This is a genomic window from Paenibacillus sp. Y930 (assembly GCF_056786375.1).
In genome coordinates this window covers 346,028-388,626 of record NZ_JBXCIX010000005.1, presented here as the reverse complement: position 1 = coordinate 388,626, position 42,599 = coordinate 346,028, and the positions used below count along the sequence as shown (strand labels likewise).

Below are 42,599 nucleotides of genomic sequence, written 5' to 3'. Positions count from 1 at the left end.
TGAGTTTCTCGTTACATTGTGTAAGTTTGAAGCTCGTCTTGTTTTCTTCGTGTGTCTCGCAATCTCTCGCGGCGACAAGAAATAATATACCATAGAACGTAAAGCTATTGCAAGCTTTTTGTCGATAATTATTATAGTTTTTTGTCGAATAAATAAAAACCTCAACATCTAGTTGCTGTTCAATAAACAACGCTAGATGTTGAGGTTCTTTCTATTTTAATACTTCTAATATATATAGGTTTCTTTCAACTGTTAAGTTCACAATATCATTATTAATAGATACCCACGGTCTTGTTGGATAGTCTCTTTCGAAAAATACAATCTCGCCAATCCGATTATCACTTAGTTTTACTTTTGTTCCTGTATTGAACTTTGCGACCTTCTCAATAAAGATACGAACATATACAGGATCTAATTTACCAAATGCATCACTTTGGATTTGTTCCATAACTAAGTATGGCGAGATTGGCTCACGATATACTTTGTTAAGCGTCATAGCATGATATATATCAGATACTGCAACGATTTTAGAATATGGATGTAACTGCGCTCCATCAAAACCATTTGGATAGCCAGAACCATCCACACGCTCATGATGCTGCAAGGCAGCTAACTTAACTCCCTCATTCAGTGCTGTAATGTTACGAAGAAGTTGATAGCCAATAATCGTATGCTTCTTCATATCTTCCTTTTCAGAATTAGTTAGCTTACCTGGCTTAGATAGAATACTTATATCAACTTTGACATTACCGATATCTATCAAAAGGCCAGCTAATGCAATTTGCATCCAATCCTTTTGTGGAAACCCTACCCATTGAGCCAATAAATATGAGGTTATTGAAGTTAATACGCTTTTGTGCATCATATAATCAATATTGTTACTATATGCTGGCGCAAATGTAATCAGATTATATTCGCGAATATGTTCAAAGATATTACCTAATTGGTTGCGAATATCCATAAGCGGAATTGGCTGATTGGCCAAGATGAGATGTGGAACATTACGGAGCATCTCGACCATTCTGTCGTACTCTTTAATAAATGGACTTACTGGAGCTATAACTTTAGCTCCAGCTTTGCCCTCGACTACGTCTTCCTTCTTAACTGGTTCCTCAGCCGTAATCACTGAAATCTGAACTTTACTAACCATAAAGGCTGCTAAAATATCCAAATCTCGTTCTGAGATTACTCTATCTTTAACAAATAAAGTACTTCCTAGTGGAGTGAGGACATCTTCGATCAATTTATCACCCATCTTAAGCTGATTAATTTTGATAGATGCCATGGGTCCTCTTCCTTTCTAGTTATAGATCTGTATTATGATTGGGTATCTGTAGATTCATCTGAAACTTCTTCTACAACTTCCGCTGTTGTATCCGAATCTTCACTATTAATACCATCCTCATCATTTTCATCAAATTCTTCGTCTTCTGTCTTATCTACACGAGCTACTGTAGCTACTGTATCCTCGTCACGTGTATTAATAAGCTTAACGCCCATTGTATCACGCTTCATAGATTTGATACCGTCCATACTTGTACGAATAAGCGTACCAGAAGCTGTAATGATCATTAGATCCTCTGCATCATCGACTACCTTCAATGCGACAACTAAACCACGTTCATCTGTTTGATTAATTGTTTTAATACCGATACCACCGCGATTTTGCGGACGGTATTCACTTTCAGGTGTACGTTTACCATATCCATTAGAAGTAACAACAAGAATTTCACGATCTGGAACAATAATATCCATATCAATAACTTTATCTTCTTTTACTAATTGAATACCTTTAACACCTGTTGCTGAACGTCCCATAGAACGAACATCTTTTTCATGGAAACGGATCGACATACCATAACTTGTTCCTAGCATCACATTCTGATTGCCATCCGTAAGCTTAACTCCTATTAGATCATCGTCTTCACGAAGAGATATAGCTATCAATCCAACTTTACGAATATTCACATAATCGCTCAGAGGCGTTTTCTTAACAACACCAAATCTCGTTGCAAAGAATAGATATTGCTCATCGTTGAATTCAACTACTGGAATAACAGCATTAATCGTTTCACCTTGTTCAATCTGAATAAGATTAATAATTGGTGTTCCTCTAGCTGTACGGCTTAGATCTGGGATCTCATAAGCTTTCATCTTATAAACTTTACCTTTGTTCGTGAAGAACAGTAAGTAATGATGCGAATTGGTTACGAATAAATGCTCTACGAAGTCATTTTCTTTCGTATCCATTCCGACAACACCACGACCACCACGCTTCTGACTACGATATGTAGTTACCGGTAAACGTTTAATATAGCCTGAATGAGTAATTGAAATAAGCACATCTTCTCTAGGAATTAAGTCTTCATCCAATATTTCCTCATCACTAGCTGTAATCTCAGTGCGTCTTTCATCACCGAAGCGAGTTTTAATTTCTTCTAACTCTTCATAAATGATATCTAACACTAGCTGTTCGTCAGCTAAAATAGCTTTAAACTCAGCAATTTTGCGTTGAAGTTCTTCGTATTCAGCTTCAATCTTGTCACGCTCTAGTCCTGTTAGACGCTGTAAGCGCATATCCAAAATTGCTTGCGCTTGTTCAATAGTTAAGGAGAATCTAGAGATTAAGCCTTCACGTGCCTCATCGGCCGTTTGAGAAGCTCTAATTAATTTGATAACTTCGTCTAAATTATCTAATGCTATGCGTAAACCTTCTAGTATATGAGCTCTAGCTTCAGCTTTTTTCAATTCGAATTGTGTACGGCGACGAATAACTTCGATTTGATGCTGTAAGTAATGATAAAGCATATCATGAAGATTTAATGTCTTAGGTTCACCGTTAACAAGAGCAAGCATATTAAAACCAAAGTTAGATTGTAACTGAGTATGCTTGTACAAGTTATTAAGTGTTACGCTCGGATTAACATCACGACGAAGCTCAATAACTATTCTCATACCATTACGATCTGATTCATCTCGTAAATCCGTAATTCCTTCTATCTTTTTCTCACGAACAAGTTCAGCAATTTTTTCAATTAGACGAGCTTTGTTCACTTGATAAGGTATCTCATTAACAATAATACGAGATTTACCATTGTTTTCTTCTATTTCAGCACGAGCTCGCATCGTAACAGATCCACGACCTGTTAGATAAGCTTGACGTATACCTGCGCGCCCCATAACAAACCCTGCGGTAGGGAAGTCAGGGCCTTTAATATATTCCATCAAATCAAGCGGTGTTAATTCAGGATTACGAATAAGCGCTTGAGCACCATTAATAACTTCTATAAGGTTATGAGGTGGAATATTCGTTGCCATACCTACTGCGATACCAGTTACCCCATTTACAAGCAGGTTAGGGAATCTTGCTGGAAGTACGACAGGTTCTCTTTCTTCACCATCATAGTTATCTATGAAATCAACGGTATCCTTATTAAGATCACGCAATAGTTCCATTGCTATTTTTGATAATCTAGCCTCTGTATAACGCATGGCTGCAGCCATATCTCCATCGACAGATCCAAAGTTACCATGGCCTTCAACGAGCATATAACGCATGGAGAAGTCCTGTGCCATACGAACCATTGATTCATATACAGCTGTATCACCATGAGGGTGATACTTACCGATTACTTCACCAACGATTCTAGCTGATTTTTTGAAAGGTTTATCAGGCGACATGCCTAGATCTGCCATCGCATATAAAATACGGCGATGAACGGGCTTAAGTCCATCTCTTACATCAGGCAATGCGCGGCTTACGATAATGCTCATTGCATAATCTAAAAATGATTCACGCATCTCCGTACCAATATCACGATTCACAATTGACGATCTTTGTTCCTCAGCCATGCTTTACCTCCTTGACGTCATATAAATCTTATTCATATAATCCCCAATATTCAACGATAGCAAACAGGAAGATCGAAATTGAATGACGTTCATAATCTATAAGTATCCTGCCGGATAACAATAGTTTTAATTGAAATAACAAACTTTATTATACCATTTATTGTGGTGAGTGTCTTGATGAATATCTATTGTATTGCACAAAAAAGATGCTATTCAGATTAACTCTATAATTTGAATAGCATCTTTGAATGTTAGAAATCTAAATTGTTTACGTATTTCGCATTTTCTTCTATAAATTCTCTACGAGGCTCGACATGATCACCCATCAGTGTATCAAATATTGCATCTGCTTCCATTGCATCTTTAATTGTAACTTGAAGCATTGCTCGACTTTCTGGATCCATCGTCGTTTCCCATAATTGAATGGCATCCATCTCACCAAGACCTTTATAACGTTGAATGTTGATTTTTACACCTTCACCGAATTCTTCTAAAATAACATCTCTTTCTTGCTCGGTTAATGCGTAACGTACAGTTTTACCACGTTCGATCTTGAATAGAGGGGGTTGTGCAATATAGATAAATCCTGCTTCAACAACTTGACGCAAATAGCGATAGAAGAATGTTAATAGCAATGTACGTATATGTGCACCATCGACATCGGCATCCGTCATAATGATCACTTTATGATATCTAGCCTTTTCAATATCGAAATCATCGCCAATGCCAGCACCCAAAGCTGTAATCATTGCTCTGATTTCAGCATTTCCTAGAATACGATCAAGACGAGCCTTTTCTACGTTCAAAATTTTACCTCGCAATGGCAAAATAGCTTGGAAGTGACGATCACGACCTTGTTTGGCAGAACCACCTGCAGAGTCACCCTCTACGATATACAATTCACTAATTGAAGCATCCTTTGAAGAACAATCGGCTAGTTTACCAGGTAATGAACCAACTTCTAGTACGCTTTTACGTCTAGTTAATTCTCTAGCTTTACGAGCTGCTTCTCTAGCTCTTGCTGCTTGTAAACCTTTTTCAATAACTTTTTTCGCTACACTCGGATATTCATTCAAAAAATCTTGGAGTTTCTCAGAGAATAGAGATTCTACAATACCACGAACTTCACTATTACCTAGTTTAGTTTTTGTTTGACCTTCAAACTGAGGTTCCGGAATTTTAACAGAAATAATCGCTATTAATCCTTCACGAACATCGTCTCCAGTGAAGTTAGTATCATTCTCTTTTAACATATTATTTTTACGAGCGTAATCGTTAACGATTCTTGTTAGAGCTGACTTAAAGCCAGACTCATGAGTACCGCCCTCATGCGTATTAATATTGTTAGCAAAGGAATAGATATATTCAGAGTAGCTGGCATTGTATTGCAATGAAACTTCAACATGAATATTATCGCGATTACCTTCAACATAAATTGGTTCTTCATGAATAACTTCACGATGGCGACTTAAATATTTAACAAACTCTATAATACCGCCCTCATAGTAAAATTCTTCCTCTTGGTCATTACGTTCATCTTTAAGTACCAAACGAATACCTTTATTCAAAAATGCTAGCTCACGAATACGAGTTTGTAGTACTTCATATTCGAACTCAACCGTTTCTGTAAATATTTCACGGTCTGGTCTAAACGTAACCGTCGTACCCGTCTCATCTGTGTCACCAACAACTTTAATATCATATTGCGCGGCACCACGCTTATATTCTTGTTGATAGATATGTCCGTCACGCTTTACTTGAACCTTCACATGCTCAGATAGGGCATTTACAACGGAAATACCAACACCATGCAGACCACCAGAAACTTTGTAGCCTTCTCCGCCAAATTTACCACCCGCATGGAGTACCGTCATAACGACCTCAAGCGTAGACTTTTGGAGTTTAGTATTCAAACCAACGGGAATACCACGCCCATTATCATTTACGGTAATACTATTATCAGCGTGGATGATAACTTCAATTTGCGTACAGTAACCTGCTAATGCTTCATCGATACTGTTATCAACGGCCTCCCACACTAGATGATGTAAACCTTTTCCGCTTGTAGAACCAATGTACATACCAGGACGCTTACGAACTGCTTCTAGCCCCTCTAATACTTGTATCTGGCTCTCGTCATACGAATTTTGTTCCAAAGACATGTACGTTCACTGCTCCTCTCAACTGCTAATGCATCTTAAATCTATTTTTTCTATATTATAACGCTGCAAAATGGTGAGCCCTTTTCTTCAAAGTAGACGATGAAATCGGAGAATAAATAACTTTATTCGATGTGACAACGATGCTTTTCGCTTCTTCTTCACCAATGACTTCGACTTCCTTACGATTACGAGCGCCCATCACAAACTGCTTAGAAAGCTTGGATGAACTTTCGATCGTAATATCGAAAATAGCTACTACTTCAGATGTTCTCACAATTTTTTCTCCACCTACATGAATATACATGGATGGCTTTCACCTCATTCACGGAGATAAACTCACTTTGCCTTCTTGCACATAATAAATACCCGCATCTTGCAGCTTCTCCATATCAATACTCTCAAGTCCAGTAGTTGTTATGAATGTTTGCACTTTGCTTTGGAAGGTTTCTATTAGCTGTATTTGCCGATTACGATCGAGTTCAGACAACACATCATCCAAAAGTAATATCGGGTATTCACCGATTTCCTCATGGATAAGTTCGAGTTCTGCAAGCTTTATAGATAACGCAGTTGTCCGCTGCTGTCCTTGTGAACCGAATGTTTGAGCTTCTTTGTCGTTAATATAAAATCCGATATCATCGCGATGAGGTCCAACTAAGGTTACACCTCTCCGAAATTCCTGTTCTTTGACCTGTGTTAACTTTACCATAAATTGATCAAATAACATAGTTTCATCTCCAGAAGCATCGCAATCAAACGAAGGACGATATTCTAACAGAAGCTGCTCTTTGTCATTCGTAATTTCTGCATGAATTTGCTGTGCATAAATTTGTAGCTTATTAATAAAGTGTTGCCTTTTAATCATAATTTTAACACCTAACTGTGCTAGCTGTATGTTCCATACTTCCAGCATAGTCAGATCAGAACGGGCATGACCATTTTTTAATATATTATTACGCTGCTGTAGCACTTTATGATATTGCTGAAGCCAATACAGATAGCCAGGCTGTACTTGACCGATTTCCATATCGAGAAATCGTCTCCGTACCCCTGGCGTTCCCTTCACTATTTCAAGATCTTCAGGTGCAAACATCACAACATTCAAAGCGCCAACATAATCACTAAGTTTCCGTTGTTCAAGCCCATTCAACTTAGCCTTCTTGCCTTTATGACTGTAGCTTAATTCAAGCTTAACTGACCCGTATTTTTTATCAACTTGACCGGTTATATGAGCTGACTCTTCATTCCAGCCAATCAGTTCTTTGTCCTTCGTTGTACGATGTGATTTAGACAAGGCAAGCACGAATATTGCTTCTAGTAAATTCGTTTTCCCTTGTGCATTGGGCCCAAGAAACACATTTACCATATGCGGTGTTGCCAAATCTAAAGATTCATAATTACGATAATTTTGTAACTTAATACTGTTTAGTAGCACCTTTTAACCTCCTGGACTACCTTATCCCTATGAACCTACTATAACAAATTTACCGTGTCCTTCAACCTCTACTTTATCCCCAACGTAAATTTTACGTCCTCTGCGTTGATCAACTTCACCATTTATCAACACTTTTGTCTCAAGTAAGAAAAATTTAGCTTGTCCACCTGTGGATATACAATCAGACAACTTCAAAAATGGTCCTAAGGCAATATATTCTGTGGATATCTGTATTTCTGTCATGTTGGTTCCTCCTACAACTTTTCTGAGATTCCTAAATCAACTTCGTTGTACAGAAAAGTACTTCGGAAGCCTAAACTTTTCATAACTTCTTGGTATAGCTTCCTTGCCATGAAAAGTACTTCGTAAGCATACACTGATATTTTAGCCTGTTGTACGGTAAGGCAATATAACGTAAATGCTGTAATCATGATCGAGTGGACGAATAATGATTGGACGCATCGCACCAGTAAACCCGATCACAATCTTCTCACTATCAATAACTTTTAATACATCCAGCATATATTTTGAGTTAAAGGCAATACGTAATGCTTCGCCTTTATAATCAATAGCCTCAATTTGTTCAATAACACGTCCTAGTTCAGTTGAACTTGAAGAAACCTCTATCATACCATTATCAATTGTCGTTAGCCGAACAATATTTGTTTTTTCTTCGCGTGACATCAGATATGCACGATCCATCGCATCCGCTAAGTTTTTTGTATTCAATACGATTTCAGTTTCAAAAACAGATGGAATGATTTTGGATGTATCTGGATATATACCATCCAAAATACGAGTATAGAACATAATATTATCTAATTTGAATAACACTTGGTTATCTGCAACGACAATATCAATATTAGTATTGTTATCAGGAATAAGCTTAGAAAGCTCATTTAATGTTTTTGCAGCGATAACGATGTTGCCGAATTTATAATCTTCACCAGCATTAACCGTTGTTTTACGACTAGCTAGACGATGACGATCTGTTGCAATAAATTTCAATTCTCCTTGGAATAAATTCCATAGAACCCCTGTAAGAATAGGTGTTTGTTCACTTGTTGAAGCAGCGAGAACCGTTTGTCTAATCATTGACTTAATTAGATCACCGGGCACCTGTAATACATAGTTTTGTTCGATATTCGGTAGAACTGGGAAATCTTCAGGATCAAGACCAACCATTTGAATTTCAGTTGAACCAGATCTAATCAACGTTTGATATTGATTAGATACCTCGATAGATACTTGCTCTGAAGGTAGCTTTTTGACGATTTCTACGACAAATTTCGCTGGTAATACGACACTGCCTGGTTTTTCAATTTCAGCGATAATTTGTCCGTTTTGTTCTACGGGGATATAACTTTGAATAGAAATATCAGTATCACTTGCTGTTAATGTGACCGCTTGATGTGTAACGTCGATTTTAATACCACCTAGAATGGGTATTGTTGGTCTTGCTGCAATTGCTTTTGCTACGTTTTGAATGGCTTGATTTAATTCAGTTTTGGCAATGGTTAATTTCATTTGAAAAGTCCTCATTTCGGCGTTTTATATAGATGATATTTATTTAAAATATTAGTAGTAGTAGCAGTAGGGGCACTGAATATGTGGATAACCCCCTGTAATGCGGATAAAACAAGCCTATCCACATGTGCATATCTTGTGCATAGGCTTGTTCAGTTGTTCACAGTTAATTTTTGATTTTTTCAGTAAGGTTTTGAATAATTTTATATAGCTCTTGATCAACTTTTATAAGCTGTGTAATTTTCTCATGAGCATGGATAACTGTCGTATGATCTCGTCCTCCGAATGCCTCTCCGATCTTAGGTAAGGAATAATCGGTTAGCTCACGAGATAGGTACATCGCAATTTGTCTTGGAAATGCGATAGCCTTTGTTCTTTTACGAGCTTTGAAATCTTCCATCCGTAGACCATAAAATTCACCAACTTTAGCTTGAATATCGTTCATTGTAATCATCCTAGGACGAGAAGAAGGAATAATATCTTTCAAGGCCTCAGCTGCAAGATGCGCTGTAATATCTGCATTAATTAGCGATGAATAAGCGACAACACGAATGAGTGCGCCTTCTAGTTCACGAATGTTCGTATCAATCTGATTAGCAATATAGTTCATTGCTTCATTCGGAATGTCTAGATTTTCAGCGCGTGCCTTTTTGCGAAGAATCGCAATGCGCGTTTCCAGATCTGGCGGTTGAATGTCGGTAATAAGTCCCCATTCAAAGCGCGAGCGCAGTCGTTCTTCCAATGTTGGAATTTCTTTGGGCGGTCGGTCACTGGAAATAATAATTTGCTTACGTTCTTCATGCAATGCATTAAATGTATGGAAAAATTCCTCTTGAGTTTGTTCTTTCCCAGCAATAAATTGAATATCATCGATTAATAGAACGTCGATATTACGATATTTTGTGCGGAAACTTTCACCTTGACTATCGCGAATCGCGTTAATGAATTCATTGGTGAATTTTTCTGAGGAAATGTAGAGCACCCGCGTGTTGGGATTGTGTTCCATAATATAATGACCGATCGCATGCATTAAATGGGTTTTGCCTAACCCTACGCCACCATATAAAAATAATGGATTGTAAGCTTTTGCTGGAGCTTCAGCTACTGCTAGTGAAGCTGCATGCGCAAAACGGTTGTTTGTCCCAATAACGAATGAATCGAATGTATATTTCGGATTTAACATATTAGGTAGTGTTTGTTCAGCCAAAACGATTGGTGTAGGCTGTCTAGAAGGAAAAACAACGGAATGTTCTGCTGATTTAGGCTCACCAATTGAATATTTTATACTGATATTTTGTCCTAAATAGTCATAAAGAGTACTTTTTATTAAATTTGTATATTTGTTTTCTAACCATTCGGCAGCAAATGTTGTTGGTGCGATAATTTCTAGTAATGAATCATCAATAAAGTTAGCTTTAGTGGCTTTAAACCATGTGTCATAACTTGGTTTACTAAGCTTCGTTTGGATGATTGACAATACTTGCTGCCATAAATCTTGAGTATGGCTATCCACAGCTTGTCACTCCTTATCAATAAAAATGCGAATTTAGGAATAGATTGGGTTTATGTCGAATTTGACATTATAAAAGAGAAAGTTGTCCACAATATGCAGAATTTCTACAATAGGAGTTATTAAGAATGGAATATGTTGTACACAATATTATCCACAGGCTGTTAATAACATGGATTATCTTTTAAACAATCCACAACGAAAACATATCTATCATAGCAAAAGATGTGCGGTATTTCAACGAATTTAAGTAAATTATCCACAATGTCAATAGGTTGTGTATAAAACTTATCTACAACACAAGATATTGTTTGTAACATGTGTAAAGTTCGACAGTTATCGCAAAACGCTTAATTTAGTATCCACAGGTTGTTAAAAACATTAAATAGATTACACTACTTAGTTATCCACAATAGTAACGAAAGCTATTCACTGGAAAATGAGAATAGGCAACGGTTACTTGTCGTCATTTTATTGACTTTTATGTCGTGACATGGTTTAATAGTAAAAGCGTATTTTTTGATAACTATTGGACGTATATCTTCTAGGAGATCACTACGTTTGAATAAGAATCTCATAGGAGGTGCAGCATAATGGGTCCTACATTTAAACCAAATGTAAGCAAACGTGCTAAAGTACATGGTTTCCGTAAACGTATGAGCAGTAAAAATGGTCGTAAAATTTTGGCTACTCGTCGTCAAAGAGGAAGAAAAGTGCTAAGCGCATAATTCAAAAGACCACAATTAGGTGGTCTTTTTTTTTTGCTTTTGTATGCTGAATTGTAGAATAAATGGTAATACTGATATTGGAATTTAGAGAAACGGTGGCGATGGAAGATGCGCAGAAAGTTGCGTCTACGTAATCGTGAGGATTTCGGTCGCGTATATCGTGGAGGAAAATCATTTGCTAATGGTCAATTCGTTGTATATTGGTCGCGGCAGCCTATTGCAGAACCATTCCGACTAGGGATATCTGCAAGTAAGAAAATAGGTAATGCTGTTATTCGTAATCGTATGAGGCGTATTATTAAGGAAATTGTTCGTCATAGGGAGCAAGAAATTGCCCAACATGTTGATTTCATTATAATAGTAAGAAAGCCAGCCGTTAGCATGTCCTATTCCGAGCTTGATCGGTCTATCCATCATGTGCTACGTAAAGGTGGGTTGCTTAAAAGCAGCAAGCCTAATTCCCCAAAACGTCCTACGATATCAAAGAAAAGTTGAAGCTTTCTTCATTTGGACATAAACTTGCCCAATATTGCATTTCCATTATAGTTAACTCGTATTTATTTGTGGAATAATTTATGGTATAGTCTAATTTGAGGTAAGTGTACTAGCTCTCAGAGAGGAGATTTCATCTTGTTTCGTAACAATCGGAAATGGATTTTAATTGTAGGTTTATTGCTTTCGATAAGCTTACTATCAGGCTGTATGCCTGAGGTTGATAATACGAAAACTACCGAGGACTTGGTTCACGGTAATTTTTGGGAGAAGAATGTTGTTTATTACTTCGCTTTAACCTTGGATGCTTTCGCAAAATGGTTTGGCGGTAGTTATGTGCTTGCAATTTTGTTACTTACTATTATTGTGCGTACAATAATTTTACCATTAACATTAAAGCAGTATCGTAGCTCCAAAGCAATGCAGGCGCTACAGCCACAATTAGCGGAATTAAAAACTAAGTACAAAGACAATCCTCAAAAGCAACAAGAGGAAATGATGAAATTGTACCAAATTAACGGAGTTAATCCATTGGCGGGTTGTTTGCCGCTGATCGTGCAAATGCCAATCTTTATTGCTTTGTATAATTCGATCTATTGGAATCCGGAACTTCGTGAGACGGCATTGTTTGGTTTGTCTTTGAATGAGCCAAGCCCATGGTACTTCTTGCCGCTATTAGCAGCATTAACAACATTTATTCAAACGAAGATGATGCAAAAAACACAGCAACAGCAAATGCCAGGTATGTCTATTTTGCTAGCTGTCTTCCCGGTTATGATTTTCGTGATGTCATTGTCTTTCCCAATGGCACTACCATTATATTGGGTATTCAGTAACTGTTATACAATTGTTCAAAATTACTTCTTATATGTACTTCCAGCCCGTAAGGGGAATGACAAGAACGGGAATGGTAAGAAGGAGGTTCTTGCGAAATGACAAAAATTCTTGCATCAGGCAAGACGATAGACGATGCGGTGAAAAACGGTTTAGCGCAAATGCAAGTTACAGAAGATCGTGTGAGAGTTGTTATCGTTGAACAACCTTCAAGAGGCTTTTTAGGATTGATTGGTTCAAAGGAAGCTAAAGTCGAGCTTGAATTAATTCCAGATTCTAAAGAAGAAGCGGAAATCTTTATTCGAGATGTTGCGAAAGCGATGGGACTTGATGTTCAATTGACTTGGCAACAATCGAAAGATGGAAAACTACTTTCTATTGCTTGTGATGGGGACGTCGGTATGATAATCGGAAAACGTGGACAAACGTTGGATGCATTGCAATATCTGGTCACTATTGTAGCGAATCGTTATTCGGATAACCACATTAGAATCGTTTTGGATGCACAGAATTTTCGAGAAGGTCGTCGCAAGAGACTAGAAAGTCTTTCTGATCGATTAGCAGGTACTGTTATTCGTACGAGAAAAGAAATTGTTCTCGAACCAATGGTATCGCATGAACGAAAAATTATTCATTCACATCTTCAAGGCCATGCGAAAGTTAGAACTTTCAGCAAAGGGGACGAGCCAAATCGTCGCATTGTCATCGCTTTGAAATGATCTGCTCGTAGTATATAGGTAAGATAGAATAGAGGTGCAGCAATGACTCCAAGAGGTCATTGCTGTTTTCCGTTTATGAGAGGTGTAACTAATGATTGAACAAGATACTATTGCAGCAATTGCTACCGCTGTCGGAGAAGGCGGGATAGCTATTATTCGTGTAAGTGGACCACAAGCAATTGCAGGCGTAAATCATATATTTTCATCAAAGCAACCATTAACTGAGGCACAGTCACATACGATTCATTATGGACATATTGTCGATCCCGCCACAGGTGAGCAGGAAGAGGAAGTGTTAATCTCAATAATGAGAGGTCCTCGTTCATTCACAGCTGAGGATGTTGTTGAGATTAATGCCCATGGCGGTGTTATCGCAGTTGCGCGTGTAATGGATTTGCTACTGCAACAAGAAGATATTCGTATCGCCGAACCAGGTGAATTTACTAAGCGTGCTTTTCTTAACGGTCGGATCGATTTGATGCAGGCTGAAGCGGTCATTGATCTAATCCGTTCGAAATCAGATCGTGCATTTGCGGTTGCTCGTAAGCAAGCCGAAGGCGTACTTTCGCACAAGATCAAAGATTTGCGTCAAAATGTAATAGAATTGTTGGCGCATATTGAAGTAAACATCGATTATCCAGAGCATGATGTCGAAGCGATGACAAGTAACTATATAAGAGAACAATGTGAGAAAACGATCATTGATATTGATAAATTATTAAAGACAGCTAGTGAAGGTAAAATATTACGTGAAGGTATACTTACAGCGATTGTTGGGAGACCCAATGTTGGGAAATCTTCACTTATGAATACATTGACGCAAGAAAATCGAGCAATTGTAACCGATATTCCCGGCACAACGCGCGATGTTATCGAACAATATGTTACACTTAATGGGATTCCATTGCGCTTATTAGATACAGCAGGCATTCGTGAGACGAATGATGTCGTTGAGAAGATCGGAGTAGAGCGTTCACGCGATGCAATTGTTGAGGCAGATCTGATTCTGTTCATGCTGAGCGGTAACGAACCGTTGCAGGCGGAAGACAAGGAGTTACTATCTTCATTAGCAGGACGCTCTGTTATCGTCATTGTGAATAAGACTGATTTGGAGCAACAATTACAATTGGATGAAGTTATGCCTTTCCTTCATAGTGGTTCTCTTGTTAAAATGTCTATGATCAAGCAAGAAGGTTTAGACCAACTTGAGGCTGCAATTAGTGGAATGTTCTTTGAGGGCAAGCTTGAAGCGAATGATCTAACTTATGTTAGCAATGTGCGTCATATTTCCTTATTGAAAAAATCAAAGCAGTCGATGCTTGATGCGATTGAAGCAACATATATAGGAATACCAATTGATGTGATTCAAATAGATGCACGATTAGCATGGGAAGCTTTAGGTGAAATATTAGGTGATGAAGCCGGAGGTTCCTTAATTGATCAAATTTTCTCCCAATTCTGTTTAGGTAAGTAAGGAGGTTGAAATAGTGGGTTATCAAGCACAAGAATATGATGTTATTGTCGTTGGAGCTGGTCATGCAGGTTGTGAGTCTGCACTTGCTGCAGCACGTATGGGTTGTAATACGTTATTGTTAACGATTAATTTGGATATGGTGGCGTTCATGCCATGTAATCCTTCCATTGGAGGACCTGCAAAAGGGCATGTTGTTCGTGAAATTGATGCTCTTGGTGGTGAAATGGGCCGTAATATCGATAAAACGTATATCCAACTTAGAATGCTTAATACAGGTAAAGGTCCTGCTGTTCATGCGCTACGTGCGCAGCTTGACAAATTTGCCTATCAACATGAGATGAAAAAAACATTAGAAACGACAGCAAACCTGACGTTACGCCAAGGTATGGTTGAGGATTTAATTATTGAGGATGGCGTATGTGTAGGAGTTATTTCGCAAACAGGTGCCCAGTATCGCGCACAGACGGTTATTATTACGACAGGTACGTATTTGCGTGGCAAAATCATTATGGGCGAACTGATGTATGAAAGTGGACCTAACAACCAACAGCCATCTGTTAAGCTTGCTCATTCTTTAAAGGAGAATGGCTTACAATTAATTCGCTTTAAAACGGGTACACCTCCACGTGTTAACGGTGAAACGATTGATTTTTCTAAAACAGTCATTCAACCAGGGGATGACAATCCTAAGTTCTTTTCTCATGAAACAACGGAGTCTAATATTGAACAGATGCCTTGTTGGTTAACGTACACATCTGAGGAAACACATCAAATTATTAATGATAATATTCATCGTGCCCCGATGTATTCGGGCGCAATAGAGGGAGCAGGACCAACGTATTGTCCTTCGATTGAAGATAAAATTGTACGTTTTGCAGATAAACCTAAACACCAAATCTTCTTAGAGCCAGAAGGTCGTAATACACACGAATATTATATTCAAGGACTTTCAACGAGTATGCCTGAAGAGATTCAATTGCAAATGGTTCGTTCTGTACCAGGGCTTGAAAATGCACAGGTGATGCGTAACGGTTATGCTATTGAATATGATGCGGTTGTACCAACTCAATTATGGCCAACGCTTGAAACGAAGAAAATTGCTAATTTATTTACAGCGGGTCAAATTAATGGTACTTCTGGCTATGAAGAAGCAGCTGCGCAAGGGATCGTTGCAGGGATTAATGCGGCTCGTAGAGTACAAGGCAAGGAAGCTATCGTTATTCAACGTTCACAAGGATATATCGGTGTCATGTTAGATGACCTTGTCACGAAAGGAACGAATGAACCTTATCGCTTGTTAACTTCACGCGCAGAATATCGTCTGCTGCTAAGACATGACAATGCAGATCTACGATTAACGCCGCTTGGTCATGACATTGGATTAATTAGTGATGAGCGTTATGCCAAATTTATTAGTAAGAAAGAAATGGTTGAGAAAGAAATTGAGCGGTTAACTGAGACCAAAATAAAACCAAGTGATGTAAAGGATATTTTGGATGAAGCCGGATCTGCGGAATTAATTCATGGGGGCAGTATTATTCTCTTACTTCGTCGTCCAGAAATATTGTATAGCCATCTAGAAAAGATATCGCCTTCACCGTATGAACTAACGGAGGAAATGAAGGAGCAAGTTGAAATTCAAATTAAATATGCTGGATATATTGATAAGCAGCTTCATCAAGTTGAGCGTATGGCCAAAATGGAGCGTAAACTCATTCCAGATACCATTGTATATCGTGAAATTAACGGTATTTCCAATGAAGCGAAAGCGAATCTTGAAAAGATACGTCCAATATCGATTGGGCAAGCTACGCGAATTGGTGGCGTAACACCAGCAGATATTTCAGTGATGCTTATTTACTTGGAGCATTATAACCGAGTGACAGCAGCGAAAGGATCATAATGGATCAGACAATACAATGGTTTACAGAGCAATTACAATCTCATGAGATTTCATTGAATGAGAAGCAATTCACTCAGTTAGAACGATATTATGAGCTGTTAGTGGAATGGAACGAGAAAATGAACTTAACAGGCATTACGGAACGTGATGCTGTATATGAGAAGCATTTTTATGATTCGATCTCACTTGCTTTCTATGTAGATATGAATAGCAAACGTAATATTGCGGATATTGGTTCGGGTGCGGGATTTCCAAGTATTCCCTTAAAAATCGTATTTCCGCATTTGCAAGTATTGATTGTAGATTCATTAAATAAAAGAATTGGCTTCCTGAAACATCTCGTGGAGCAGTTGGGGCTGGAAGATGTTCAATGTGTTCATGGTCGTGCGGAGGATATTGCGAGACTACCACAATATCGTGATAAGTATGAGTTAGTTACCGCTAGAGCTGTTGCTCGTTTAGCTGTACTTAATGAGTTTTGCTTACCGTTCGTCGCACCAGGAGGTGTGTTTGCTAGTATGAAGGGTGCGAGCCTATCAGAGGAACTTCAAGAGGCGAAATTCAGCCTCAGAGAACTAAAGGGTAAGCTTGTCCAAGAATACGAGTTGCAACTCCCTAACGAACGCTCAGAGCGTCATATCGTTTGCATTCAGAAGATGAATCCGACTCCACAGAAGTATCCACGTAAAGCGGGTACACCTTTGAAGGAACCATTAATTTAAGTAATTGTTTCACGTGAAACAATTCTATTGTATTCATCGTTATCATTTACAGTGTATAATAGCAACTAACGGCACAATCGTTAGTTGCTTTTTTTTATTTCATAGAGAATTTGTAGAAATAGCAGGATTCTAGTGAGAGACAGTCGAATTATTCTATAATGAGTATGCGTTCAAAATATTATTGATTGAATTTTAATATGTGCGGGTTATTGACCTATTAGTATCTTCTATAGAGTTGTAAGATTACTATAGTTGGTTTTCATCACATGATTGGGTGGTTATAGTCAATATGAAAGATCAAATTTCGAAATTATTCGGATTTAATGAACAGAAATCTAACCATGAAGATGTAAAATTAATTCCGGTTACTGAAATTGTAAGCAGCCCTTTTCAACCAAGGACTATTTTTGATGATGAACGAATTGATGAATTATGTCAAACGATTCGGACTCATGGTGTTATTCAACCGATTGTCGTGCGAGTTAGAAATGATAAGTACGAAATTATTGCTGGAGAACGTAGATGGAGAGCAGTCACGAAATTAGGTCAGGAATCGATTCCGGCAATTATTCGAGAATTCAATGATTCTCAAACGGCATCCATTGCTTTGATTGAAAATTTGCAACGTGAAAACTTGACTGCTGTTGAAGAAGCGGTAGCATATCAGCGCTTAATTGAACTGCATACGTTAACACAGGAAAGCTTAGCTCAAAGATTAGGGAAAAGTCAGTCTACGATTGCTAATAAGTTGCGATTGTTAGGATTGCCTGAAGTAGTGAAACAGTCATTGATGGAGCGCCAAATTACTGAAAGACATGCTAGAGCGTTATTGTCATTGGATAGTGAGGAACTGCAATTGAAGGTTCTTCAAGATATTATTAAAAATGAACTGAATGTGAAACAAACGGAAATGCGGATTGCATTTCTAAAAGAATTAACGAAACCCAAAAAAGCAAAACGATTCTCATTCACTAAAGATGTGCGACTGGCGCTTAATACGATTCGTCAATCGATTGAAATGGTATCTGGTTCTGGTCTTGAGATTAATACGAAGGAACAAGATCATGAAGATCATTATGAAATCATTATTAAAATTCCGAAAAATTCAAAATAGAATTGAAATATAATAAAGAAAACGTCGCCACCTCTCAATGGAGGTGGTAATGCTGTTTCTACAATAGTTTCACATATGAGGTGAGAAAAATGTCTAAAGTTATTGCGATAGCAAATCAAAAGGGTGGAGTAGGTAAAACAACGACTTCAGTCAATTTATCAGCATGTCTTGCATCGCTTGGTAAAAAAGTGTTACTGATCGATATTGATCCACAAGGAAATACAACGAGCGGTCTAGGTATTAACAAGGGCGACGTTGCTAACTGTATATACGATGTATTAATTAATGAAGTGAACCCGAAGGAAACGATTCTTGAAACAGCTGTTCCTGGTCTTGATATTATACCTGCAACGATTCAGCTTGCTGGTGCTGAAATTGAACTTGTTCCTACGATTTCACGCGAGCAACGATTGAAAAAAGCGATTACGGCAGTTAAAGATCAATATGATTATGTGATGATTGATTGCCCGCCATCGCTTGGTATTCTGACGATAAATTCTTTGACGGCTGCTGATTCTGTACTTATTCCTATTCAATGTGAATATTATGCGTTGGAAGGATTAAGCCAATTGTTAAATACTGTTCGTCTAGTTCAAAAACATTTGAATACATCATTGCAAATTGAAGGTGTATTGTTAACGATGTTAGATGCTAGAACGAATCTTGGTCTTCAAGTTATAGAAGAAGTGAAAAAGTATTTCCAACAGAAGGTTTATCAGACTATTATCCCGAGAAATGTGCGTTTAAGTGAGGCTCCATCGCATGGACAAGCGATCATTTCGTATGATCCCAAGTCCAAAGGTGCTGAGGTTTATCTTGAATTGGCTAAGGAAGTGATATCTTATGAGAAAGTCTCTAGGTAAAGGGCTAGATGCATTGTTTCAACCTGTTGAAAGTGAAGAGGTGCTTCGTCTTAATCTTACAGATATAAGACCGAATCCGTATCAGCCTCGAAAAACATTTGATGATGAAACGATAAAAGAACTCGCTGAATCGATAAAAGAACAAGGTGTCATACAACCGATTATTGTTCGACGTGTATTACGTGGATTTGAAATTGTAGCAGGTGAACGACGTTTTCGTGCTTCGCAGTTATGCGGAAATGATAAAATACCGGCTGTAGTTCGCGACTTGGATGATGCTAAAGTAATGGAGATTGCTTTGATTGAAAATCTACAGCGTGAAGATCTGAATGCTATTGAAACAGCGGCAGCATACGAGGCGTTAATGGATAAATTTAAATTAACGCAAGAAGAGCTATCGTTGAAGGTTGGTAAATCCCGTTCTCATATCGCGAACTTTGTACGTTTGCTAGCATTACCTGAAAGTATAAAGGATTATGTTTCACGTGGAACAATGTCAATGGGACATGCAAGAGCAATTGTAGGTGTGAAGGATCAGAACATCCAACTAGACTTAGCTGAGCAAGTAGTGGAGAGTAATTGGAGTGTTCGTGAACTAGAAGATGCAATAAGTGGAATGAATGATAAAAAAACGATTCCTGCTAAAAAAGAAAGAGTTAAGAAGAAGGATCCGTTCATTATTAGTATTGAGGCAGAATTACGTGAAAAGTTCCAAACAGGCGTGAAAATTAAGCAAGCTAAAAACAAAGGTAAAATTGAACTAGAGTACTATAGTAAGCAAGATTTGGAGCGTATATTGGAAATGTTGCAAATCCAATAATTAACGGTGAATAGGGTCGTATAAGATGGCATATCTAAGTTGTAATCTTTTGTATAAAGGATTAAACTTAGATATGCCATTATTATGTTTACTGGAGGGATACGGATTGTCAGAGCAACAACAATATATGTATTTTGACCATGCAGCAACATCTTGGCCAAAGCCTGAAGCAGTCATTCAAGCTGTAACGCATGCTTTAGTTCATGATAGTGCAAATCCAGGTCGTGGAAGTCATGCGATGGCAGTACGTGCTAGTCGAGTACTGTTTAACGGGAGAAAACAACTTGCAAAGTTATTTGGCATTAAAAATCCGAATGATATTGCGTTTACTTATAATACGACGATGGCGCTAAATATGGCTATTAAAGGCTTTGTGAAAAGCGGTGACCATGTCATCGCAACATCTGTAGAGCATAATTCGGTAAGAAGACCACTCTATGAATTAGAAGAAAATCATGATGTAGAAGTTACATATGTCGATGCGGATGAAGAGGGCCATATCGATATGACCCATTTGAAACAAAGCTTCAAAGAAAATACGACATTGATTGTCGTTAATCATAGCTCGAACTTGCTTGGTACAATAATGCCATTAGAGGAAATTAGTGAAATTGCCCATAAGCAAGGAGCAAAAGTTTTAGTTGATGGCGCACAAAGTGCAGGGATAATCCCCATCGATGTAGAGGCTATGGGGATTGATATGTTAGCATTTCCTGGCCATAAGGGGTTATTAGGTCCACAAGGGACAGGTGGGCTTTATATCGCGCCTGACATCGATTTGCAGCCGCTTCTGCATGGTGGAACGGGTAGTCAATCAGAGGCTGCTTATCAGCCGCTAGTACGTCCTGATCGATATGAAGCTGGTACGCAAAACACTGCGGGTATAGCTGGGCTAACAGAAGGTGTTAAGCATGTTCTTGCGATAGGAGTAGAGCAAATCTATGCACAAGAATGGGAGCTAGCACAGCAATTGTTAAAGGGATTACAGGAGATTGAAGGCGTACAGTGCTTAGGTCCACAACTTGGTGAGCCACGAACGGCAATTGTTGCATTTAATATCCCACATATTGACCCTTCAGAGTTGTCATTCATTCTTGATCAACATTATAATATCGCTGTTCGTGCAGGTTTTCATTGTACGCCAACTGCACATCAAGTTGCAGGTACAACTGAACGAGGAGCAGTACGAGCGAGTATCGGATATGGTACAACGAAGGAACAGGTAGACGTATTTATCGGTGCCATTGCAGAAATAATAGCACAATACGAATAGAGGTAGTTCAAAAAGCGGGCTTTGATAACGATGGGGATGCTGACGTAGGTTATTCGGCATCGCATTTGAAACGAACTTGGAAAGTACGGTTCGCGTGTACCAAACACGTACACTTGCGCTTCCGCCTTTCTCAAGTAGCGTCTCAACTGCTCGGTTCTGAAAGCCCACTTTTTGAACTTTTATTTGAAGCTTCGGGCATTTGGCCGCTTGTGTACTCGTACCGTACACGTTGCTGGGGGTTGTTTCAATGTTGGGAACTGACAAGCGAACTTGCACATTTAGAAATATAGAACATGCATATATGAAGTATAGGGGAGCGAAATGTAGTGGATTGGTTGACGGAGAATGTTGGGTTGATTGTAATTGTTCTTATAGCTATGGTACTTATCCAATGGATAATGATGCTGAATCTTGGAGGTAAGCTGAAAAAACTAAGAAAGTCATATGTTAATGTGATGGAAGGTGCAGGCGTAGAAAATCTTGAGGGCGTTATTACGTCATTGAAGGAAGAACAAAAACTACAAAATGCTGAACTAGAGCAAGCAGCACATCGTATTGCCAATGTTGAGGCTAGAATTCCACAACAAAAGAGTAATATAGCGATTAAGCGTTACAATGCTTTTTCTAATACAGGTAGTGATTTGAGTTTTTCTGTAGCTATTACGAATGATCAGAAAGACGGAATAGTGTTAACGAGTATTCACAGTCGTGATGGCGCCTATATTTATGGCAAGCCAGTGGAGAAGGGGACTTCTCAATACTCATTAACACCTGAAGAACAAGAAGTTATTAATACAGCAAAATAATTTACAGGTTGAACTCAGACAAATTAAATTGTTGTTCAACTTCGGAACTATTGCGAGAACGTTTTGCAATAGCATGATATAAACATTGTGCAATAATGTCTGCCATCGACATAACAAGATGAAGTCGAGTATTTTGCAACACGAAATACTCCATAAATCCACCAACATTCACTACACCGGTAATATGCATATTACCAACAGGCGGTAGCTCTTTATTAACACCTGCGCCGGGCCTGACTGGACCTAGATTTGCTTGAATAAAGCCTACACTTGATGCTTGACCTAGGCAGGCATCAATTCCGATAATGAAGGGATTACGGTAGCTTTTTTGAATCGTATCCATCGTTTGTGCTAGATTAAGTGCATGCACAGGTTCAGCTATTGAGCCGTACACCTGCATAAATGTAGATCGATATTTAGCTAGATGGGTGCCGACTAAAGGACCCAAACAATCACCCGTTGAACGATCCGTTCCGATACATACAATTACAATCTCTTGCCCGGGGGATGCGTATTGTAATAGAGTAAGCAACTCTTGTTGCAGTGCACTACGCACTAAAGGGGACTTATGCGATATTTTTACTGCTGAGTGATTAGACATTGTTTCTTGTAAGTTTCCTTTCTTGAAACAAATTATATAATACTAGTATGTAGAGAAAATAAAGGATTTATACTTGTAGTAGAGAATCATGAAAGGGGATTATCGGCATCATGGTAGAAAGTAATCTATTATTAATCGCTTTTGATTCTACACAGCAAGCATTACGGGCGGAAATGTTACTAGAATACGCAGATATTGAAATCGATATTTGCCCAACACCGAAGGAAATTACGGCCGGTTGCGCACTTTCTATTCATTTTCCGTTAGAAGATCTGAATACAGTTCAGCAAATCATTATGCAAGAAAATGTAGAAGTTAGAGGTATATTTGAAAAGGCTGAGCATGATTACAGATTGATTGATTAATATTCGTCGGCGAATATTGGTAACTACTTGCATTATATTATGTGAATAGCGAAACAATGTGCAGACAATCTAACACATAAGCAATTTGTAAAGGGAATAGAGGGAGGGATTGTAATGGAGCGAAAGCAATTTGAACTTGGGGATATCGTTCTAATGAAAAAAGTACATCCCTGTGGATCAAGTGAAATGGAAGTTATCCGCATGGGGATGGATATCCGGATGAAATGCGTAGGATGTGGACATAGCATTCTGATCCCTCGTGCTAAATTCGAGAAAAATATGCGCAAAGTTGTAAGACAGGGTAAGACAGAGTGAGGTTAAAGTTATGGATTATAAAACAAATGTTATGCGAATATTAGATCAACGTAAAATACAATATAACCATTACACCTATGCCGATACAGATGCTATAAGTGGAATAGAGGTAGCAATAATATTGGGTGAGAATCCAGCACTATCATTATCTTAAGCTGTATCGCACACACAAGGAATTATTCCATCATTAGATAGGAAAAGGACCCTACCACTAAGATAATCTTAGCAATAGGGTCTTTCTTAGCGTGACGGCTAATGATAATGATGTTACACTTCATCTTCTGTAAGAAAAGATACATATTACGCTAGTAAGAACGAGCTCAGCATAAGCCAAGCGGTTATTCCACTAATTGTAATGACCATTATTGCGTGGGCAATAATGTAATCCTTCCCTTGCTACATTTAGCGAGTTGAAAAGCTTTTATCCTTTGCACCTATTAAGTCCAATGGAATCACACCTCTCTTCACCGTCAATAATAATGTGTACATAATGATTCTCTAATATACATGAAAAATTAAAATATTTTCATCCTTCTGAAAATGAACGTTAAAAAGTTTGCCTGTCAGCATCACGATCACGGGCAAGCTTTTTTAACATCCTATAGATAATCTTGTATTTGTCTATAATATTTGTTATACTAGGCAGATGCGAGTACACACTCGCTCCTTGCTCCATTTATGGGGCCGTCAGTCCAAAGGGAGGTGAAATAAATGCGCAAATATGAAGTGATGTACATCATTCGTCCGGATGTTGAGCAAGAAGCTGTCCAAGCTCTTGTTGAAAAGTTTAATGGAGTTATCTCCAACGGTGGTGAGGTTACAAAATCCGATGTTATCGGAAAGCGTCGCCTTGCGTATGAAATCAACAAACTTCGTGAAGGTCATTTCGTACTAGTACAATTTACAGCTACTGCTGAGATTGTTAACGAGCTTGATCGTGTAATGAAGATTGCGGATGAAGTTATCCGTACGTTGATCGTAAGAGATGTAGCTTAAGAAGTCTCAAGGTTTCGATTGGGAGGTCGTAAAAAATGTTGAACCGTGTGATATTGATCGGAAGATTAACGAAGGATCCAGAGCTACGCTATACCCCAGCAGGTGTTGCTGTTACTCAATTTACGATTGCTGTTGATAGACCATTTTCTTCAGCTGGCGGAGAGCGTGAAGCGGATTTTATTCCAGTGGTAACGTGGCGCCAATTAGCGGAAACTTGCGCAAACTATTTGCGTAAAGGTCGTTTAACTGCAGTTGAAGGACGCATTCAAGTGCGGAATTACGAGAACAATGAGGGCAAGCGTGTGTATGTTACAGAAGTAATTGCAGACAATGTTCGCTTCTTGGAATCCAATCGTGATAGTAGTCCTCGTGAAGAGGGCTCTAGCAGTAATAACGGTGGTGGATATAACGCAGATGGCGGAGCTCCAACTAATCGTCCTGCTCAAGCCCCACGCAGTACCAATGTTGATCCATTCAAGGATGACGGACGCCCTATTGATATTTCAGAAGACGACTTACCGTTTTGATGCACTGACAATTTTGAATTTATGTTACAAGTCACTTTAACCCTTGCTGATGCAAGGGTTCTTTTTTTGTCTATTGATGGATAAGGGGATGGAAAAATCAATGATTATATGTATATAAGAGAAATTTAATTACATTAAATAATAATTTATAGAGGATTTTATGACTGATCAATGTGAAAAACTATGGAGATAAGTTTATTGAAGGATAAAATATTTGGTAATGGATGTGCGAATTTGAAGGATATGAAACTACGCTATGGGTAATATACTCCTCGCTAACAGTTACCCACAAGTGGATAACTGTTAGCGAATAAACAATTATATCCACTGTGGACAAGTATGAACTGATGAATATGAAAGTTATTAACAGATTGTGCATTGTGGATAGATAAAAGCTCCACTAAAGTAGTTCAGCTTAATTTACACCAATGATTTACTCATAACGAAGTTAGTCATTGAAACTTGCTGGCGCTCGACTTGCTGCATTTGTTCAACGTGAAATCCGTGATGCTCAAAAAACGGTTTAGCCGTAATACTTGCTTCTGTATAGATGGAGGATAGCTGCAATTGATTGGCACCATGTTCTAATTGTGTCAGTAGTGCAGTAGCAATTCCTTGGCGTTGATAATCTTTATGAACAAATAGCCGATCGAGATAACCATCATCGCTCATATCAGAAAAACCTACGATAATGCCATCTTTCATTGCTACATAAGTAATATGTTGTTGTAAGCTTTGCTGCCAACTGTCTGCTTTATTGGCACGTTCCTCTGGTGGAGCCCACGCTTGCAGTTGCTTAGCTGAATAATGCGCTGCATTAATATGGTGAACCGTATTATAAAATAGTGCAATAATTTCTTCTATTTGTGAGGCTTCATATCGCTCGATTCGTAACATCGTTTGTTCTCCTTCCTTTTGTAGCATGTGATATACCGTTTGATAATGAAAATACCCTATCCCAATGTAATTAAAAGACGATTAATCTTTGTCAGCTACATCGATGATAGGGTATTTATAATTTATACAAATAGTGATTATTCCAAGCTACATTTGAACTATTTCTAAAAAGACGATTAATCTTTACGTTTCTTAGCAATGGCTACCGTACAACGAGAAATGCAGATTAGACGGTCTTGTTCATCCGTTATCTTAATTTCCCATACTGCGGAGCTGCGACCTTTATGAAGTGGTATACCGATAGCAGTAACGATTCCTTGCCCTACACTTCGTAAATGATTCGCATTAATTTCCATGCCCATCGCAACTTCATTTTCTTGATCAATGCTAGCCCAAGCACCAATACTAGCTACCGTTTCTGCCAGAACGACAGATGCACCACCATGCAATAAGCCAAAAGGTTGTTTTGTTTTTTCGTTAACGGGCATCGTACATATGACTTTATCAGCTGAAAGCTCTAATGTTTCAATCCCTAACGCTTCAATAATTGTACCTTTAATATCCATCATCGCGATATTCCTCCGTACATGACTTGTAGAGGATCATTAGTTAGAACTGATGCACGACATAGCCAAGTAATATACTAAACGTTAATAATAAGCCGAACAATGTATTGAATTGAGCAGTCGATTTCATAGCAGGCATCATCTCAAAGGCAACCGTTTTCCCTTGGAATTGTTTGACGGCTTGAATCGCTTTCGGTGCACTAGCAAATACAAGTATTGCCCAAGGCGTAACATGTCCAGTGAAGACAAGCACAACAATCCAAGCGAAGGCAATAATAAATGTAGCAGCCAGTAGCTTAATCGCATTAGGACGACCGAGTAGAATAGCAATTGTTTTACGTCCAAATTCTTTGTCACCATCAAGGTCACGAATATTGTTGGATAAATTGATCGCGCCAATTAAGAAGCCAACACTGATCGAGACGAAGAAATGCGACCAGGACAGATGACCTGTCTGAATGAAGTACGTAATCATAATAATGACGGGTCCCATTAATAGGCCAGAGAACAGTTCACCAAATGGAGTAGAGGAAATAGGCAGCGGGCCTGCTGTGTAGAAATAACCGACAAGCATACATACCGCTCCAATTGCAGCAATCCACCAAGAGCTAGACATACAAATATATACACCAATTAGTATGGCCACAAAGTAGAACAAAAAGGCAAGGTTGCGAACAAATTTCGGTGCTACACCATCACGGACAATGGTTCCACCAATACCGACAGAATCCTTTGTATCGAGCCCACGAATGAAATCGTAATATTCATTGAACATATTCGTTGCCGCTTGAATGAGCAGTGAGGCAATTAGCATCAATATAAACAATAAGACATTCATATTATTATCAAAAAGTGCCATGGCAGTACCAGTAAATACAGGAACAAAAGATGCTGTTAATGTATGAGGTCGCATGAGCCTCCACCAAACATTCTGTGTGGTTGTGTGTAATTCTGTTTGCATCATACCGCATCCTTACTATTATAATATAAGTAACATAATAAAGTTCAACTATAAGTGTAGGATAACTAGAGAAAAGTGTCAACGCTAGAAACTTGGTAGAAAGTTGACGTTATTCTAGTAGGAGTGTATTCTTGAAACAGATAAATCGGTAAGGTAATGACAAGGGTGAATAACGTGAATTTGAATAATAAAATGGTTATATTAATGAAAGAAGGCAAACGACAAGCCCGTCTTTCTGGAAATAATGTGTTGGTAAGCACCGTTTCTGAGATTGAAAAGATGGATTTACCAGCCTTTTTTTCATACGATGAACACAAATATAAAGGTAATCGATTTTTATGGTCTGAACCAGGTAGAACGTTAACATTTGTCGGCTTAGGTAGTGTGCTTACATTGACTGCAATCAATGCTACAACACGCTATGAAGAGATTAATGATGCTTGGACAGCAATTGCTACGGAAGCAATCATTGACCATAATATTTCTGGATATGTAGGACCTATATTATTTGGTGGTTTTTCATTTGATCCTAATATTGCACAGACAGAGAAGTGGGGCGATTTTGCTCATACTAGCTTTGCTGTGCCGCAATTTATGGTTACGGAATATGAAGGCAAGACATGGCTCACTATGAATGCATGGATTTCACCTGATGAAGATGAGATCGAGCAGGAACTATTAAGTATTGATGTTGCGAAATATGCATATGAAGCTGTAGAGCGAGAAGTGCTGTTATCCGTAATGAAGGAAGAAATTGCACCATCTGACTGGATGAGTGCAGTTGGAAATGCTGCTTCATCTATACGTAATGGGGAGTTAGAGAAGGTGGTACTCGCTAGGGCAATTACGCTAGAAGCGAAGGAACCATTCCATGCGGAAGAAGTCGTTAGAAGTTTATTAACGGATCAACTTGATACGTATGTATTTGCCATTGATAAGCAGTGTAGCTGTTTTGTCGGAGCAACACCGGAGCGACTAATTAAGCGCCAAGGTGATCAGTTCCAAACATTATCATTAGCAGGTTCCATCGCTCGCGGAGCAACGTTGTCTGAGGATGAACATCTAGGAAGCTTCTTAAGCCAAGATGTGAAAAATCTACATGAGCATGAGCTAGCTGTCCATATGATTAAGGATGCTATGCTAGAGCTATGTGAAGATGTTGAAGCGCCTAACGCACCAATTATTCGTAAGCTGAAAGATATTCAGCATCTTGCTACGCCTATTACTGGTCTGGCAAAGCCCGATGTTACATTGCTGCAAGCGGTGGAGGCATTACATCCGACACCAGCACTTGGTGGTATGCCAAGGCAAGCTGCTTTGGAAGCTATTCGGACCTTGGAGCATATGGATCGCGGCTGGTATGCAGCTCCAATTGGTTGGTTGAATACTGAGCTAGAAGGTGAATTTGCGGCAGCGATACGTTCCGCATTGTTAAAGGATCGCTGTGCATACTTATTTGCTGGCTGTGGCATCGTCGGAGATTCAGATCCGTTGAGCGAATATCATGAAACAGCATTGAAATTCAAGCCCATGCTAACCGCATTACAAGCTTCTGAGTAAGAAAGCCACTAACGGTACGGAATAAAGAAAAAAGTTACTCTAAAAGCTTAGGGGGATACGTGATGAGTTCGGACGGAGCAACATTATATCTCAGCGCATTTATAGATGAATTAGTAAGATCGGGCTTGAAGCATATCGTTGTTAGTCCTGGCTCACGCTCGACACCTCTTGCGGTATTAGCCGCAGAACATGAACAGCTTCAAGTATGGATGAATATCGATGAACGTTCCGCAGCGTTTTTTGCGCTAGGTATAGCCAAGGCGAGGCAAGAAACGGTAGCGCTATTGTGTACGTCAGGAACGGCGGCGGCGAATTACTTCCCTGCGATTACAGAAGCTAACCTGTCACGAGTACCTTTAGTGGTAATTACAGCAGATCGACCACATGAGTTGCGTGATGTAGGCGCGCCACAGACGATTAATCAAATCGGACTGTACGGTGATCATGTGAAGTGGTTTTCTGAGATGCCGATTCCCGAGCAAGGTGAACTTATGCTGAAGCATGCACGTATTTCCGCAGCGCGTGCGGTGATGACGGCATGTAGCACGCCAAGTGGACCCGTCCACTTGAACTTCCCATTGCGTGAGCCATTGCTGCCTAATCTTGAGCATCCTGAGCTATTTGGCGGGGGGAGAGTAGGGAAGCGACCGTATACTGTTCACGAGGCAGGGGTGATGACTGCTTCAGCTGCACAAATGAATAGCTTGGCTAAGCAGCTAGTCGATGTGGACAATGGAATTATTGTATGTGGCGCTCATGATGAGCCTACACTAATAGAAGCAATAACAGCTTTAGCTAGACAATTGGATTACCCTATTTTAGCTGATCCACTGTCACAGCTAAGAAGTGGTGCTCATGATCAAAGCTTCGTTATAGATAGCTATGACTCTTTTCTTAGAGATGAAGCGGTTGCGAAATCGGTTGAGCCAGCAGTAATTATTCGTTTTGGAGCAATGCCGGTATCAAAGCCGCTGCTGCAATATATGAATCGTCATCAGCATAGTAGAATGATTGTTGTCGATGAAGCGGGATGGCGTGATCCGACATTGCTAATGTCTGATCGCTTTACTGTGCATCCTGTCTTATTCTGTAGGCAGCTGTGCGAAGCTATGGAGCAGCTACAGCTTGGTGAAGCTGTAGGACAGGAAAAGCAATACGAGGGTGTTGATCGGCTTAGGCAGTCGACTAAGTGGGCATCGCAATGGCTGGAGCTGAATGAAGAGACCAGAGCGCTACTACAGCAGGAAGCATACGGTGAACATGGTGGTCAGCTGTTCGAAGGACGAGTTGTAACGGAACTACAGGCTTTAATGAGTAGCGATAGTACGCTGTTTGTTGGTAATTCTATGCCGATTCGTGATGTAGATAGTTTCTTCTGCAACAAGGAAGATGCTATTCGTATTCTCGCTAACCGCGGAGCAAATGGAATTGATGGCCTAGTATCAACAGCAATCGGTATTAGCGCTGTAAGTGAGCGGACGGTATTGTTAATCGGTGATTTATCGTTCTATCATGATATGAATGGGTTATTAGCAGCTAAGCTTCATCAGCTTAATATAACGATTGTTATTGTCAATAATGATGGTGGAGGTATTTTCTCCTTCTTACCACAAGCGAAGCTACAGAATCATTTTGAAGTATTGTTCGGGACACCAACTGGACTTGATTATGAGCATGCGATTAAGATGTATGGTGGTCAATTCCACCGTATTCAGAGCTGGCAGCAATTCCGTGAAGCTTTTCATCAAGCCGAGCAGCATGGTGGATTACAAGTTATCGAAGTTCCAACGGACCGCGAACTTAATGTGGAGCTTCATCGTCAAATATGGCCTAAGCTGTCCGCTAAGTTAGCGAAGTTATTATAATATGTGCGTGTTCAAAAAGCAGGCTTTCAGAATCGATGTCTACTTCGTTATCAAAGACTGCTTTTTGAACAACCTTAATAAGGAGCTCAATAGGATGAAGTACATCATCAATGGGGTATCTTACTATGTAGAAGTTCATGGAGAAGCTCATCCAGAAGCTCATGGAGAACGACAAGCATTGTTGTTATTACATGGCTTCTCAGGCAATCATGAGCAATGGGCTCCGTTCATTGACAGCTGGAGTGCAGAGCATCAGCTCGTTATCGTTGATCTATTAGGTCATGGTGAGAGTGATGCCCCCATTGCGTTCACTCGTTATAGCTCAGAGCAAACGGTCAATGACTTAGTGGAGCTGCTTGATCAGCTGCATATTGAATCAGCGATTGTGTTAGGATATTCTATGGGTGGTAGAATTGCATTATCGATGGCACAGCTTGCTTCTTCTAAAGTGAGTGGCTTAATTCTGGAAAGTACTTCTCCAGGACTTGCGACATTAGATGAACGACAAGCTAGAATAGCGAGTGATGAGGCTTTAGCTACCAAGCTTGAACAGCATGGCATCGATTGGTTTGCAGATTATTGGGCAGAGCTACCGCTATTTGCTAGTCTGAAAATGCTACCGTTAGTAGAGCGAGAAGCCATTGATCTGCAGCGTCGAAATAATACGCCGCTAGGTTTGGCCAATAGCTTGCGAGGCATAGGTACAGGCGCTCAGCCATCATGGTGGGAGCAATTGGATAATATTACTGGGACGACATTATTCATTGTAGGTGAAGCGGATACGAAGTTTCGAGCGATTGCGGAGCAGATGATGCTACGAATGAGTAACTCGGAAAGGCAATTAGAGATTGTTTCCGAAGCTGGTCACAATGTGCATATGGAACAACCTCATAAATTTGATACAATAGTAAAGAGATACTTAACTATGAGTACAGGTTCAAAAAGCGGTCTTTTTGAACAACCTCAATGAGAAAAGGGATGGTGTAACAGATGTCAGTAGTAGCATGGGAAAAATACGGTAATTTTGAAGACATTTTATATGAAACATATGATGGCATAGCGAAGATCACAATTAATCGTCCAGAAGTTCGTAATGCTTTCCGTCCGAAGACGGTTATGGAGCTTATTAATGCATTTGCTATTGCTCGTGATGATGCGAACATTGGTGTTATCGTTCTAACAGGTGCTGGCGACTTAGCTTTCTGTTCAGGTGGTGACCAGAAGGTTCGTGGTCATGGTGGTTATGTTGGCGAAGATCAAATTCCTCGTCTTAACGTTCTTGATCTACAACGCTTGATTCGTACGATTCCTAAGCCAGTTATTGCAATGGTAGCAGGATATGCTATTGGCGGTGGACATGTTCTACATATTGTATGTGACTTAACGATTGCAGCAGACAACGCACGTTTTGGACAAACAGGTCCGATGGTTGGTAGCTTCGATGGTGGTTATGGTGCAGGCTATCTAGCTCGCATTGTGGGCCAGAAGAAGGCTAGAGAAATTTGGTATCTATGCCGTCAATATGATGCTCAAGAAGCATTGGATATGGGTCTAGTGAATACCGTTGTACCACTTGCAGATCTAGAAGCAGAAACAGTGAAATGGTGCCAAGAGATTTTATCCAAGTCGCCAATGGCGCTACGTTTCTTAAAAGCTTCTTTCAATGCAGAGACAGATGGACTAGCAGGAATTCAACAGCTTGCTGGAGATGCAACGCTGCTATACTATACAACAGAAGAAGCAAAAGAAGGACGCGACTCTTTCAAAGAAAAGAGAGATCCGGACTTCAAGCAGTTCCCACGTTTCCCATAAGACGTATACAAGGAGGGCAAAGTGATGCATATGCCTCATTGGCTTGATAAGCGAGCCTCTCTTACGCCTAATCGGATAGCGATTGAATATGGCAACGAGCAGATTACGTTCTTGCAATTGCGCGATCAGTCTCTCGTGACAGCTAACAGAATAAGATCCTTACCAACAAAGCAAGGCTACAGAGTAGCCTTGCTTTGTTCTAATGATAGCTATACTGTGGAGCTTATTCATGCTATTCAATATGTTGGCGGCATTGTTGTGCCGCTTAATAGTAGGCTTACGGCACATGAACTACGCTATCAGCTGCAAGATGCCAAGTGTAACGTACTCATTTATCATCCTCAATTCCAGCAGCTTGTTGAACTTATAACTAGTGAATATGATAGTATACGCTGTATATCTACGACGGATTTGCAACAAGTTGAGCTGGCGACGGATGCACCTCTGATCACTTATATCGATCAAGAGGAGACGCATACGATTATGTATACTTCAGGAACAACAGGTTCTCCGAAAGGCGTCATTCAAAGCTACAGTAATCATTGGAATTCTGCCGTTGGCTCGATGCTCAATCTCGGGCTTTCTGAACATGATAAATGGCTTGTATGCGTCCCATTGTTCCATATTAGCGGTTTATCGATCGTCATTCGCAGTGTCATTTACGGTATTCCAATGGTCATTCATGAAAAATTTGAGGCTGCTGCTGCCAATGCTGCAATTATCGAGCAAGGTGTAACAATAATGTCGGTTGTCAGTACTACGCTATCGAGGATGATCGGGCAGCTCGGTGACGTTCGTTATCCTGAACATTTTCGTTGTATGTTATTAGGTGGGGGACCTGCTCCACTTTCGTTGCTTGAGCAATGTGTGGCAAAGGGGATCCCTGTCTTTCAAACATACGGCATGACGGAAACATGTTCGCAAATTGTGACGCTGCAGCCTGAATATATGCTGTCGAAGCTAGGCTCCGCCGGAAAGCCACTTTTCCAAGCAGAGTTGAACATTATGGCTGATGGTCATGAGGCGCAAGCTTTGGAAGCGGGAGAGATTATTGTTCGTGGTCCTAATGTGACGGCTGGTTATTTGAATGGTGTAGGTGCAGATAGCTTTGCTAATGGTTGGCTCTATACAGGAGATATCGGCTATGTGGATGAAGAGGGCTTCCTTTATGTACTCGATCGTCGCAAAGATATGTTCGTATCTGGCGGGGAAAATATATATCCTGCCGAGATTGAAGCGGCACTTATAAGTCATGAGACTGTACTCGAAGCAGGTGTTACGAGTATCGCTCATGAGCATTGGGGACAAGTACCTGTTGCATTTGTCGTCTTAGAGTCTAATACTAATTCAGTGATTGCGGTAGAGGAGCTGCAGCAGCATTGTTCCGAGCGATTAGCAAAGTATAAGCTGCCTAAGCAGATACATATTGTGACACAATTACCGCGTAATGCTTCTAATAAATTACTTCGTCGTGACTTATTGCAATTGCTACCTTTCAAGCAAAGAATGTAATTAGAGGTTTGAAAAGCAGAGTGGCGAGAAAGAAACTGCGCTAGACGGAAGGAGGTTGCTTATGATAACGATTCAATCGATTACATTATATCGGATTAGTATGTCATTGAAGGACCCCTTCGTTACAGCTAACGGAGCTTATCTCGATCGCGAGACGATTGTTATAGAAGTTACAGATAGCCAAGGGAATGTCGGCTGGGGCGAATGTGTAGCATTCGCTACGCCTTGGTACACTGAGGAAACGGTGCAAGGCGCTTGGCATATATTGCGAGATTTTCTTATTCCAACGTTACTTGGAGCTAGTGTGTCGCATCCGAAGGAGCTACCACCGCTACTGGCTAATGTGAAACGAAATGGGATGGCGAAGGCTGGATTAGAGATGGCGATCTGGGATTTGTATGGTCAGATTGCTGGGAAACCGTTATATGAACTTATCGGTGGTGTAAGGAAAGAGCTGAAAGTCGGTGTGGCTATCGGCTTACAATCTTCTTTAGACGATTATTATCGCTTAATTGAGCAATATACTGCGGATGGTTATGAACGAATGAAAATAAAGATTAAGCCTGGTCAGGATATTGATCTCGTTGCAGCTATACGATCTCGTTATCCCAATCTTCCACTAATGGTTGATGCTAATTCGGCGTATGATCTGGGTGATATTGCTCAATTACAGCAGTTGGATGATTATGATCTGATGATGATCGAACAACCGCTTGCGAGCGACGATATTGTTGATCATGCGAAGCTACAGGCTCAGCTGACTACGCCGATATGTCTTGATGAAAGTATTATTACATATGATGATGCGCGAAAAGCGATTGAGCTTGGTAGCTGCAAAATCATTAATGTGAAGCTAGGTCGTGTTGGCGGAATGACGGAAGCGATGCGCATCCATGATTTATGTCAACAGCATGACATTGCAGTATGGTGCGGGGGAATGCTTGAGTCAGGCATCGGACGTGCTCATAATATGGCGCTAGCTTCGTTAAGCCAATTTACGATTCCAGGAGATATTTCGGCATCGGCAAGATACTGGCATCAAGATATTATTGTACCGGCGGTTAAGATTGAGCAGGGTGTCGTAGTACTGCCTGCAGGAGCGGGGATTGGGTTTGAAGTTGATCGCGAATATATCGAGCAACTAACGCTAGAGCGATTGGAATTCAATCATTCACGATAATTGGCTCATTTATAATATAAATTCCATTAATTTTGTGCAAACAACGTGGAAATTTATTTGATTTTTAAAGTGTTATGAGTTATTCTATTGTAAGTGACTTTAACAGGGTACCTAGATGTACCTATCGAAAAATAGAGATAAAATTCAAAATTAACCTTAGTCAGTTCGGACTATGTCAGTGATCTGAATTGCCATTAAATTTATAACAGAAGGGAAGGGTTCGAATGAGCTTCAGAAAAGAAAGCGGAGAAGATCGTGGCGAGCGTAAATTCGCTCGTAAAGGCGGCCGCAATAAACGTCGTAAAGTTTGTTTCTTCACTGTAAACAAAGTTACGCACATCGACTATAAAGATACTGATTTGCTTAAAAAGTTTATCAGCGAGCGTGGTAAAATTCTACCTCGTCGTGTAACTGGTACAAGCGCGAAGTATCAACGTGTTCTGACAATCGCTATTAAGCGTTCTCGTCAAATCGCATTACTACCATACACTACTGAATAGTAGGTTACGGATAAAGGGCTTCCCCACAAGGGAAGTCCTTTTTAGGTATTAATCGCTTGTCGCTGCATTAGTATCAAACTTATATTGACAGCTTAATCTTGTGGATTTATAGTGAGTAGGTTGCTGTCTTGATGATAGAATGGACAAGTTGAAGTTAGGCAACAAAGGGAGAGAACTACATTGCTTAATAAGCTACGGTCAATATGGTTATTCAATGTTAGAGGAGATGTGCTTGCAGGGGTGACGGTCGCATTAGCGTTAATTCCTGAAGCTATTGCGTTCTCGATCATTGCTGGTGTTGATCCTATGGTTGGGATTCATGCTTCGTTTTGTATTGCGGTACTCATATCAATTTTTGGCGGAAGACCGGGGATGATATCTGCTGCAACAGGTGCGATGTCTATTTTGATGGTAACACTTGTAGCGCAGTATGGGATTGAATATTTGTATGCTACGACGATCCTTACAGGATTAATTCAATATGCTATTGGAGCGTTAAAGCTAGGAAAGTGGATTTCGTTCATTCCACAATCGGTATTATCTGGATTTCTTAATGCATTAGGTATTATGGTGTTTATGAGCCAGCTACAGCATTTTGTAGATGAGACATGGGTAGTTTATATGATTGGTGCTGTTACATTGTTAATTGTATATGGCTTACCTTATATTACTAAAGCAATTCCGTCTACTTTAGTAGCGATTGTTGTGATGACTATAGCTGTAATAGTGATCGGTCTAGATGTAAGAACGGTAGGAGATATGGGTGTTATTAATAGTAGCCTGCCATTGTTCCATTGGCCAAATGTCCCTATTTCATGGGAAACCTTAAAAATCATTGCCCCAGTAGCGTTAACTATGGCTATTGTCGGCTTACTTGAATCATTGATAACGGCGACGGTCCTCGATGAACATACGAAGACGAAGAGTGATAAGAACAAGGAAGTTCGCGGTCAAGGGATTGCCAATACGATTACGGGTATGTTCGGCGGGATGGCTGGTTGTGCGATGATTGGCCAATCATTAATAAATGTACGTTCAGGTGGACGAGGTAGACTTTCAACGATGGTTGCAGGCGGAGTATTGTTATTACTTATCGTTGTATTACGCGATGTAGTGGTGAAAATTCCGATGCCTGCGCTAGCCGGCGTGATGATTATGGTTGCGATTAGCACATTTGAATGGCAATCGATTAAGCAGATTCCGAAGGCGCCAATTGGTGATACGATGACAATGATCATAACGGTTGTTGTCATATTAATTACTCATAATCTCGCACAGGGTGTATTGGTAGGGGTATTGTTGAGTGCAGTTATTTTCGCAATTCAATCTAGTAAGCTTCATATTACGACTGCTACGGACGAAGATCGAGGCTTACTAACCTATTATATAAATGGTCCACTATTTTTCGCAACGTCGACGGCGTTTGATCATTCGATCGAAGCCGTTGCAGGATATAAGCGGATTATTATTGACGGTAGCAACTCGAAATTATGGGATCAATCAGCAATCTTATCATTGACCAAGGTAGTGAATCGACTTCAAGAAGATGGTTATGAAGTTGAATTGGTGCTCTGGGATAAGGAAAGCTCACGGCTTGTCAAGAAATCAGGCATGACTGAAACATTAAGCGCATAACATTAAGCGCATAATATTAAAGGCTTATGCCGTTATGATCTCAAATAAGAGACTATAGCCGCATAAGCCTTATTTATTAACCAATCAATATATTATCCTCTGGGTAGCCAAGACGAGATTGCTGTTTGCGTTTTGCAAGGGCGTAAGCAAGCGTTAACGGTCCGAGTCGCCCGATGAACATTGTGAAGCTAATAATAATTTTACCAAGTGTCGAAAGATCTTTGGTCAGTCCCATAGATAAGCCAGTAGTACTGAACGCAGAAGTAGCTTCGAATAAAACTTCTAAGAAATGATCCTCTAGCATGTCCTCTGTAATCGTCAATACAAGTGCGATGATGAGTACACATGCCAGTGAGCTCATAACAACGGCAAGCGCACGTAGCACAGTTTCTTGAGGGATTCTACGCTTAAAGGCGTGAATCTGCCCGCCACCTCGGAATGTTGTAATGGTAGCTAGTATAAGCACAACAACGGTATTAATTTTCACACCACCACCAGTACCGCCAGAAGCCGCACCAATGAACATGTAGATAATAAGTAGAAATTGTGATGCCGTAAGCATATGGGTAATTTCAAGTGTGTTGAATCCTACACTTCGCGGTACGAGACTTTGAAACAAAGAAGCTTGAATTCGTTCTCCCCAGTTCAACGTGCCGAATGTAGCGGGATTCATCGATTCAAGTAGTAATAAGATTGAGAAACCAACGATAGTAATGATCAGCGAAGACGAGAGAACTATTTTGGTATGTAACGAAAACTTACTCCACTTCCGTTTTTTGAATAGTTCTACAATAACGATATAGCCTAATCCTCCGGCTACGAATAATGCAATAATGACAAAATTGACAACAGGATCACCAACATAAGCAACTAATCCTTCTGGCCAAAGTGCGAACCCTGCGTTGTTGAAGGCGGAGACGGAGTGGAATAACGCATAGAAAAATGCCGTTTTCCAGCCCATAGAAGCTTCCCAGTGAAATGTCAGAATGAGCGTAGCAATCGATTCAAAAGTAAACACAATAATAAATATATAAATGCTTAAGCGAACAAGGCCTTGTGAAGTTGTTGACTGAGTTGTTTGTTGAATGAGAAGTCGTTCCTTCAATCCAATCCGCTTGCCCAAAAGAATCGCAATAATAACGCTGATTGTCATGAATCCGAGTCCACCGACTTGAATTAACAGCATAAGGATACTTTGTCCAACAATAGAGAAGTCAGTACCAGCGTCGAGCACACTAAGCCCGTTCACACAAACTGCCGAAACTGCTGTGAAAAAGGCATTAATGAAACCAATAGAATGTCCATTATGCGATGACACAGGCATCATCAATAGCAAGGTACCTATAGTAATAAGCATTAAGAAAGCTAATACGATAAATTGTGGCGGACTAGGCTGATAACGTAATATCCTAACTTTATTGGAAAGTTTACTCTGCTTTTGTTGAGATGGGGAGTTAGCGTTTTCGATCATAATGTGTCTCCAACTGTCTGATTTGCTCGAGAGAGCCGATCAGTAATAACAAATTTCCAGTTTCGATCTTATCGTCCGCACTTGGGGCAACATTCATTCGTTTATCTGTTTTGATTGCAAGAATGGTACAGCCGAAGCGGGCACGAATGTTAAGCTTTTGCAAAGACAATCCATGCATGGCAGGTGATGCTAGCATTTCGACGATATTGTATTCCTCAGAAAGCTCGATATAATCAATAATACTATTCGAACTAAGCTGATTCGCTAATCTCATGGCCATATCTCGTTCTGGATAAATGATTTGGTCTGCACCAATTTTACGCAATACATTTCCATGCATTTCATCGCGTGCTTTGGCGATAACGTGCGGTATTTTCAATTCTTTAAGTAATAAAGTAGTTAGAATGCTTGATTGTAGGTCATCACCAATGGCGACAATCGCATGGGTGAAATTACTCGCACCTAATTCTTTAAGTACGGCTTCATCTGTACAGTCAGCTTGAATCGCGTGTGTTGCATAAGGTGCGACATCCTGCACTAATTCGGCATCTCTATCAACGGCTAATACTTCATGTCCATTATCAACTAATGTTCGTGCTAGACTACTACCAAAACGACCTAAACCTACAATAAGAAATTGCTTTTTCATAAACATATCACTTCCTAATTATTATAACTAAGATGAATCATAGTTCATCTACTCCAGAAAATGCAATAAAATTCTAGTAGCACGATTATGGTGACAATTATTTAAGTTTGATTTTTGTATCTAAGTTACAATTTACCGAATGAAGACGGTCATCTAGATCAATACTACAGGGGATGATTTATGATATAATGATGTTTAGTGTAACTTACAAACAATGATTCTACGTCTTGAGGTGAATGGTTTGAAAACAGGTATAAAACCGATACTATGGAGCTTAATGGCACTTGCGATGTCTTTGTTCATCATAGTACCGGGTCTTAATGTATTAACACTATTGTTTAGCTTGGTTCCTTATACGCTTCTTTATACGCAATTGGACAAAAAGTCATTTGTTGTACATGTAATTGTAATTTTTGTCGTTGGATCTGTTATTATAGATCCATTTATTTTTCTAAGTACAAGTATATTAGCATTAATTCCGAGCATTTACATGGGCCATTTGTACAGAGGCGGAGCACCTTCATTAACGATTATCCCGAAAATGACGGGGATAATGCTAGTTCTTCTTATGTTGGAACTATTGGTGATTGAAAATGTGATCGGTATTTCTATGTTAAACGATATTCGCACTACATTGATCGCATCGATGAATAATTTAACTGCGCAAGGTTTGTTACCGCTGAATTGGAACGCTGAAGTATCAGAAGGTTTTGTGAAAATGTTTCTAGATATGATCCCGTTCGTCATTCTACTTATTTCGTTCAGCATTGTCGTATGCTCTCATTATGTTGCTCGTAAATTAGCGACGATGGAGGGTATCGTTGTGCCTGCATTTCCAGCGGCTAAGGATTGGCGCTTACCCCGTTCAATATTATTTCTTTACTTGCTTGTCTATATTGTGCAGATGATGGTAAATCCGCTAGATACATCATTTCTAACGGTAGCACTTGCAAGTCTTGTGCCAACATTAAGTTTCCTATTTTCTATTCAAGCGGTTGGTTTTTTCTTCTATCTCGCACATAATCGAAATTGGCCAAAAATCATTCCGGTTTTAATAGCAATTCCTGTTATCCTAATACCGTTTTTCAGTATTTTAGGGATATTGGACGCGGCTTTTCCACTTAGAAAGTATTTTTCTAAGCAAACCTAAGCACGGGAGCGATTATGAATATGCCGAATTTTTTAACGAGACGTTGGCACGGTCTTCATAGTATTATATCCATCGTTATTATGCTCATATTAACAGCGATGCTAACTATTTTTTCTTGGATAGCAGGAGCGGTTGGACTATTGTTAAGTATAGGTGTAGCAATCTATTTATTGATTGCTGAGCGTGCGTTTCGCCACGATTTCAAATCGTACATTCAGACTTTATCCTATCGCCTGAAGAAGGGCGGAACGGATGTTATTCAGGAATTACCTTTTGGAATTATTATATTTAATGAAGAAAACATAGTAGAGTGGCATAATCCTTTTATTGCCCAGATTCTGAATCAAGAATCGTTAATTGGTGAATCGCTTACGAAGTTATTTCCATCTATCTCGCAAGCGAAAGATCGAGAAGGGCATATTGAAGTTATGTTGCACCAGCATATGTATCGGCTAACTTTCCGTGAGAAGGATCGGATCGTCTACGTGGTAGATATTACGGAAACATGGGCATTACATAAAAAGTATGATGAGGAACGTCTATCGCTAGGTGTCGTTATGGTCGATAATTTGGAAGAGGTAACACAAGGGCTAGATGATAACCAGCGTGCAGTACTTCTCTCAAAAGTGACTGGCGAAATTACCGACTGGGCACAGAAATATGAAGTGTATTTGAAACGACTAACTTCGGATCGCTTCCTACTTATTACCGATCAGCGGACACTTCGCATACTTGAACAAACACGCTTTGATATTCTTGACGATGTACGTGAGTTGACAAGTGATCAGAAAATACCAGTGACGCTTAGTATTGGATTTGCTGCTGGTGCGGATCATGTTCTAGAGTTAGGACAATGGTCACATCGCAGCTTAGATATCGCATTAGGTCGTGGTGGCGACCAAGTAACGGTTAAGTTTGGCACACGTCAGACGTTCTATGGTGGTAAAACGAATGCAGTTGAGAAGCGTACTCGTGTACGGGCGCGTGTTGTAGCACATACGTTACGGGATCTTATTAAGGAAAGCTATAATGTGGTCATTATGGGCCATCGTATGCCTGATATGGATGCCATCGGTGCTGCAGTTGGTATATTGAAAGCTGCGCGAATGCTAGGCAAGGAAGCTTATATTGTATTGGAAGGTAATAATCCATCTATCGATCGTATGATGGAGCTTTTGCGCGAGGATGAGAAAATTGCTAAGCGGTTCATTACACCTGAGCAAGCGATAAGTCTGATGACGCCAGCGACTTTAGCTGTTGTTCTAGATACGCATAAGGCATCTATGGTAGCAGAACCGAAGTTATTAAGTATGACCGAGCGATTAGTAGTTATCGACCATCATCGACGTAGTGAGGAGTTTCTCAGTCATGCTACATTGATGTATTTAGAGCCTTATGCATCGTCAACATGTGAATTAGTTACGGAACTGTTACAATATATTCATGATCGAATTTCTTTAGATGTGCGGGAAGCAACTTCATTATTAGCGGGCATTACCGTTGATACGAAAAGCTTCTCATTAAGAACGGGTGCTAGAACATTTGAAGCAGCATCATTTTTACGTCGTAATGGCGCAGATTCATCGATGATTCAACGTATGCTACAAGAGGATTTGAATGGGTATCTGAACAAATCTGATATTATTAAGCATGCAACGATCATCTATGAACATATTGCATTAGCTGTTGTGGAAAAAGGCCAAGTGAAGTCGCAATTATTAATTGCTCAATCGGCAGATACATTGCTGAATATGTCTAATATTTATGCTTCATTCGTTGTTTCGGAACGACAGGATGGTTTAA

General features: G+C 39.7%; 41 protein-coding genes (1 of these 41 cut by a window edge). 27 read left to right on the top strand and 14 right to left on the bottom strand.

The annotated features are described in order from the left end of the window. Nucleotides 1-211 precede the first annotated feature (211 nt). The 8 genes from AC1TO5_RS16760 to dnaA form a co-directional block, all read right to left on the bottom strand. Nucleotides 212-1,285 (bottom strand): HD-GYP domain-containing protein, encoded by a 1,074-nt coding sequence (locus AC1TO5_RS16760; protein WP_482063969.1) that lies wholly within the window; start codon nucleotides 1,283-1,285, stop codon nucleotides 212-214. Between the two features lie 32 nt (nucleotides 1,286-1,317). After that, nucleotides 1,318-3,852 (bottom strand): DNA gyrase subunit A, encoded by a 2,535-nt coding sequence (gyrA, locus tag AC1TO5_RS16755; RefSeq protein WP_482063968.1) that lies wholly within the window; start codon nucleotides 3,850-3,852, stop codon nucleotides 1,318-1,320. 251 nt (nucleotides 3,853-4,103) lie between these two features. Beyond that, complete coding sequence (gene gyrB, locus AC1TO5_RS16750) at nucleotides 4,104-6,014, bottom strand: DNA topoisomerase (ATP-hydrolyzing) subunit B (protein WP_482063967.1); 1,911 nt, start codon at nucleotides 6,012-6,014, stop codon at nucleotides 4,104-4,106. Between the two features lie 55 nt (nucleotides 6,015-6,069). Further along, on the bottom strand, nucleotides 6,070-6,318 hold the full coding sequence (gene remB / locus AC1TO5_RS16745) for an extracellular matrix regulator RemB (protein WP_482063966.1): 249 nt from the start codon (nucleotides 6,316-6,318) through the stop codon (nucleotides 6,070-6,072). Nucleotides 6,319-6,336: 18 nt separating this feature from the next. Continuing rightward, entirely contained in the window at nucleotides 6,337-7,449 is a 1,113-nt protein-coding gene (recF, locus tag AC1TO5_RS16740) for a DNA replication/repair protein RecF (protein ID WP_482063965.1), read from the bottom strand. Between the two features lie 27 nt (nucleotides 7,450-7,476). Continuing rightward, nucleotides 7,477-7,692 (bottom strand): S4 domain-containing protein YaaA, encoded by a 216-nt coding sequence (gene yaaA / locus AC1TO5_RS16735; protein ID WP_482063964.1) that lies wholly within the window; start codon nucleotides 7,690-7,692, stop codon nucleotides 7,477-7,479. 141 nt (nucleotides 7,693-7,833) lie between these two features. Further along, nucleotides 7,834-8,976 (bottom strand): DNA polymerase III subunit beta, encoded by a 1,143-nt coding sequence (gene dnaN / locus AC1TO5_RS16730; RefSeq protein ID WP_482063963.1) that lies wholly within the window; start codon nucleotides 8,974-8,976, stop codon nucleotides 7,834-7,836. Between the two features lie 166 nt (nucleotides 8,977-9,142). After that, nucleotides 9,143-10,489 carry a chromosomal replication initiator protein DnaA gene (gene dnaA / locus AC1TO5_RS16725; protein WP_482063962.1) on the bottom strand — a complete coding sequence of 449 codons (1,347 nt, stop codon included), beginning with the start codon at nucleotides 10,487-10,489 and terminating at the stop codon, nucleotides 9,143-9,145. A gap of 590 nt (nucleotides 10,490-11,079) precedes the next feature. Here dnaA and rpmH point away from each other — a divergent pair. The 12 genes from rpmH to AC1TO5_RS16665 all read left to right on the top strand — a co-directional run bounded on the left by rpmH (nucleotide 11,080) and on the right by AC1TO5_RS16665 (nucleotide 22,234). After that, nucleotides 11,080-11,214: a 50S ribosomal protein L34 gene (gene rpmH, locus AC1TO5_RS16720; protein WP_482063961.1), complete on the top strand. Its 135-nt coding sequence runs from the start codon at nucleotides 11,080-11,082 to the stop codon at nucleotides 11,212-11,214. A 108-nt stretch (nucleotides 11,215-11,322) separates the two neighbouring features. Beyond that, nucleotides 11,323-11,709, top strand: coding sequence for a ribonuclease P protein component (rnpA, locus tag AC1TO5_RS16715; RefSeq protein WP_482063960.1), 387 nt, complete (start codon nucleotides 11,323-11,325; stop codon nucleotides 11,707-11,709). A gap of 132 nt (nucleotides 11,710-11,841) precedes the next feature. Beyond that, nucleotides 11,842-12,642 carry a YidC/Oxa1 family membrane protein insertase gene (locus AC1TO5_RS16710; protein ID WP_482063988.1) on the top strand — a complete coding sequence of 267 codons (801 nt, stop codon included), beginning with the start codon at nucleotides 11,842-11,844 and terminating at the stop codon, nucleotides 12,640-12,642. Further along, nucleotides 12,639-13,259: an RNA-binding cell elongation regulator Jag/EloR gene (gene jag, locus AC1TO5_RS16705; protein ID WP_482063959.1), complete on the top strand. Its 621-nt coding sequence runs from the start codon at nucleotides 12,639-12,641 to the stop codon at nucleotides 13,257-13,259. The genes AC1TO5_RS16710 and jag overlap by 4 nt, the downstream gene beginning before the upstream one ends. Nucleotides 13,260-13,353: 94 nt before the next feature. Then, nucleotides 13,354-14,733: a tRNA uridine-5-carboxymethylaminomethyl(34) synthesis GTPase MnmE gene (gene mnmE / locus AC1TO5_RS16700; protein ID WP_482063987.1), complete on the top strand. Its 1,380-nt coding sequence runs from the start codon at nucleotides 13,354-13,356 to the stop codon at nucleotides 14,731-14,733. A gap of 13 nt (nucleotides 14,734-14,746) precedes the next feature. Beyond that, on the top strand, nucleotides 14,747-16,636 hold the full coding sequence (gene mnmG / locus AC1TO5_RS16695; RefSeq protein ID WP_482063958.1) for a tRNA uridine-5-carboxymethylaminomethyl(34) synthesis enzyme MnmG: 1,890 nt from the start codon (nucleotides 14,747-14,749) through the stop codon (nucleotides 16,634-16,636). Next, nucleotides 16,636-17,358: a 16S rRNA (guanine(527)-N(7))-methyltransferase RsmG gene (gene rsmG / locus AC1TO5_RS16690; protein WP_482063957.1), complete on the top strand. Its 723-nt coding sequence runs from the start codon at nucleotides 16,636-16,638 to the stop codon at nucleotides 17,356-17,358. Before mnmG ends, rsmG begins: the two co-directional genes overlap by 1 nt. A 289-nt stretch (nucleotides 17,359-17,647) precedes the next feature. Then, nucleotides 17,648-18,472, top strand: coding sequence for a nucleoid occlusion protein (gene noc / locus AC1TO5_RS16685; RefSeq protein WP_482063956.1), 825 nt, complete (start codon nucleotides 17,648-17,650; stop codon nucleotides 18,470-18,472). An 89-nt stretch (nucleotides 18,473-18,561) separates the two neighbouring features. Then, nucleotides 18,562-19,335, top strand: coding sequence for a ParA family protein (locus tag AC1TO5_RS16680; protein ID WP_482063955.1), 774 nt, complete (start codon nucleotides 18,562-18,564; stop codon nucleotides 19,333-19,335). Continuing rightward, complete coding sequence (locus AC1TO5_RS16675; RefSeq protein WP_482063954.1) at nucleotides 19,316-20,155, top strand: ParB/RepB/Spo0J family partition protein; 840 nt, start codon at nucleotides 19,316-19,318, stop codon at nucleotides 20,153-20,155. The genes AC1TO5_RS16680 and AC1TO5_RS16675 overlap by 20 nt, the downstream gene beginning before the upstream one ends. 127 nt (nucleotides 20,156-20,282) lie before the next feature. Beyond that, complete coding sequence (locus AC1TO5_RS16670; RefSeq protein WP_482063986.1) at nucleotides 20,283-21,428, top strand: aminotransferase class V-fold PLP-dependent enzyme; 1,146 nt, start codon at nucleotides 20,283-20,285, stop codon at nucleotides 21,426-21,428. 326 nt (nucleotides 21,429-21,754) lie between these two features. Further along, on the top strand, nucleotides 21,755-22,234 hold the full coding sequence (locus AC1TO5_RS16665) for a DUF4446 family protein (protein WP_482063953.1): 480 nt from the start codon (nucleotides 21,755-21,757) through the stop codon (nucleotides 22,232-22,234). A 1-nt stretch (nucleotide 22,235) separates the two neighbouring features. Here the strand turns inward: AC1TO5_RS16665 and yyaC are convergent, their stop codons facing one another. Then, nucleotides 22,236-22,835, bottom strand: coding sequence for a spore protease YyaC (gene yyaC / locus AC1TO5_RS16660; protein WP_482063952.1), 600 nt, complete (start codon nucleotides 22,833-22,835; stop codon nucleotides 22,236-22,238). A 110-nt stretch (nucleotides 22,836-22,945) separates the two neighbouring features. On the opposite strand from yyaC, the gene AC1TO5_RS16655 reads away from it, so the two are divergent. From AC1TO5_RS16655 to ssb, 5 genes are all read left to right on the top strand, one after another. After that, complete coding sequence (locus tag AC1TO5_RS16655; RefSeq protein ID WP_482063951.1) at nucleotides 22,946-23,200, top strand: putative Se/S carrier protein; 255 nt, start codon at nucleotides 22,946-22,948, stop codon at nucleotides 23,198-23,200. A gap of 114 nt (nucleotides 23,201-23,314) precedes the next feature. Continuing rightward, on the top strand, nucleotides 23,315-23,515 hold the full coding sequence (locus AC1TO5_RS16650; RefSeq protein ID WP_482063950.1) for a DUF951 domain-containing protein: 201 nt from the start codon (nucleotides 23,315-23,317) through the stop codon (nucleotides 23,513-23,515). Between the two features lie 10 nt (nucleotides 23,516-23,525). Next, nucleotides 23,526-23,669: a hypothetical protein gene (locus AC1TO5_RS16645; protein ID WP_482063949.1), complete on the top strand. Its 144-nt coding sequence runs from the start codon at nucleotides 23,526-23,528 to the stop codon at nucleotides 23,667-23,669. A gap of 557 nt (nucleotides 23,670-24,226) precedes the next feature. After that, nucleotides 24,227-24,511, top strand: coding sequence for a 30S ribosomal protein S6 (rpsF, locus tag AC1TO5_RS16640; protein ID WP_482063948.1), 285 nt, complete (start codon nucleotides 24,227-24,229; stop codon nucleotides 24,509-24,511). Between the two features lie 35 nt (nucleotides 24,512-24,546). Beyond that, the gene (gene ssb, locus AC1TO5_RS16635; protein WP_482063947.1) at nucleotides 24,547-25,038 is read left to right on the top strand and encodes a single-stranded DNA-binding protein; all 492 of its coding nucleotides are present in this window, start codon (nucleotides 24,547-24,549) and stop codon (nucleotides 25,036-25,038) included. 420 nt (nucleotides 25,039-25,458) lie between these two features. Here ssb and AC1TO5_RS16630 read toward each other — a convergent pair whose 3' ends face one another. From AC1TO5_RS16630 to AC1TO5_RS16620, 3 genes are all read right to left on the bottom strand, one after another. Then, the gene (locus AC1TO5_RS16630) at nucleotides 25,459-25,935 is read right to left on the bottom strand and encodes a GNAT family N-acetyltransferase (RefSeq protein WP_482063946.1); all 477 of its coding nucleotides are present in this window, start codon (nucleotides 25,933-25,935) and stop codon (nucleotides 25,459-25,461) included. A gap of 176 nt (nucleotides 25,936-26,111) precedes the next feature. Next, nucleotides 26,112-26,501, bottom strand: coding sequence for a hotdog fold thioesterase (locus tag AC1TO5_RS16625; RefSeq protein ID WP_482063985.1), 390 nt, complete (start codon nucleotides 26,499-26,501; stop codon nucleotides 26,112-26,114). Between the two features lie 43 nt (nucleotides 26,502-26,544). Next, on the bottom strand, nucleotides 26,545-27,462 hold the full coding sequence (locus AC1TO5_RS16620; protein ID WP_482063984.1) for a 1,4-dihydroxy-2-naphthoate polyprenyltransferase: 918 nt from the start codon (nucleotides 27,460-27,462) through the stop codon (nucleotides 26,545-26,547). Nucleotides 27,463-27,636: 174 nt separating this feature from the next. Between AC1TO5_RS16620 and AC1TO5_RS16615 the strand changes: the two genes are divergently transcribed. The 8 genes from AC1TO5_RS16615 (at nucleotide 27,637) to AC1TO5_RS16580 (ending at nucleotide 37,526) form a co-directional block, all read left to right on the top strand. Beyond that, nucleotides 27,637-29,022 carry an isochorismate synthase gene (locus AC1TO5_RS16615; protein WP_482063945.1) on the top strand — a complete coding sequence of 462 codons (1,386 nt, stop codon included), beginning with the start codon at nucleotides 27,637-27,639 and terminating at the stop codon, nucleotides 29,020-29,022. Between the two features lie 62 nt (nucleotides 29,023-29,084). Further along, nucleotides 29,085-30,887: a 2-succinyl-5-enolpyruvyl-6-hydroxy-3-cyclohexene-1-carboxylic-acid synthase gene (gene menD / locus AC1TO5_RS16610; RefSeq protein ID WP_482063944.1), complete on the top strand. Its 1,803-nt coding sequence runs from the start codon at nucleotides 29,085-29,087 to the stop codon at nucleotides 30,885-30,887. Nucleotides 30,888-30,981: 94 nt separating this feature from the next. Beyond that, nucleotides 30,982-31,857: a 2-succinyl-6-hydroxy-2,4-cyclohexadiene-1-carboxylate synthase gene (gene menH / locus AC1TO5_RS16605; protein WP_482063943.1), complete on the top strand. Its 876-nt coding sequence runs from the start codon at nucleotides 30,982-30,984 to the stop codon at nucleotides 31,855-31,857. Between the two features lie 20 nt (nucleotides 31,858-31,877). Further along, nucleotides 31,878-32,699: a 1,4-dihydroxy-2-naphthoyl-CoA synthase gene (menB, locus tag AC1TO5_RS16600; protein WP_482063942.1), complete on the top strand. Its 822-nt coding sequence runs from the start codon at nucleotides 31,878-31,880 to the stop codon at nucleotides 32,697-32,699. 24 nt (nucleotides 32,700-32,723) lie between these two features. Next, the gene (locus tag AC1TO5_RS16595) at nucleotides 32,724-34,211 is read left to right on the top strand and encodes an o-succinylbenzoate--CoA ligase (protein ID WP_482063941.1); all 1,488 of its coding nucleotides are present in this window, start codon (nucleotides 32,724-32,726) and stop codon (nucleotides 34,209-34,211) included. A 61-nt stretch (nucleotides 34,212-34,272) separates the two neighbouring features. Further along, nucleotides 34,273-35,391: an o-succinylbenzoate synthase gene (menC, locus tag AC1TO5_RS16590; RefSeq protein ID WP_482063940.1), complete on the top strand. Its 1,119-nt coding sequence runs from the start codon at nucleotides 34,273-34,275 to the stop codon at nucleotides 35,389-35,391. A 224-nt stretch (nucleotides 35,392-35,615) separates the two neighbouring features. Further along, nucleotides 35,616-35,891: a 30S ribosomal protein S18 gene (rpsR, locus tag AC1TO5_RS16585; protein WP_482063939.1), complete on the top strand. Its 276-nt coding sequence runs from the start codon at nucleotides 35,616-35,618 to the stop codon at nucleotides 35,889-35,891. A 180-nt stretch (nucleotides 35,892-36,071) separates the two neighbouring features. Next, nucleotides 36,072-37,526, top strand: coding sequence for a SulP family inorganic anion transporter (locus AC1TO5_RS16580; protein WP_482063938.1), 1,455 nt, complete (start codon nucleotides 36,072-36,074; stop codon nucleotides 37,524-37,526). 76 nt (nucleotides 37,527-37,602) lie between these two features. Here AC1TO5_RS16580 and AC1TO5_RS16575 read toward each other — a convergent pair whose 3' ends face one another. Both AC1TO5_RS16575 and AC1TO5_RS16570 read right to left on the bottom strand, forming a co-directional pair. After that, nucleotides 37,603-38,997, bottom strand: coding sequence for a TrkH family potassium uptake protein (locus AC1TO5_RS16575; RefSeq protein ID WP_482063937.1), 1,395 nt, complete (start codon nucleotides 38,995-38,997; stop codon nucleotides 37,603-37,605). Then, nucleotides 38,981-39,646 carry a potassium channel family protein gene (locus AC1TO5_RS16570; protein WP_482063936.1) on the bottom strand — a complete coding sequence of 222 codons (666 nt, stop codon included), beginning with the start codon at nucleotides 39,644-39,646 and terminating at the stop codon, nucleotides 38,981-38,983. Before AC1TO5_RS16570 ends, AC1TO5_RS16575 begins: the two co-directional genes overlap by 17 nt. A gap of 241 nt (nucleotides 39,647-39,887) precedes the next feature. Between AC1TO5_RS16570 and AC1TO5_RS16565 the strand changes: the two genes are divergently transcribed. Then, complete coding sequence (locus tag AC1TO5_RS16565; RefSeq protein WP_482063935.1) at nucleotides 39,888-40,796, top strand: DUF2232 domain-containing protein; 909 nt, start codon at nucleotides 39,888-39,890, stop codon at nucleotides 40,794-40,796. 20 nt (nucleotides 40,797-40,816) lie between these two features. After that, a protein-coding gene (locus AC1TO5_RS16560; protein ID WP_482063934.1) for a DHH family phosphoesterase crosses the window boundary here: on the top strand, nucleotides 40,817-42,599 show its 5' portion. It continues 179 nt past the right edge of the window; only the first 1,783 of its 1,962 coding nucleotides appear in the window; the start codon lies at nucleotides 40,817-40,819; the stop codon falls past the right edge of the window.

Bases quoted from the DNA above. Each gene is read 5' to 3' on its own strand.
- AC1TO5_RS16645 (WP_482063949.1), top strand. From the start codon at position 23,526: ATGGATTATAAAACAAATGTTATGCGAATATTAGATCAACGTAAAATA.
- menB (WP_482063942.1), top strand. From the start codon at position 31,878: ATGTCAGTAGTAGCATGGGAAAAATACGGTAATTTTGAAGACATTTTA.
- AC1TO5_RS16570 (WP_482063936.1), bottom strand. From the start codon at position 39,646: ATGAAAAAGCAATTTCTTATTGTAGGTTTAGGTCGTTTTGGTAGTAGT.
- menH (WP_482063943.1), top strand. From the start codon at position 30,982: ATGAAGTACATCATCAATGGGGTATCTTACTATGTAGAAGTTCATGGA.
- ssb (WP_482063947.1), top strand. From the start codon at position 24,547: ATGTTGAACCGTGTGATATTGATCGGAAGATTAACGAAGGATCCAGAG.
- AC1TO5_RS16670 (WP_482063986.1), top strand. From the start codon at position 20,283: ATGTATTTTGACCATGCAGCAACATCTTGGCCAAAGCCTGAAGCAGTC.
- AC1TO5_RS16630 (WP_482063946.1), bottom strand. From the start codon at position 25,935: ATGTTACGAATCGAGCGATATGAAGCCTCACAAATAGAAGAAATTATT.
- AC1TO5_RS16680 (WP_482063955.1), top strand. From the start codon at position 18,562: ATGTCTAAAGTTATTGCGATAGCAAATCAAAAGGGTGGAGTAGGTAAA.
- jag (WP_482063959.1), top strand. From the start codon at position 12,639: ATGACAAAAATTCTTGCATCAGGCAAGACGATAGACGATGCGGTGAAA.
- rpsR (WP_482063939.1), top strand. From the start codon at position 35,616: ATGAGCTTCAGAAAAGAAAGCGGAGAAGATCGTGGCGAGCGTAAATTC.
- AC1TO5_RS16595 (WP_482063941.1), top strand. From the start codon at position 32,724: ATGCATATGCCTCATTGGCTTGATAAGCGAGCCTCTCTTACGCCTAAT.
- menC (WP_482063940.1), top strand. From the start codon at position 34,273: ATGATAACGATTCAATCGATTACATTATATCGGATTAGTATGTCATTG.
- rpsF (WP_482063948.1), top strand. From the start codon at position 24,227: ATGCGCAAATATGAAGTGATGTACATCATTCGTCCGGATGTTGAGCAA.
- rpmH (WP_482063961.1), top strand. From the start codon at position 11,080: ATGGGTCCTACATTTAAACCAAATGTAAGCAAACGTGCTAAAGTACAT.
- menD (WP_482063944.1), top strand. From the start codon at position 29,085: ATGAGTTCGGACGGAGCAACATTATATCTCAGCGCATTTATAGATGAA.
- yaaA (WP_482063964.1), bottom strand. From the start codon at position 7,692: ATGACAGAAATACAGATATCCACAGAATATATTGCCTTAGGACCATTT.
- AC1TO5_RS16625 (WP_482063985.1), bottom strand. From the start codon at position 26,501: ATGGATATTAAAGGTACAATTATTGAAGCGTTAGGGATTGAAACATTA.
- AC1TO5_RS16620 (WP_482063984.1), bottom strand. From the start codon at position 27,462: ATGCAAACAGAATTACACACAACCACACAGAATGTTTGGTGGAGGCTC.
- gyrB (WP_482063967.1), bottom strand. From the start codon at position 6,014: ATGTCTTTGGAACAAAATTCGTATGACGAGAGCCAGATACAAGTATTA.
- AC1TO5_RS16650 (WP_482063950.1), top strand. From the start codon at position 23,315: ATGGAGCGAAAGCAATTTGAACTTGGGGATATCGTTCTAATGAAAAAA.
- dnaN (WP_482063963.1), bottom strand. From the start codon at position 8,976: ATGAAATTAACCATTGCCAAAACTGAATTAAATCAAGCCATTCAAAAC.
- AC1TO5_RS16655 (WP_482063951.1), top strand. From the start codon at position 22,946: ATGGTAGAAAGTAATCTATTATTAATCGCTTTTGATTCTACACAGCAA.
- AC1TO5_RS16760 (WP_482063969.1), bottom strand. From the start codon at position 1,285: ATGGCATCTATCAAAATTAATCAGCTTAAGATGGGTGATAAATTGATC.
- remB (WP_482063966.1), bottom strand. From the start codon at position 6,318: ATGTATATTCATGTAGGTGGAGAAAAAATTGTGAGAACATCTGAAGTA.
- AC1TO5_RS16575 (WP_482063937.1), bottom strand. From the start codon at position 38,997: ATGATCGAAAACGCTAACTCCCCATCTCAACAAAAGCAGAGTAAACTT.
- yyaC (WP_482063952.1), bottom strand. From the start codon at position 22,835: ATGTCTAATCACTCAGCAGTAAAAATATCGCATAAGTCCCCTTTAGTG.
- noc (WP_482063956.1), top strand. From the start codon at position 17,648: ATGAAAGATCAAATTTCGAAATTATTCGGATTTAATGAACAGAAATCT.
- rnpA (WP_482063960.1), top strand. From the start codon at position 11,323: ATGCGCAGAAAGTTGCGTCTACGTAATCGTGAGGATTTCGGTCGCGTA.
- AC1TO5_RS16675 (WP_482063954.1), top strand. From the start codon at position 19,316: ATGAGAAAGTCTCTAGGTAAAGGGCTAGATGCATTGTTTCAACCTGTT.
- rsmG (WP_482063957.1), top strand. From the start codon at position 16,636: ATGGATCAGACAATACAATGGTTTACAGAGCAATTACAATCTCATGAG.
- gyrA (WP_482063968.1), bottom strand. From the start codon at position 3,852: ATGGCTGAGGAACAAAGATCGTCAATTGTGAATCGTGATATTGGTACG.